At 62.1% G+C, this 56729-nt stretch carries 53 protein-coding genes and 1 tRNA gene (1 of these 54 running past the window's edge); 26 read left to right on the top strand and 28 right to left on the bottom strand.

Features of this window, described 5'->3' with window-relative positions:
- Nucleotides 1-863, bottom strand: partial view of a CaiB/BaiF CoA transferase family protein gene (locus tag P3T43_RS20665; RefSeq protein WP_429282903.1) — the 5' portion only. Its footprint begins 499 nt before the window's first position; the window shows 863 of its 1362 coding nt (coding positions 1-863); it begins with the start codon at nucleotides 861-863; its stop codon lies off the left edge, out of view.
- The gene (locus P3T43_RS20660) at nucleotides 860-2614 is read right to left on the bottom strand and encodes an acyl-CoA dehydrogenase family protein (protein ID WP_429282902.1); all 1755 of its coding nucleotides are present in this window, start codon (nucleotides 2612-2614) and stop codon (nucleotides 860-862) included. Before P3T43_RS20660 ends, P3T43_RS20665 begins: the two co-directional genes overlap by 4 nt.
- A 146-nt stretch (nucleotides 2615-2760) precedes the next feature.
- On the opposite strand from P3T43_RS20660, the gene P3T43_RS20655 reads away from it, so the two are divergent.
- The gene (locus tag P3T43_RS20655) at nucleotides 2761-3657 is read left to right on the top strand and encodes a LysR family transcriptional regulator (RefSeq protein ID WP_429282901.1); all 897 of its coding nucleotides are present in this window, start codon (nucleotides 2761-2763) and stop codon (nucleotides 3655-3657) included.
- 71 nt (nucleotides 3658-3728) lie between these two features.
- Here the strand turns inward: P3T43_RS20655 and P3T43_RS20650 are convergent, their stop codons facing one another.
- The 3 genes from P3T43_RS20650 to P3T43_RS20640 all read right to left on the bottom strand — a co-directional run bounded on the left by P3T43_RS20650 (nucleotide 3729) and on the right by P3T43_RS20640 (nucleotide 6003).
- Nucleotides 3729-4097: a single-stranded DNA-binding protein gene (locus P3T43_RS20650; RefSeq protein ID WP_429282900.1), complete on the bottom strand. Its 369-nt coding sequence runs from the start codon at nucleotides 4095-4097 to the stop codon at nucleotides 3729-3731.
- A gap of 85 nt (nucleotides 4098-4182) precedes the next feature.
- A complete protein-coding gene (locus tag P3T43_RS20645) occupies nucleotides 4183-4974 on the bottom strand; it encodes an SDR family NAD(P)-dependent oxidoreductase (protein WP_429282899.1) in 792 nt (263 codons plus the stop codon).
- A 123-nt stretch (nucleotides 4975-5097) separates the two neighbouring features.
- Nucleotides 5098-6003 (bottom strand): LysR family transcriptional regulator, encoded by a 906-nt coding sequence (locus tag P3T43_RS20640; RefSeq protein ID WP_429282898.1) that lies wholly within the window; start codon nucleotides 6001-6003, stop codon nucleotides 5098-5100.
- A 176-nt stretch (nucleotides 6004-6179) separates the two neighbouring features.
- Between P3T43_RS20640 and P3T43_RS20635 the strand changes: the two genes are divergently transcribed.
- Together P3T43_RS20635 and P3T43_RS20630 are read left to right on the top strand one after the other, a co-directional pair.
- The gene (locus tag P3T43_RS20635) at nucleotides 6180-6923 is read left to right on the top strand and encodes an SDR family oxidoreductase (protein ID WP_429282897.1); all 744 of its coding nucleotides are present in this window, start codon (nucleotides 6180-6182) and stop codon (nucleotides 6921-6923) included.
- 120 nt (nucleotides 6924-7043) lie between these two features.
- A complete protein-coding gene (locus P3T43_RS20630; RefSeq protein WP_429282896.1) occupies nucleotides 7044-7853 on the top strand; it encodes a hypothetical protein in 810 nt (269 codons plus the stop codon).
- A gap of 148 nt (nucleotides 7854-8001) precedes the next feature.
- On the opposite strand, the gene P3T43_RS20625 is transcribed toward P3T43_RS20630, so the two are convergent.
- Entirely contained in the window at nucleotides 8002-8409 is a 408-nt protein-coding gene (locus P3T43_RS20625; protein WP_429282895.1) for a PPC domain-containing DNA-binding protein, read from the bottom strand.
- Nucleotides 8410-8607: 198 nt separating this feature from the next.
- Here P3T43_RS20625 and P3T43_RS20620 point away from each other — a divergent pair, with 198 nt between their 5' ends.
- Together P3T43_RS20620 and P3T43_RS20615 are read left to right on the top strand one after the other, a co-directional pair.
- Nucleotides 8608-9312, top strand: coding sequence for a glutathione S-transferase C-terminal domain-containing protein (locus P3T43_RS20620; RefSeq protein WP_429282894.1), 705 nt, complete (start codon nucleotides 8608-8610; stop codon nucleotides 9310-9312).
- Nucleotides 9313-9569: 257 nt separating this feature from the next.
- The gene (locus P3T43_RS20615; RefSeq protein WP_429282893.1) at nucleotides 9570-11141 is read left to right on the top strand and encodes an amidase; all 1572 of its coding nucleotides are present in this window, start codon (nucleotides 9570-9572) and stop codon (nucleotides 11139-11141) included.
- A gap of 42 nt (nucleotides 11142-11183) precedes the next feature.
- Here P3T43_RS20615 and P3T43_RS20610 read toward each other — a convergent pair whose 3' ends face one another.
- Entirely contained in the window at nucleotides 11184-12446 is a 1263-nt protein-coding gene (locus P3T43_RS20610; protein WP_429282892.1) for a phospholipase D-like domain-containing protein, read from the bottom strand.
- A 268-nt stretch (nucleotides 12447-12714) separates the two neighbouring features.
- Between P3T43_RS20610 and P3T43_RS20605 the strand changes: the two genes are divergently transcribed.
- The 3 genes from P3T43_RS20605 to pstS all read left to right on the top strand — a co-directional run bounded on the left by P3T43_RS20605 (nucleotide 12715) and on the right by pstS (nucleotide 17045).
- Nucleotides 12715-14112, top strand: a complete 1398-nt coding sequence (locus P3T43_RS20605) for an MFS transporter (RefSeq protein ID WP_429282891.1) — start codon at nucleotides 12715-12717, stop codon at nucleotides 14110-14112.
- 284 nt (nucleotides 14113-14396) lie between these two features.
- Nucleotides 14397-15884, top strand: coding sequence for an MFS transporter (locus P3T43_RS20600; protein WP_429282890.1), 1488 nt, complete (start codon nucleotides 14397-14399; stop codon nucleotides 15882-15884).
- A gap of 69 nt (nucleotides 15885-15953) precedes the next feature.
- Entirely contained in the window at nucleotides 15954-17045 is a 1092-nt protein-coding gene (pstS, locus tag P3T43_RS20595) for a phosphate ABC transporter substrate-binding protein PstS (protein WP_429282889.1), read from the top strand.
- A gap of 114 nt (nucleotides 17046-17159) precedes the next feature.
- On the opposite strand, the gene P3T43_RS20590 is transcribed toward pstS, so the two are convergent.
- Nucleotides 17160-17900, bottom strand: coding sequence for a hypothetical protein (locus P3T43_RS20590; protein WP_429282888.1), 741 nt, complete (start codon nucleotides 17898-17900; stop codon nucleotides 17160-17162).
- Nucleotides 17901-18181: 281 nt separating this feature from the next.
- Nucleotides 18182-18721: a YbaK/EbsC family protein gene (locus tag P3T43_RS20585; RefSeq protein ID WP_429282887.1), complete on the bottom strand. Its 540-nt coding sequence runs from the start codon at nucleotides 18719-18721 to the stop codon at nucleotides 18182-18184.
- 216 nt (nucleotides 18722-18937) lie between these two features.
- Here P3T43_RS20585 and P3T43_RS20580 point away from each other — a divergent pair, with 216 nt between their 5' ends.
- The gene (locus tag P3T43_RS20580) at nucleotides 18938-19801 is read left to right on the top strand and encodes an alpha/beta hydrolase (protein ID WP_429282886.1); all 864 of its coding nucleotides are present in this window, start codon (nucleotides 18938-18940) and stop codon (nucleotides 19799-19801) included.
- 210 nt (nucleotides 19802-20011) lie between these two features.
- Here P3T43_RS20580 and P3T43_RS20575 read toward each other — a convergent pair.
- The 4 genes from P3T43_RS20575 to acs all read right to left on the bottom strand — a co-directional run bounded on the left by P3T43_RS20575 (nucleotide 20012) and on the right by acs (nucleotide 24722).
- Nucleotides 20012-20102, bottom strand: a tRNA-Ser gene (locus P3T43_RS20575).
- 104 nt (nucleotides 20103-20206) lie between these two features.
- Nucleotides 20207-22225 (bottom strand): sodium:solute symporter family protein, encoded by a 2019-nt coding sequence (locus P3T43_RS20570; protein WP_429282885.1) that lies wholly within the window; start codon nucleotides 22223-22225, stop codon nucleotides 20207-20209.
- Between the two features lie 4 nt (nucleotides 22226-22229).
- Nucleotides 22230-22613: a DUF4212 domain-containing protein gene (locus P3T43_RS20565; RefSeq protein ID WP_429282884.1), complete on the bottom strand. Its 384-nt coding sequence runs from the start codon at nucleotides 22611-22613 to the stop codon at nucleotides 22230-22232.
- A gap of 126 nt (nucleotides 22614-22739) precedes the next feature.
- Nucleotides 22740-24722, bottom strand: a complete 1983-nt coding sequence (acs, locus tag P3T43_RS20560; protein ID WP_429282883.1) for an acetate--CoA ligase — start codon at nucleotides 24720-24722, stop codon at nucleotides 22740-22742.
- A gap of 472 nt (nucleotides 24723-25194) precedes the next feature.
- On the opposite strand from acs, the gene P3T43_RS20555 reads away from it, so the two are divergent.
- The 8 genes from P3T43_RS20555 to P3T43_RS20520 all read left to right on the top strand — a co-directional run bounded on the left by P3T43_RS20555 (nucleotide 25195) and on the right by P3T43_RS20520 (nucleotide 31719).
- On the top strand, nucleotides 25195-25794 hold the full coding sequence (locus P3T43_RS20555) for a TIGR00645 family protein (protein WP_429282882.1): 600 nt from the start codon (nucleotides 25195-25197) through the stop codon (nucleotides 25792-25794).
- Nucleotides 25795-25849: 55 nt separating this feature from the next.
- Nucleotides 25850-27373, top strand: a complete 1524-nt coding sequence (locus tag P3T43_RS20550; RefSeq protein WP_429282881.1) for a fumarate hydratase — start codon at nucleotides 25850-25852, stop codon at nucleotides 27371-27373.
- 205 nt (nucleotides 27374-27578) lie between these two features.
- Entirely contained in the window at nucleotides 27579-28058 is a 480-nt protein-coding gene (bfr, locus tag P3T43_RS20545) for a bacterioferritin (protein WP_429282880.1), read from the top strand.
- 109 nt (nucleotides 28059-28167) lie between these two features.
- On the top strand, nucleotides 28168-29067 hold the full coding sequence (gene murI / locus P3T43_RS20540) for a glutamate racemase (protein ID WP_429282879.1): 900 nt from the start codon (nucleotides 28168-28170) through the stop codon (nucleotides 29065-29067).
- A 207-nt stretch (nucleotides 29068-29274) separates the two neighbouring features.
- On the top strand, nucleotides 29275-29511 hold the full coding sequence (locus P3T43_RS20535) for a (2Fe-2S)-binding protein (RefSeq protein WP_429282878.1): 237 nt from the start codon (nucleotides 29275-29277) through the stop codon (nucleotides 29509-29511).
- A 234-nt stretch (nucleotides 29512-29745) separates the two neighbouring features.
- Nucleotides 29746-30486, top strand: coding sequence for an energy transducer TonB (locus P3T43_RS20530; protein WP_429282877.1), 741 nt, complete (start codon nucleotides 29746-29748; stop codon nucleotides 30484-30486).
- 65 nt (nucleotides 30487-30551) lie between these two features.
- A complete protein-coding gene (locus tag P3T43_RS20525) occupies nucleotides 30552-31283 on the top strand; it encodes a MotA/TolQ/ExbB proton channel family protein (protein WP_429282876.1) in 732 nt (243 codons plus the stop codon).
- Nucleotides 31284-31299: 16 nt separating this feature from the next.
- Nucleotides 31300-31719, top strand: a complete 420-nt coding sequence (locus P3T43_RS20520) for an ExbD/TolR family protein (protein WP_429282875.1) — start codon at nucleotides 31300-31302, stop codon at nucleotides 31717-31719.
- A gap of 371 nt (nucleotides 31720-32090) precedes the next feature.
- Here P3T43_RS20520 and P3T43_RS20515 read toward each other — a convergent pair whose 3' ends face one another.
- A complete protein-coding gene (locus P3T43_RS20515) occupies nucleotides 32091-33095 on the bottom strand; it encodes a LysR family transcriptional regulator (RefSeq protein ID WP_429282874.1) in 1005 nt (334 codons plus the stop codon).
- 123 nt (nucleotides 33096-33218) lie between these two features.
- Between P3T43_RS20515 and P3T43_RS20510 the strand changes: the two genes are divergently transcribed.
- From P3T43_RS20510 to hemP, 4 genes are all read left to right on the top strand, one after another.
- Nucleotides 33219-34091, top strand: coding sequence for a pirin family protein (locus P3T43_RS20510; RefSeq protein WP_429282873.1), 873 nt, complete (start codon nucleotides 33219-33221; stop codon nucleotides 34089-34091).
- Between the two features lie 107 nt (nucleotides 34092-34198).
- A complete protein-coding gene (locus P3T43_RS20505) occupies nucleotides 34199-34597 on the top strand; it encodes an OsmC family protein (RefSeq protein WP_429282872.1) in 399 nt (132 codons plus the stop codon).
- Nucleotides 34598-34678: 81 nt separating this feature from the next.
- On the top strand, nucleotides 34679-35161 hold the full coding sequence (locus tag P3T43_RS20500) for an SRPBCC family protein (RefSeq protein WP_429273166.1): 483 nt from the start codon (nucleotides 34679-34681) through the stop codon (nucleotides 35159-35161).
- Between the two features lie 206 nt (nucleotides 35162-35367).
- Entirely contained in the window at nucleotides 35368-35637 is a 270-nt protein-coding gene (gene hemP / locus P3T43_RS20495; RefSeq protein ID WP_429282871.1) for a hemin uptake protein HemP, read from the top strand.
- A 393-nt stretch (nucleotides 35638-36030) separates the two neighbouring features.
- On the opposite strand, the gene P3T43_RS20490 is transcribed toward hemP, so the two are convergent.
- From P3T43_RS20490 to uvrB, 5 genes are all read right to left on the bottom strand, one after another.
- Nucleotides 36031-37464 carry a 4Fe-4S binding protein gene (locus tag P3T43_RS20490; RefSeq protein ID WP_429282870.1) on the bottom strand — a complete coding sequence of 478 codons (1434 nt, stop codon included), beginning with the start codon at nucleotides 37462-37464 and terminating at the stop codon, nucleotides 36031-36033.
- Complete coding sequence (locus tag P3T43_RS20485; protein ID WP_429282869.1) at nucleotides 37461-38306, bottom strand: FTR1 family iron permease; 846 nt, start codon at nucleotides 38304-38306, stop codon at nucleotides 37461-37463. The genes P3T43_RS20490 and P3T43_RS20485 overlap by 4 nt, the downstream gene beginning before the upstream one ends.
- 71 nt (nucleotides 38307-38377) lie before the next feature.
- Nucleotides 38378-38710, bottom strand: a complete 333-nt coding sequence (locus P3T43_RS20480) for a cupredoxin domain-containing protein (RefSeq protein ID WP_429282868.1) — start codon at nucleotides 38708-38710, stop codon at nucleotides 38378-38380.
- Between the two features lie 117 nt (nucleotides 38711-38827).
- A complete protein-coding gene (locus P3T43_RS20475; RefSeq protein WP_429282867.1) occupies nucleotides 38828-39376 on the bottom strand; it encodes an iron transporter in 549 nt (182 codons plus the stop codon).
- Between the two features lie 397 nt (nucleotides 39377-39773).
- Entirely contained in the window at nucleotides 39774-41867 is a 2094-nt protein-coding gene (gene uvrB, locus P3T43_RS20470) for an excinuclease ABC subunit UvrB (protein WP_429282866.1), read from the bottom strand.
- A 480-nt stretch (nucleotides 41868-42347) separates the two neighbouring features.
- Here uvrB and P3T43_RS20465 point away from each other — a divergent pair, with 480 nt between their 5' ends.
- The gene (locus P3T43_RS20465) at nucleotides 42348-43547 is read left to right on the top strand and encodes an amino acid aminotransferase (protein WP_429282865.1); all 1200 of its coding nucleotides are present in this window, start codon (nucleotides 42348-42350) and stop codon (nucleotides 43545-43547) included.
- A gap of 123 nt (nucleotides 43548-43670) precedes the next feature.
- On the opposite strand, the gene P3T43_RS20460 is transcribed toward P3T43_RS20465, so the two are convergent.
- Together P3T43_RS20460 and P3T43_RS20455 are read right to left on the bottom strand one after the other, a co-directional pair.
- Nucleotides 43671-44909 carry a patatin-like phospholipase family protein gene (locus P3T43_RS20460; protein ID WP_429282864.1) on the bottom strand — a complete coding sequence of 413 codons (1239 nt, stop codon included), beginning with the start codon at nucleotides 44907-44909 and terminating at the stop codon, nucleotides 43671-43673.
- Between the two features lie 10 nt (nucleotides 44910-44919).
- Nucleotides 44920-45717, bottom strand: a complete 798-nt coding sequence (locus tag P3T43_RS20455; RefSeq protein ID WP_429282863.1) for a 3-hydroxybutyrate dehydrogenase — start codon at nucleotides 45715-45717, stop codon at nucleotides 44920-44922.
- A 255-nt stretch (nucleotides 45718-45972) separates the two neighbouring features.
- On the opposite strand from P3T43_RS20455, the gene P3T43_RS20450 reads away from it, so the two are divergent.
- A complete protein-coding gene (locus tag P3T43_RS20450) occupies nucleotides 45973-46944 on the top strand; it encodes a potassium channel beta subunit family protein (RefSeq protein ID WP_429282862.1) in 972 nt (323 codons plus the stop codon).
- Between the two features lie 194 nt (nucleotides 46945-47138).
- Nucleotides 47139-47984, top strand: coding sequence for a 23S rRNA (adenine(2030)-N(6))-methyltransferase RlmJ (locus P3T43_RS20445; protein WP_429282861.1), 846 nt, complete (start codon nucleotides 47139-47141; stop codon nucleotides 47982-47984).
- 75 nt (nucleotides 47985-48059) lie between these two features.
- Here P3T43_RS20445 and P3T43_RS20440 read toward each other — a convergent pair whose 3' ends face one another.
- From P3T43_RS20440 to cueR, 3 genes are all read right to left on the bottom strand, one after another.
- Nucleotides 48060-48422 (bottom strand): hypothetical protein, encoded by a 363-nt coding sequence (locus tag P3T43_RS20440; protein ID WP_429282860.1) that lies wholly within the window; start codon nucleotides 48420-48422, stop codon nucleotides 48060-48062.
- A 233-nt stretch (nucleotides 48423-48655) separates the two neighbouring features.
- On the bottom strand, nucleotides 48656-48802 hold the full coding sequence (locus P3T43_RS20435; RefSeq protein ID WP_429282859.1) for a DUF3563 family protein: 147 nt from the start codon (nucleotides 48800-48802) through the stop codon (nucleotides 48656-48658).
- Between the two features lie 298 nt (nucleotides 48803-49100).
- Complete coding sequence (cueR, locus tag P3T43_RS20430; protein ID WP_429282858.1) at nucleotides 49101-49523, bottom strand: Cu(I)-responsive transcriptional regulator; 423 nt, start codon at nucleotides 49521-49523, stop codon at nucleotides 49101-49103.
- A gap of 124 nt (nucleotides 49524-49647) precedes the next feature.
- Here cueR and P3T43_RS20425 point away from each other — a divergent pair, with 124 nt between their 5' ends.
- Together P3T43_RS20425 and P3T43_RS20420 are read left to right on the top strand one after the other, a co-directional pair.
- Nucleotides 49648-49851 carry a heavy-metal-associated domain-containing protein gene (locus P3T43_RS20425; protein WP_429282994.1) on the top strand — a complete coding sequence of 68 codons (204 nt, stop codon included), beginning with the start codon at nucleotides 49648-49650 and terminating at the stop codon, nucleotides 49849-49851.
- A 13-nt stretch (nucleotides 49852-49864) separates the two neighbouring features.
- Nucleotides 49865-50791 carry a dTDP-4-dehydrorhamnose reductase family protein gene (locus P3T43_RS20420; RefSeq protein WP_429282857.1) on the top strand — a complete coding sequence of 309 codons (927 nt, stop codon included), beginning with the start codon at nucleotides 49865-49867 and terminating at the stop codon, nucleotides 50789-50791.
- Nucleotides 50792-50800: 9 nt separating this feature from the next.
- Here P3T43_RS20420 and P3T43_RS20415 read toward each other — a convergent pair whose 3' ends face one another.
- The 4 genes from P3T43_RS20415 to P3T43_RS20400 form a co-directional block, all read right to left on the bottom strand.
- Nucleotides 50801-53950 carry an error-prone DNA polymerase gene (locus P3T43_RS20415; protein WP_429282856.1) on the bottom strand — a complete coding sequence of 1050 codons (3150 nt, stop codon included), beginning with the start codon at nucleotides 53948-53950 and terminating at the stop codon, nucleotides 50801-50803.
- Between the two features lie 6 nt (nucleotides 53951-53956).
- Complete coding sequence (locus P3T43_RS20410; RefSeq protein WP_429282855.1) at nucleotides 53957-55438, bottom strand: Y-family DNA polymerase; 1482 nt, start codon at nucleotides 55436-55438, stop codon at nucleotides 53957-53959.
- On the bottom strand, nucleotides 55368-56075 hold the full coding sequence (imuA, locus tag P3T43_RS20405; protein WP_429282854.1) for a translesion DNA synthesis-associated protein ImuA: 708 nt from the start codon (nucleotides 56073-56075) through the stop codon (nucleotides 55368-55370). Before imuA ends, P3T43_RS20410 begins: the two co-directional genes overlap by 71 nt.
- Before the next feature lie 122 nt (nucleotides 56076-56197).
- The coding region (locus tag P3T43_RS20400) for an IS66 family transposase (RefSeq protein ID WP_429282853.1) at nucleotides 56198-56729 on the bottom strand (532 nt) is incomplete at its 5' end.

Genomic DNA, 56729 nt, shown 5'->3' with positions numbered 1-56729 from the left:
TTGCCGCTACGTTTTGGCGTCTGCCCCGAGCCGAAATAGTTCGGCAGATGCGGATGCAGCAGCGACACGCCGCAGTCGTAAAGCGCGATATCGATCGACTGGCCGCGGCCGCTCGTCGTGCGCTCCGCCAGCGCGAGCAGAATGCCGGCGAGCGCATTCAGACCCGTGACCATATCGACGATCGGCAGCCCAATGCGGGTCGCTTCGCCCTTGTGGTCGCCGTTCACGCTCATCAGACCCGCCATGGCCTGGATCACCGCGTCGTAGCCCGGCAGGCCGCCGAGCGGACCGTCCGCGCCAAAACCGGAAACCGCGCAGTGGATCAGCTTCGGGAAACGCCCGCGCAGATCGCGCTCGTAATCCATACCCCAGCGCGCCAGCGTGCCCGGCTTGAAGTTTTCGACCAGCACGTCCGCGTCTTCGAGCAGCTTCCAGAGAATGGCGCGGCCCTCCTCGCATGACAGATCGACCGCGATGCCCTGCTTGTTGCGGTTGACGCCGGCAAAGTACCAGGCGGTGTCGCCGAAAAACGGCGGCCCCCAGCCGCGGGTTTCGTCGCCGCCTGGCGGTTCGAGCTTGATGACGTGCGCGCCGTGATCCGCGAGTGCCTGGGTGCAGTAAGGACCGCCGAGCACGCGGCTCAGATCGATCACCTTGATGCCTTGCAGTGCGCCGGCGGTGGCGGTGGCTGCGGTGGCTGCGGTGGTGGCAGTGGTGGCGGCAGTGGCAGTGGCAGTGGCAGTGGCAGTGGCAGTGGCGGCGCCGCCGTCACTGGCGGTGGTGCCAGCGGTGGCGGGCTGCATGCACTCACCGTTACTGCGCGCCGTCAGTTTATGGGCAGGAATCGCGTGAAGGCTGCTCATTGCGCGCTCCCGTCCGGCAGCAATTGCGTGGCCTGCAGCAGGCTGATTTCACGCCCCTTGACCAGCGCGTCGAGGATGCCGGCTTCATCGCGCGACACTTCGAACGCGAGCGGATCAATCGGCAACAGCTTGTGCCGCAGCACCAGATGACTCAGCGCGAGACGCCGGTAGTCCGGTTCGAGACGCATGCCTTCGCACGCCATCAAGACCGCCGTCGTGGCGTGATAGAGCGCCGAGCCCGCTTGCCTGACCTGCTCGTCCTGTCCAGAGTCCGCCACGCTCATGAGCGCCTTGCAGGCGCGTGTCAAGGTGGCACGCAGAAGCGCCAGGCTTGCCTCGGGCAAACCGGCCGCGCCGAGCAGATCCTGCAGATACGTGCGCAGCGGTTCGAGCGCGGCGTCACGCTTGGCCGCCCGCGCGATATCCAGCGCCACGATATTGCTGGTGCCTTCCCAGATCGAGCCGAGATGGGCGTCGCGCACGAGCCGCGCGTCGCTCCATTCTTCGATATAGCCCGTGCCGCCGCGCACTTCCATCGCATCGCCGGTCACGCGACGGGCGTCGCGGCAGGCGCGGAACTTGATCAGCGGCGTAAGGATGCGCACGCACTTCGCGGCTTGCTGGTCGCCGCTATCGGCCTGGGCGAGCAGCAGCGCGATCTGCATGAACATCGAGCGCGCCTGTTCGGCCGGCAGCAGCATCTTCAGCAACTGACGCTGCATCAGCGGCATATCGATCAGCTTGCGGCCGAACGCTTCACGATGACGCGCAATGTGCAGCGCCTCCGTCACGGCGCGCCGCATCAGGCCCGCGGCCCGCACGCCATTCGACAGGCGCGACATGTTGATCATGTCGGCCATCTGATGAAAGCCGCGACCCACCTCGCCGATCAGGTACGCCTCGGCGCCTTCCAGCACGATTTCACCGCTCGCCATCGAGCGGCTGCCGAGCTTGTCCTTGAGCCGGACGATGCGATAGCGGTTGCGCGTGCCGTCCGGCAAGGTTTTCGGCAGCAGGAACAACGCGAGGCCATGAATGCCTGCCGGTGCGCCGTCCGCATGCGCCAGCACCATGGCAAGATCGGCATCGGGATTCGAGCAGAACCATTTGTCGCCGTGGAGACGCCAGCTCATTGCGCCATTCGCCGCGATTTCCGGGCACGCCCGCGTTTCGATCCGCGCCACGTCGGAGCCGGCCGCCTGCTCGGTCATGAACATCGCGCCCTGGAATAGCGTGTCGAAATCGCGTGACGCCAGTCGCGGCAGGAACCGGGCAACGAGTTCCGGCGCGCCGAATTTGCGCAGCGTGCGCGTGAGCGAATCGGTCATGCTGACGGGACAGCACAGGCCGAATTCCGCCTGCACGAAGAGGAACGTCAGCGCGTATTTCACCAGCGGCGGTGGCGTCCGCCCAATGTGGCTCATCGACGCCAGCCCGAGCTCTGCATAAGCGACGCGTTCCAGCGCAACGTAGTCCGGATGTTTGTCGATGCTCTGCAACGCTTCGCCGCGTCGCGTGCGGTGGCGCAATTGCGGCGGGTTCTTGTCGGCGCTGAGGGCCAACTCGTCCAGTTCGCCGGACGCGCGTTGACCGAGCCACGCGAACTCCGCTTCCATCTGGCGATACAGCGAATCGCCGAGATACAGCTTCAGCAAAGCGGCCAGATCCGGATCGCTGCTGAAAAAATTGATGCCGCGGCTATCGGGGATATTGGACGAGCCGAAGATCGGCTCATGGGCGAGTTGGTTCACGGGGTTGTCTCCTGCATGTCAGTGCTGCCTACGAGTTGTGTCAGTCACCGTTGAAGCAGGATAGGAGCGCGATCGATAATCGTCTAATACAGGATTTGTCCGGTACGATAGACGGCACTTATCGTCAAGCACAGCCGGAGACGCCCGTGGACCTCAAACAGCTGCGTTACTTCGTCGCCGTGGCGGAAGAGCTGCATTTCGGCCGGGCCGCCAAGCGTCTGTTCATTTCGCAGCCGGCCTTGAGCTTCGACATCCGCAAATTCGAAGACGAACTCGGCGTGCAATTGCTGGCGCGCACCAACAAGACGGTGGCGCTCACCAATGCCGGCCAGGTGCTGCTCGACGAAGCGCGCCGTCTGTTGCTGCAGGCGAACGAAGCGCAGCGCATTACGGTGCGCTCGGCTCACGGGCTGGCCGGGCGTCTGCGTATCGGCTTCGTCAATTCGATGCTGTATCGCGGCCTGCCCGATGCGGTGAGACGCTTCGAGACCGATCATCCGAGCGTGGAAATCGTGCTGAAGGAAATGAACACCAGCGAGCAGGTGCAGGCCATTCAACGCCTGCAGATCGACATGGGCTGTGCGCATTGGGGCAATTTCCCGGCCGACGTGCTGTCGACGCGGGTGTTTTCCGAGCCGTTTCTATGCTGTCTGCCCGTGCATCATCCGCTCGCGAAGCGCAAGAAAATCGATCTGCGCCTGCTGGCGCAGGAGCCGTTTATTCTGTTTCCGCGCACGGTGTCGCCGCACTATCACGATCTGATCATCGCGCAATGCGTGGGCGCGGGATTCAGTCCGCTCATCCGCCACGAGGCCCGGCTGTGGCAGACGGTGGTGACGATGGTCGAATTCGGCATGGGCGTGGCGCTGGTGCCGCATACGCTGCGGCAGATGCATGACAAGCGCGTGTGTTACCTGCCTCTGCTTGGCAAGACGCTCGAATCGGAAGTGTTGCTGTTGCGGCGGGCCGGTGAAGCGGAACCGGTGGCGGAGCGTTTCGGCGAGTATTTGCGGGAAGCGGCGCGCGTGGCGCGGTTCGCGTAGGGCGTCAAATGATTCGCAGATGACACACCCAGGCTTGGGCCAGCGTGCCGCCGTCTGCTAGCCGATTATGCCTAGAGCGGGTCGTCCAGATGCGCGCCATCCTCCTGCGCCGGCTGCCCCGTCACCACCGCCCGCTTGCGCCGCACGTCGTAAGCGGTCAGCAGACCATGCGCCACCATGTCGAGCGCGGGCTTCACAAGCCCGTTCTTGTCGGTCCAGACCTTCGGCGTGAGCGTGCCGCTCAGGGCGACGTTATCCGCGTCGCTCAATGCCAGCAAGCCAGTCTGCACATCGTCGTCGAAAGCGATCACATTGACGAACAACGTATCGCCGTCGCCGGTGGTGGCCCGCACCTTGCAGGTCACATAACGCTTGCCGTTCTGCCCCGTGCGGATCTGCGCCTCGCCGTAGAGCCGCCCGCCTACCAGTCCATCGATCATCTCGTCCGCTCCGTTTGATTCGGCACGCGCGGCATCGGCGCCGCGCGAAAGCCGTATGATCCCACGAGCGGACGCGCAAGCCGCGTTAAAACGCGCTCTTGACGACACCGCCATCGGCGCGCAACGCCGCGCCGGTTGTCGCCGAGGACAGCGGACTCGCCACAAAGGCGACGAGCGACGCAATCTCCTCGGTCGATTCGAAGCGCTTGATGAGCGACGTGGGCCGCACATGCTCGAAGAATTCCCGCTCGACCTGTTCGGCCGATTTGCCGTCGGCCTTCGCCAGACTGTCAACGAAGTCGACCACGCCGCGCGATTTCGTCGGACCCGGCAACACGCTATTGACGGTGATTCCCGTACCCGCGACCGACTCGGCAATCCCACGCGCCACCGCGATCTGCGCGCTCTTCGACACGCCGTAATGGACCATTTCCGCCGGAATCTGCAGACCGCTTTCGCTGGAGATGAAGATAATGCGCCCCCAGTTGGCACGCTTCATGGAAGGCAGAAAGAGGCGCGCAAGCCGCACGCCGCTCAGCACGTTGACATCGAAAAAGCGCAGCCAGTCTTCGTCCGGAATCGCTTCGAACGGCTTCGGCTCGAAAATACCCAGATTGTTGACAAGAATCGCCACATCCGGATGGCGTCGCGCGAGTTCGTTCGCCGCCGCGGCCTGGCTCAGATCGCCCGCGAAACCCAGCGCGTCTGCGCCGGTTGACGCCTTCAGCTGGGCGACGGCCGCGTCCACGGCCTGTTGCGTCCGGCCATTGACGATCACACGCGCACCTTCCTGCGCGAGCGTCGTGGCAATCGCGAGGCCGATGCCCGCCGTGCTGCCGCTCACCAGCGCCAGCTTGTCTTTCAGTTGCAGATCCATGCTCTTTCCTCTCTCGGTTAGCCGCGGCTTTCACCGCGGATGAACGACGCGCACGACAGGGGCACGATGCGCGCGCGGCGCGTGACGGAATCAGCGAACCTCGAATTTATAACAGGCTGACACTCAACGCGCGGCGCTCGTGTCCGCCGCTTCGAGAATGTCCCGCAGCCAGTTCGCAAACACACGCACTCGCGACGACAATTGGCGGCTCTGCGGATACAGCACGGAAACCGGCATCGGCGGCGGCGGGAAGTCCTGCAAGATCGTTTTCAGGCGCCCGGCCTTCAGCTCCTCCGCGACCCGGTAGCGTGGCACCTGCACCATCCCCAGTCCGGCTACCGCCGCGCCGGTGTAGAGATCCGTACCGGATACCGAGACCACCGCCGCGAGATTCATCGCGCTCAACCGGCCGTCGACGGCGAATTCGAGCGGCACGGCTTTGCCCGTCGCACTCGACAGGTAATTGACCGCGCGATGCGTCGACAACGCCGCCAGATCGGCCGGCTCGCCATAGCGCGCCAGATATTCCGGGCTCGCAACCGTCACCTGTTCGAGTTCCGCGACGCGCCGCCCGACCATCGAGGAATCCTGCAAGCTCCCCGCCCGCAGCACGCAATCGACGCCCTCCCGGACCAGGTCGACCAGCCGGTCGTCCTCGCCAAGCTGCAGTTCGATCTGCGGAAACTGCGCAAGAAACGCCGGCAACGCCGGCACCACGAAATGGCGCGCCAGCGTGCCTTGCAGATTGGCCCGCAGCAAACCCTTGGGCGCCGTGTTGCTGAACGACGCCTCAGCCTCCTCCAGATCGGCGATCAGGCGCACGCAGCGGCGATAGTAGGCCTCGCCGTCGTGTGTCAGCCGGACCGTGCGCGTGGTGCGCTCGAGCAGCCGCGTGCCGAGCCGCTGTTCCATGCGCTTCAACAGATTGGTCACGGTCGCGCGCGGGATCTGCAGATCGTCCGACGCCTGGGTAAAGCTCTGGCGCTCGGCGATGCGCACAAAGACCCGCATTTCCTCGAAGCGATCCATCGACGCAGCTCCCGGCCATTATTAAAGTGAATGGAACGATGATACCAAGCTGCGAGTAATTATCTTTAAAACGGAATGATCCATGATTCGTCTCACAGACCCGCCGCGCTGAATCACGAAGCAGGATCGCCGCGCCTGGGACCTCCGCACACCCTACCGTTTAAGGAAACAGGATCATGAACCATGCAAACCCCACCCGGGTCGCCATCGTCACTGGCGCTTCGCGCGGCATCGGCGCGGCTGTCGCGCGGCGGCTCGCCAGCGACGGCTTCGCGGTGGTCGTCAATTACGCCTCCAGTTCGAAAGAAGCCGACGCGCTGGTCGCCGAGTTGCAGGCAACCGGCACCCGTGCGATCGCGGTGAAAGCCGACGTTTCCAGAGCCCACGACGTGCGCCAGATGTTCGAGGCCTGCGAGCAGCAGCTCGGCAAGGTCGACGTGCTCGTGAACAATGCAGGCGTGCTGAAGACCGTGCCGCTCGCGGACACCACCGACGCCCTGTTCGACCAGACCGTCGACATCAACCTGCGCGGCACCTTCAACACGCTGCGCGAGGCGGCGGCGCGCCTGAACGACGGTGGCCGCATCGTCAATTTTTCGAGCACGACGCTGGCGCTGAACATGCCGGGCTACGCGGTCTACAACGCCACCAAAGCCGCCGTCGAAGCGTTCACCCATGTGTTCGCCAAGGAACTGCGCGGCCGCAACATCACCGTGAATGCGGTGGCGCCCGGTCCGATCGCGACTTCGTTGTTCCTCGACGGCAAGACCGAAGAGCAGATCCAGACCTTCGCGAAGATGCCGCCGCTGCAACGGCTCGGCCAGCCGGACGATATCGCCGCAGTCGTGTCGTTCCTCGCCGGTCCCGACGCGGCCTGGGTCAACGGTCAGATCCTGCGCGCTAACGGCGGGATCGCCTGATGTCGTAGAGGCATGCGTGCTAAAGCGCTCGCGAAGCCAGGGTGAGCGTGCCATCATGGGAGCCGAAGCAGCGCGGGCGTCCGCTCGCCGCTCAACCCACCCGAGGCACTGGAGTTGTCCATGACCGAACGCGAGACGCTGCATCCGTTGCGCCCCATGCTGAAGAACTTTGTGTGGGAGCATGGCCGGATCGGCACGCGCTATCTCGACTGCAGCAATGGCGAAGTCAAATTCGACGACGGCAAGAAGTCGCGCTTCGCCGCTGAAAAGTACCTTTACGTGCCGCTCGGAAAAGAAGCGGTCGACGACCCCAAGGTCGAAGGCCCTGCAATCCGCGAGGCCGCACTGGACCGGTTTCTGCACGCGGCGCAACTGGGCAAACCGGAGGAAGCGGGCTCGGCTGCGGATGTACAGCGCGCGGCGCAAGACTGCATGGAACTGGCTGTTTTCAGCGCCTATCAGCACGACGCGCACGAGGCGCAAGCCCGCTATGCGCAAGAGGCGATGTTCGACGACGAGATCCGCGCCGCGGTCGTCGAGGATATCCGGCGCATGTATGCAGGCATGCGCGAACATCTGGCGCTGTATGACTTCACGGTTCTTTATGGCCTGCCCGCTCCGCTGCTGTTCAGCGATATGCCCTTCGTCGACTGGCGCGTGCGCGTGAAGCCCGCGTTGCCGCTCGTCTCGCTGCCGCTTGGACCGTACGCTTTGCTGGTCGGCACGCCGTCAGGCAGAACCAGCCGCGTCGCGCCCGTGGCGTGGAAAACGGCCGTGTCGATGGGTTCGCTAAAGGACCATAACCGCTTACAGGTCGAACGCGCACGACTATGGCTGGTAGCCACCTCCGACGATCAGCTGGTGGCGCTACAGGCGCGTTTTCGGCCGCCCGAAGCTGACGCCGGTTCGTCACCCACTGCGAAGCAGTAGCGCAACGCCTGATACGGCGGGCGTACTGTGAAGCCGTTGCCCGCGTGCCTGACGATAAAACACAAGAATTCCTGATCGCCCTGCTCGCGTATGCCGACGTAAAAGCCGCGTAGCGCCGGCTGCGCCGCCAGCCGGTCAGCAAGCCAGTTCATCCCTTACGCGTCTGCGCGCGGATCACCAGTTCCGCGAAACCGGTGCGCGCATCGTGCTCGCGCGAGAAACGATGTTCGGGCAATAGCGCCAGCAAGATCTCCGCCGTGGTGCGGACGACGCAGCCGCGCGCCACGTGTCCACCGAACACCTGGCCGCGCGCATCGGCGACGGACATGTGCAGGTGCGCGCCATCCGGCGAGATCGATCCAGCGAGCGTGAGAATCTCCAGGTCGCCGTGTAATCCGGTCGGCTCATCGATACCTGCGAATCGCAATTGCGCGCCATGCAGACTGCCGATACCCTGCAACACGAAGGCCGCCGTCACGTCGAGTTCGCGTAGCGCGTCTTCGAGCGCACCGCGCAGGTCGTCGCCAGGCGACAGTCGCACAGGACAGGTTTGCATGGCTCGACTCCAGGTTGGCGGCCTGCACGGCGCAGGCTGCTTCGAGGAGCGTGCGAGTGTGCAGGCTTAGGGTTTCGTCTTCCGGATACGTGTTGCGGCCACTCAATTGCACTTGATTGCACTTGAGCAGGCGAGCGTCTATCTTACGGATTATCCGGCGCATCGCGCGGTGCGCCGCAGCATCGCAGGGAGTCCATCATGATCACGCTGTATTCGTATCCGGGTTTGTATGGGCTCGAAGACAACAACCCGTACGGCCAGAAGGTATTCGCTTTCCTGCGACTCTGCGGCCTGCCCTTCGAACATCGGCATATTCTCGATGCGAAAGCGGCGCCGCGCGCCCAGCTGCCGTATCTCGTTGACGATACAACGATGATCGGCGACAGCGATGCGATCATCGCGCATCTGAAGCGGAAATACGCCACGCCCATCGACGACGCGCTTACGCATCCGCAACGCGATCTCGATCTGCTCATCCGCCGCACGCTCGACGATCTGTACTGGGTGATGTCGTATTCGCGCTGGGCCGATCCGCGTTTCTGGCCCGCGTTCAAGAATGCCATTCTGACCACCCATCCGGACGTGACCGCAGAGGCGCTCGAGGGTGCGCAAAAATACAACTTCGAGCGCTATCACTATCAGGGCATTGGTCGTTATCAGGCAGACGAGGTCTATGCACGCGGCGTGGCGGATCTGCAGGTGTTGTCGAATCTGATCGACGACGACAGCTTCCTGTTCGGTACCCAACCGGCCAGCACCGACGCAGGCGTGTATGGCTTCATCGCCAATATTTATTTCTACGACATCGATACACCGCTCAAGCAGTTCGTCCTGTCACGGGAGAACCTGGTGCGGCATTGCAAGGCGATGCGAAGCGCGGTGAACGGGGCGGCGGTGGCTTGACTGAACGCAGTGGGAATCGCCACTCGCGCAAACAGCGTGGCGCGCTTCACTTAACCCACGGCTTTCACACAGCGTGCATGAAGCTCGCAGGTAGCCGCCCTTCGCCTTAACTGCAGTGCGGACTTTCACCGCCAGCCGATTTTGTTAAGGTAATCTCGCGCGATCAAGATTCGCTGCCACGGTGCTGCGGCAAAGACAGCCGGCCGGACGCCTATCGCGTGGCGCTTCCGCGTTTACATTTCAACAAAAACATCCCTATGCGACGACGCAGTTTTTTCGCTTCACTTGGTCTGCTAGCCTCCGCACTTTCCACACGCCATGCGTCCGCCGTGCCTTCGAGCACGACGCATATCGACGCCCCTTCCGCGGCCCCTGACCCCGCCAGCGCCGTGCGCACCAGCCGTCACTATCTGGAACGGATTACCGCGCTCGACCGGCACGGTCCGGAACTGCGCAGCATCATCGAACTCAATCCGGATGCCTTGCAGATTGCCGCCGCGCTCGACGCCGAGCGCGCGGCCGGCAGCTCGCGCGGTCCGCTGCATGGCGTGCCGGTGGTGGTCAAGGACAACATCGCCACCGGCGACCGGATGGCAACGACGGCGGGCTCACTCGCGCTCGACGGCGTGCGTGCCAGCCGCGACGCGCATGTGATCGAACGCCTGCGCGCGGCAGGCGGCGTGATTCTCGGCAAGACCAATCTCAGCGAGTGGGCCAACATCCGCTCCCCACGTTCGACGAGCGGCTGGAGCGGGCGCGGTGGCCTGTCACGCAATCCGTATGCCCTGGACCGGTCCACGAGCGGCTCCAGTTCGGGCTCGGCGGCCGCTGTCGCAGCGAACCTCACACGCCTCGCGATCGGCACCGAGACCGATGGATCGATCGTGTCGCCGTCCTCGATGATGGGTGTCGTCGGGCTGAAACCCACAGTCGGGCGCATCAGCCGCGACGGCATCATCCCGATCTCGCACACCCAGGATACGCCCGGGCCGATCGCCCGCACCGTCGGCGACGCCGCCCTGCTGCTGGCCGCGCTGGCCGGCCCGGACCCGCGCGATCCGGCGACCCTCGGCGCGCCTGCGCCTGATAACTATCTGGCCGCGCTGGACAAGAATGCCTTGCGCGGCGCGCGCATCGGCGTGGCCCGCGAATTCTTCACCGGCCACGATGAAATCGACCAACGTATCGAGTACGCCCTCGCCAAACTGGTGCTGCTGGGCGCCGAACTGGTCGATCCGATCAATCTGCCCAAGGTCGGCTACGAAAACGAAGAACAGGCCGTGCTGCTGCACGAGTTCAAGCACGATCTGCCGCTCTGGCTCGCGACGTTTGCGCCGCACGCGCCCATTCGCACGCTCGCCGATCTGATCGCATTCAACGACACGCATCGTGAACGCGAGATGCCGTACTTCGGCCAGGAGTTGCTGATCCAGGCGCAAGCGTTGGGCGGCCTGGACAGCGACGTCTATGTGCAGGCGCTGGCCGCCTGCCGGAAAGGTTCGCGCGACGAAGGCATCGACCGCGCGCTTCGCGAGCACCGGCTGGACGCGATTGTCGCGCCGACCGGCGGCACCACCTGGCTCACCGATTTCATCAATGGCGACAGCGGCGGCGATGGCTTCTCCACGCCCGCAGCGGTGGCCGGCTATCCGCACCTGACGGTGCCAGCCGGCCTGGTGCGCGGTCTGCCGATCGGCTTGTCGTTCGTTGGCCCGGCATGGAGCGAAGCGCGCTTGCTGGCGCTCGGCTACGCGTTCGAGCAGGCCACCCAATGGCGCGAGGAACCGCAGTTCATCAAGCAGTCGAGCATTCCGCCCATCCGGGTTTGATCCGCTGGCAGGCCCGCTCGCGCACCCGCAGCGGGCCTGACTTCAAAGCTGTCCATCGAGCAGCGCGGCCAGCTTCTCCATGAGCTTTTCTTTCGGCGAGCGGCGCAACCAGTCATCCAACGTGATCTGCTCGGACTTCGCGAGGTCCTCGGCGAAAATCGCCGTCTGCTGCCTTGCAAAGTCACGGTCGTAGATGTTCAGGTTCGCTTCGTCGTTCAGCTTGAACGAACGGCTGTCGAAGTTGGTGGAGCCCACCGAGACCAGATATTCATCCACCACCAGCAGCTTGCAGTGAAACATGGTCGGCTGATACTCGTGCATTTCAACGCCGGCTCTCAGCAGATCGCCCCAGCACGCTCGCGACGCCTCACGCACGGTATGTGTGTCGATCTTGTTGCCGGGCGTCAGCACCTGCACCTTGACGCCGCGGCGGGCCGCTTCGACGAGCGCGTTGATCGTCAGCTTGTCGGGCACGAAATACGCGCTCGCCAGATGGATCGAATGGCTGGCTGCCGTGATCGCCATCAGATACATCAACTGCATGTCGTCACTGCCGCCCGACGGCGAACTGCTGAACATATGCGCGAGGCCGTCGCCGCAGGGTTCGATCGCCGGGAAATAGTCGGCACTGTGCAGTACATTGCCGCTTGCCTTGACCCAGTTGTCCATGAAGACGGCCTGCATATGCCCGACCACCGGACCGGCGACGCGAAAATGCGTATCGCGCCAATGCTGCGGGTCTTGAGCGCGGCCGGTCCATTCCTGCGCAATCCCGACGCCACCGGTAAAACCGGTGCGCCCGTCGACCACCAGCAGCTTGCGGTGCGTGCGGTCGTTCATGCGGCCGAGGCCGGTCCAATGCGGCTTGTGATAACGGAATACCTCGGCGCCGCCGTCTTGCAGCATCTGCAGATAGCGCCGCTCCATCTTCGACGAGCCCATCCAGTCCAGCAATACATGCACGGCGACCCCGGCGCGCGCCTTGTCGGCAAGTGCCTGGGCCATCTGTTCGCCAATCTCGCCCGACCAGTAGATGAAGGTTTCGAACGTGATGGTTTTTTGCGCCGAGCGGACGGCGGCCAGCATCGACGGAAAGATCTCGTCGCCATTCACCAGTACCTCGAAGCGATTGCCGCCGATGACGGGCGGCCCGAGCAACAGGCCCATCGAACGCATGAACTGCGGGTCGTCGCTGGCGTAGAGCCGTTCGATGTTGTGCTCGATCTTCTTTTCGCCGCTCGACAGGTTGGCGATCACCAGCACGACGACGAGCGTGGCGACGGCGGTAAGCAGAATCGTCAGCATGCGTGAATCCGGTTTTGGCTCGCAGACGCGAGCGTGAATGTGAACATGAAAGTGACCATGAGCAGGCGTGGCCGTGGACACCACCCGCGTAGCAGCACGGTTCGTGCCGCGCCCTGCCCGATTGCGATTCGCGCCGTCCACGCCGCGCGCACGTTCGCGGATTCGCCTGGCATCATGGCGGTTCATGTAGGGAACACTTCAGCGCATGACCGCGCGTTCCAATGCCATAATCGGCACTTCGCAAGCCTTCCGCAGACCGTTTCAACCCATGACACTCGTCCAGAAAGCGCTTCTTGCTCCGCTCATCGTCGCCTGCGCGATGTTCATGGAAAGTGTCGACGCGAATGTGATCGTAACCGCTCTGCCCTCGATGGCGCGCGACTTCGGCCGCGATCCGGTCACCCTCAAGATCGCCGTCACGAGTTATGTGCTGGGACTCGGCGTGTTCATTCCCGTGTGCGGCTGGCTTGCCGACCGGTACGGTGCCCGCACCGTATTTCGCACTGCCATTGGTATCTTCGTGGCCGGTTCGCTGCTGTGCGCGGCGTCCAACTCGCTCGCCACCTTTACGGTCGCCCGCTTCATACAGGGCGTAGGCGGAGCGATGATGGTGCCGGTCGGACGCATCATTATTTTCCGCGTGGTGCCCAAATCCGAGTTCATTCGTGCGATGAACTACCTCAGTGTGCCCGCCATGCTCGGGCCGGCAGCCGGTCCGTTGCTGGGCGGTTTCATCACCACGTATCTGCATTGGCGGCTGATTTTCTTTATCAACGTGCCGGTTGGCGTGCTCGGCATTTATCTGACCAACCGTCATATCATCAATACGCGCGAGCCGCATCCGGGGCCGCTCGACTGGATCGGCTTTTTTCTCTCGGCCGGCGGCGCGACCCTGTTTTTGCTGGGGCTCTCGCTGATTGGCGGAGAGATGACGTCGAACAGCAATGCGATCGGCATGTGCCTGTGTGGCGCTTTCCTGCTGGCCTGCTACATCCCGTACGCGCTGCGCATCAAACTGCCGCTGCTCGATCTGCGCTTTTTTCGCATTCCCACCTTCCAGGCAAGCGTGGCCGGCGGCTCGTTGTTCCGCATCGGTCTGGGAGCGCTGCCGTTCCTGTTGCCGCTGCTGCTGCAGGAGGGGCTCGGCAGAAGCGCGTTCGAGTCCGGGCTGATTACCTGTGCCTCCGCTTTCGGCGGCATGTTCATGCGGACCATGGCTTCGACCGTGTTGCACCGCTACGGATTTCGCAACGTGCTGGTCGTCAATGCCGCGCTATCCGGTATCGCCATTGCAATTTGCGGCGCGTTCTTTCCAGGCACGCCTACGTGGTTGATCTGGTTCGTGGTGCTGCTCGGCGGGTTCTTTCCGGCGCTGCAGTTCACCTCGCTGAACTCGCTGACCTACGCGGAGATCGCAAGCCGCGATGTTGGCCGGGCGACGAGTCTCGGCAGCGTCGTGCAGCAGATGTCGCTCGGCCTCGGCGTGACGATCGGCGGGATCGTGCTGCAGATTTCGCAACTGCTCCATGGTCACGTGCATGTCGCCTGGACCGATTTCTGGCCGGCCTTCCTCGTCGTCGGGCTGTGCTCGTTCGCGTCCATTCCGGTCACGCTGCGTCTGCCGCTTCGCGCGGGTGAAGAGATTTCGCGCGGCAGCCGCGGCTGATGCTCGCCGGTTGAGCTGACGGTGCGTGCGCGTTGCGGCGCACCACCGTCGCTGCATTGATCCCCACCCGATTCTTTAGCACTCCCGCAGAGATCGGGTTTCCCCTGGCCGACGGTCTGCCGACTGCGCCTGTCATCTGCCCGACACCCATGCGCGTCAATATGGCCGCTAGCATCGCCATTCCCTGCGAGGGAGTCGCGCCGCTCATCAAAGCGGCCTCCTCGCGGCAGCCACATCCCACTCCATCACGAGCGCAATAGCAACACATCCACAAGGAGATTCGCATGCATGACGTGGCAGAGTCCGAGCGGTTGCAGCGCGCCCAGGTGAAATCCGTTCAGCAATACATCGACGAACGGCCGATGTGGCCCGACGGTACGCATCTTCCTTCGGTGCCGATGACCGGCATGCAATGGCGCATCTGGGCACTCGCGGCCGCCGGCAAGTTCTTCGAAGGCTTCGTCGTCTTCATGACCGGCGTGGCGTTGCCGCTCATCTCGCGCGAGTTCGGCATCGGTGCCGCGCAGAACGGCCTGATCAGCGCGGCCAGCCTGATGGGGATTCTGGTCGGCGCCGTGGGTCTCGGCGGCATGTCCGATTACTTCGGACGCAAGCGGATGTTCATTGTCGAGATGGTGATCTTTTGCGCATTCCTGGTCCTGCTGGTGATGTGCACCAACTTCGTCTCGCTCGTGATCTGCCTGTTCGGTCTCGGTGTCGCGCTTGGCTGCGACTATCCGACCGCGCACATGATCATTTCCGAAAGCATCCCCAGCACGAGCCGCGGCAAGCTGGTGCTCGCCGCGTTCGGCTTCCAGGCGCTCGGCGCACTGGGCGGGACGGCGGTGGGTTTTCTGGTGCTCTCGACGGTCCCGAACCTCGATGCATGGCGCTGGATGTACGGCACGGCGATCATCCCCGCGCTGGCGGTGACGATCGGCCGCTTCTACATCACCGAAAGCCCGAGCTGGCTGCATATTCGCGGCGCGGTCGACCGTGCGGAAGCCGCTGCCACGCGCCTGCTCGTGCGCACGCCGCAGTATCCGACCAGCATCGCGCTGTCGCGTGAGATCGACAACGCGGCTACCGGTCACGGCGGCCACGGGAGCTTTCTCGCGCTGTTCGCCAAACGCAATCTGCGCGCGACGATCCTCGCCTCGGTGCCGTGGTTCCTGCAGGATCTGGGCACGTATGGGATCGGCATCTTTACGCCGACCATCCTCGGCGCCGCATTCGGCGCCAAGCAGGATCACGTGCGCAGCATCACCGACCTGATCCTCAACGACATCCTCGCCGCCAAAGGCGCCGCGCTCATCACCATGCTGCTGATCGTGGGCATCATCTTCGCGGTCATCCTCGCCGACAAGGTGGGCCGTATCTGGCTGCAGGTGATCGGCTTCGTCGGTTGCGCGGCGGGTCTGCTGCTTGCTTCGTTCTCCGATGGATTTGAAGGCTCGACCAAGACCATCATCATCTTTGCCGGTTTCATGCTGTTCAACTTCATGACCAACCTGGGACCCAACGCGCAGACCTATCTGCTGGCCGGCGAAGTCTTTCCGACCGCGATTCGCGGCACAGGTGCCGGTTTTGCGGCGGCGGTCGGCAAGATCGGCGCGGTGGCGACGGCGTTTCTGTTCCCGATTCTGCTGACGGGCATCGGCACAGGTCCGTTGCTCTATATTCTCGTGGCTACGTCGATTCTCGGTGCCGTGGTGACGTGGATCTTCCGTATCGAAACGAATGGCGTGAGCCTCGACGAAATCGGACAGTAGACAAGTCCCCCCATCGTCCTGACTGCTTCACACAAAAGACGACTTCCTGGTAACGCGACGGAGAGAGGCATGACTCACCACGTTAAGCATCCGGCACTGCATTCGCGTTGGCGGCGTTGGGCCGCGGCGCCGCTATGCGTCGCCACGCTCACGCTGATGACGGGCGCGCTGGCGAATGCGCAAGACCTTACGCTGACGGAAACCGGTTCGACCCTGCTGTACCCGCTCTTCACGACCTGGGTGGACGCGTACACGAAGTCGCATCCCGGCATTCACGTGAGCGTGGGGGGAACCGGCTCGGAGGCCGGCATTCAACAGGTGCTGGCGGGCAAGGTGCTGATCGGTGCTTCGGATGCCTATATGTCCGATGCAGAAATGCGGCAACATCCGCAGATCATCAATGTGCCGCTGGCGATTGCCGCACAGACGGTCAACTACAACGTCCCCGGACTCAACACGACGCATCTCAAGCTGGATGGACCCGTGCTCGCCGGAATCTACTCAGGTGCGATCCGCAACTGGGATGCGCCGCAGATCGCGGCGCTCAATCCGGGCGTAGCATTGCCGAATCATGCGATCGTGCCGATTCACCGGGCCGAGGGCTCCGGCGATACCTTCGTGTTCACGCAGTTCCTGTCGTTCGCAACCCAGGATTGGGAAAACGATAAGGGCTACGGCACGACCATCGCGTGGCCGAACGTGCCGGGTAGCGCGACGGCCGTGGGCAATGCGGGGATGGTGCAGGCGTTGCAGTCGACGCCCTACTCGATTGGCTATGTAGGCGTCAGCTTCAGCGACAAGCTCGCGACCGCGCAACTGGGTACGGCCGCGCTCAAGAATGGCGCCGGTGAGTTCGTACTCCCGAGCAAAGAGAGCATTACGGCCGGCGCCGCCTCGCTGGGTCCGCGCACGCCGGCTGACGAGCGGCTGAGTCTGGTGTTTGCGCCGGCCTCGGGAGCCTATCCGCTCGTCAACTACGAGTACGCGGTCGTCTCGACGAAGCAGGCAGACCCGACAACCGCCGCAGCGCTGCGCCGCTTCCTGCTGTGGTCGATCGTGCCGTCCGAGACCAATGAAGCTTACCTCGATACCGTGCACTTCATTCCGCTGCCGCCGCACACGTGGGAACTGAGTCAGGCGCAGATCCAGTCGATCAGGTGAGCGGTTGGGGCTTGCTCATAGCGGCAACGCGATGCGTTGCCGCGTTCTTCCCTAGCGCATTGCGTCAGTGCCTGGCGTCGACCATGCGACGTTTTCGCCTGACGCGGCTCTCCGTTACGACTTCGACGGGCGGCCTGTCTTGACCGCTTCCACTGCGGAAATCGCTGCCAGTAGACGCTTCGCAGTTGCTCCTTCGAGCAGGAGCAGGCCCGCACGCAACACTTCGCTTTTCTTCACCGATACGCCCGCGTCGAGGCACTTCTGCTTCAAGGCAGCGATTTTTTCGTAGTCGGATTTGGGCATCGTGAAGCTGTCGCGGATGACCTTTTCTTTCTTTGCGACTTCTTTCTTTGCGACTTCCTTCTTTGCGACTTCCTTCTTCACCACCGCTTTCTTCGGGCTGGCCTTTTTCGGGGTCTCCTTTTTAGCAGTTTCCTTTTTAGCGGTTTCTTTCTTCACGGCCTGGACGGGTTCGGCGGCGACTGCGCCAGCCTTGACCGTCTGCTCTTTGGATACGGCCCTGGTCTTGGTTGCCGCCTTTTGCTTCGGTGCGGTTTTCACCTTTGCGGTCTTTTCTGTTGCGGTTTTTTCTGTTGCCGCTGCTTCTGTCTTCGGCACGGCTTTTCCTTTTGCTTCGGCTTTCACCTTCGGCGCGGCTGTCTTCGGTGCCGCTTCTACTTTCGTAGAGACCTTACGGCGCGATTCTTTCGACGCTGCGACTGCCTTCGGCTTTGCTTTCACGATTGCTTCGACCGCTGCCTCGACTTTCGTGTCACCCGTCGCCGCGGTTGTCGCCGCGCTCTTGGGAAAGTGAAAGGTCTTGCTGGTCGGCTTCTTGATGCTGGGTTCGTTCATTATCATCTCCACGTCATAAACAATATAAACAGTATATACGGTTTATATTGATTGATCGATGTATCGACATCCAGCGAGCCCGCGCGCATAGGCCCGCAAGTTGTCCACACATTCCGTTCATAAGGATGTGGATAACGTGCGGGCAAACCGGGTAACTGGTTGAACGACAGGGATATTTGCAGTGCGCGCTCGGGTTGCGCAAGGGTGGGCAGTTCGTGCCGCGCTAAAAGCGAAAAGATCGCCACCGTGATCGGCACCTCAGCACAACGCTGACTCGCGGCTTACTCCGCAGGCAGCGTCAGCGCCGCGACTTCACAATTGCGCAGGCTGCGCAGCACAGCGGGCGCCAGTAACAACTTGGCTTCGCGCACGCCTGCACCCATGACGACCTGCTCGCGCTCCATCACGGCTGCGTCGACGAGAATGCGCCAGTCATCCGGCACCCCGAACGCCGTAATCCCGCCGAATTCCATGCCGCTATGCTCGACCGCGACCTCCCGCTTCGCGAACGACAGTCGCTGCGCGCCGAGGTGCGTCTTCACCGCGCCGTTGATATCGAGCCGCAGCGAACCGAGCGTCACGATTGCGGCGTATTGCTCGGTGCCGTCTTTCTTGTATTTGATCACGATGGTGTTCGCGCAGTCTTCCAGGCCAAAGCCATAGCGTGCGCTGAATGCTGCGGTATCCGAGGCGTCGTCGCTGACGGCGAATACGATGACTTCGCCAGGCGGCAAATGGGCGATCACATGCGCCGGGAGACGACCCGCAAGCTGGTCGGCTGCGACGATATCCAGTTTCTGGAGGGATTCGTGTGAGTGCATGGTGGTTGGGCGGTTTGGCGTGGCTCGATGTGCCTCTATTCTAGCGGGTCGTTATTTCGGGTGCAGCGCGAGCCACGTGCCGTGTTGATGCACGCAATGGATAAGGCACGCGGCATTCCCACACATTTCCCATTTGACCGCGTGTCTCGTATGCTCGCGTTTGTCATCCTCCGGGTGACAAGGAAATTCCGAAGTTATCTGCTCAAGAGGCTTTACGTGCTCCTGCATAAAACTGCTTGCCTCCGCTCGTCTCTCGTTGCGCTCGCGCTGGGTTCGCTTGCGGTTGCTACGGCGTACGCGTCCGGCTTCGAACCGCATCGCCCGCCGCTCGCGAACGATCTGGCGATCCGCATCGCGTCGCAAGACGGCGTAGTCGTGCGCGATCTGCCGCTTGCAGATGGCACGTTTCAACGCGTGCTCTACGATGCGCCGTCGTCGGAAGCGCGCGGCATCATCGTGATGTTTCCAGGCGGCGCCGACGATCTCAGTATCGAGAAAGATGGCCAGATCCGGCACGCGGACAATTTCGTCGTCCGCTCACGCGATCTTTGGACTGCGAAAGGTTACGGCGTCGTGCTCGTCGATGCAATCGGTCATCAGTCGATGCGCGGCAAGCGCAGCACCGCGGCCTATGCCGACGTGACGCGGCAAGTGATCGCCTTTGCGCATCAGCAGGCTAGCGCGCCCGTTTGGGTGCTGGGCACGAGCCAGGGGTCGATTGCTGCGATGAACGCGGCCTCGCACGCCAAAGACGGCGATATTGCGGGCGTGATCCTGACCGAATCGGTGTCGATCCTCGGCGGCTCGCACGAAACGGTTTTCGATGCTTATCCGCAGGATGTCTACGTTCCGGCGTTAATCGTGGCGAACAAGGACGATCGATGCAGCGTGGCCCCGCCGTCAATGGCCGAATCCATTGCGCAATCGATGCGTAACACTCATGCGACGGTCCTCTTCGTGCAAGGCGGTAGTGTGCGTTCTTCCAATGAATGTGCGTCGCTTTCACCGCATGGGTATTACGGTATTGAAGGGTTGGTGGTGGATGAGATTGCTGCGTGGATGGCGCGGGTGGGGGCTTGAGGGTGGTGGTGGGTGGCGCGCTTAGTTTTGCTGCTGTGGGGTGCTCCTGCTCGTCGGCACGACTGCGATCACACCATCAGACTTGCGGCTGGAGCTCGATTGCATCAATCGGAAGGCTGTCGGTTTGTCGGCGAAGGCTTCACCGGCGCACCATAGACAAAAAGCCGTTGAATCTCTAACGATTCAACGGCTTATCATTCTGCAAAATTCTGGCGGAGAGACGGGGATTCGAACCCCGGATAGGTTATTAACCTATACACGCTTTCCAGGCGTGCGACTTAAACCGCTCATCCATCTCTCCGGCGGGAGTCGAATTATAGCAAACTATGGGCCCCGCGCCAGCCCTGTTCCAAATCGCCGCCCAAACACCGCTGAAACGCCCGCCCGGCAACAGATTCACCCCCTTCACGGATGCCGGATGTAGTCCACCAGCGCCTGGGTATAAGCATCCGGCTTCCGATCCATCAGGCTCACGACGATCGCCACCAGAAACCCGGCCGGCACGCCAAACACGCCCGAACTGATCGATTCGATCCCAAACCACGTCGACCCCACGAAGCCAGTCATCTGCGTGAAAAACGGATACGTCGAGAGCATGTAATAGATGCAGACGACGAGCCCCGCCACCATTCCGGCCACCGCGCCACGCCGCGTCGTGCGCTTCCAGAACACGCCCAGCACCAGCACCGGGAACAGACTGGAGGCCGCCAGCGAAAACGCCGCGCCCACCAGAAACAGAATATTTCCCGTATTCAGTGACGCCACATACGAAGCAAACAGCGCCACCCCGAGCAGCAGGATCTTGGAAATCGTCACGCGCCGCTGACTCGATGCCGCAGGGTCGACCATGTGATAGTAGACATCGTGCGACAGCGCGTTCGCAATGGTCAGCAACAGGCCATCCGCCGTCGAAAGCGCAGCCGCGAGCGCCCCCGCCGCAATCAGCCCCGACATCACATACGGCAGCCCCGCGATTTCCGGCGCGGCCAGCACGATCATGTCCGGCTGCATCTGGATCTCGCTCCATTGCACGATGCCATCACGATTCGTATCCACGATGCTGATCAGGTTCGGCTCGATCCTGAGCCACTGCGTCAACCATTGCGGCAAGTCGGCAAACGGATGCCCAACGAGGTTCGTCAAGATCTCATACTTCATCAGCACGGACAGCACCGGCACCGTCAGATAAAACAGCGCGACGAAGAACAGCGTCCAGCCGACCGAGCGGCGCGCGGACGCCACCGAAGTCGTCGTGTTATAGCGCGTCAGAATATGCGGCAAGCTCGCCGTCCCCAGCGACAAACACAGCAGCAGCGACAGGAAATTGCGCTCGTGAGTCTGCCGGTCTGCACCGCTCGTCGCAGGAAACGGCTCGGACATCGGCACCGGCGCCGAGGCGCGCATCAGCAAAGCCTCGCGCTGTTGCGTCCACACGATCTTCGCCGCAGCCGCGTCGTGCGGAAACAGCTCGAGCGCGCGCTCGCTGGTGTTGATGTCCCGCAGCGGACCGTTATGCCGGCGCAATTCGGCCACCTTGTCGGTCAACCCCTGCTTCTCGTCAATGAACGATTGCGGCAGCCTGTCGATCTGCGTCTGCAGCTTCGCCGCCTGCACCTGGTAGTCGGCGCGCACGTTCTGATCCAGCGGTGTGTCGCGCACCTGCCGCTCCAGTGTTTCCACACGCGCCATCAGGCGTCCATAGTTGAATTGCGGTACCCAGCCAAGGCCGTCCTTATGCGCGATCATCGACACCGGAATCAGGATCGCAAAAATGAGGATGACGTACTGCGCCACCTGGGTCCAGGTCACCGCGCGCATGCCGCCCAGAAACGAGCACACCAGGATGCCCGCCAGTCCGCAGAAAATACCCACGGCAAAATCGACGCCGATAAAGCGCGTCGCGATCAAGCCCACGCCCTGAATCTGCGCGACCAGATAAACAAACGAACACAGGATCGCGGACAGCGCGGCGAGTCCGCGTACCGCGTTGCTCGAAAAACGCGTGCCGAGAAAATCGGGAATCGTATAGCGCGCCAGCTTGCGCACGTACGGCGCGAGCAGGAATGCGGTGAGGCAATAGCCGCCGGTCCAGCCCATCAGATACGCGAGACCATCGTAGCCGGTCACGTAGATCGAGCCCGCCAGACCAATGAAGGACGCCGCCGACAACCAGTCGGCCGCGGTCGCCATGCCGTTGAACGCCGACGGCACGCGCCGGCCCGCGACGTAGTACTCCACCAGGTCGGACGTCCGTGACAGCAGACCGATGACCGCATACACGGCGATCGGCACGAACAGGAACACGTAGCCAATCCATACGCCCGGCCCGGTTACCTCTTCGATGCGCCACATCACATAGATGAAGGCCAGAAAACCGAGCGTGTAGAACGCGTATGAGCGGATGAGCCGATGCGTGAGCGTCATCGGCTCAGAGTCCGCGCGCGGCAGTCGAGGCCGCCGCGGCTGACTCTGCCGCCGCGTCTGTGTCTGCGTTGAAGGCGCGTTGCAGCGTGCGGTCGGCGCGTTGCATCAGCACGATATAGATGACGATCAAGCCCACATAGATGAGGATCGCCCCTTGCGCGCCGAGATAGAACGGCAGGCTGAAACCGGCGTAACGCACCTGCGTCAGCGCGGGCGCGGCCAGCGGCACGACAAACGACACCAGGAAGCCCAGCACCATCAGCACGGCAATCGACACGAGGTTGAAACGCCAGTAACGCCGATGCGCACGCGCCATCGCATCCGAGACCGGCGGCGGTTCGGGCGGCGGATTCAGCGCGGGTTGAGAGGAGGGATGCGGCGCGGCCATGCGCCTATGTATCAAAAAGCCACCGGGCAGGCAATCGGGATTGTCCGCGCGGTGGCTTTCGGCCTGTTACTTCAAGTCGACCCGGGGAGTGAACTGGAGGTCACCCCACGAGCCTTGGGTGCTGGCTTAGAGCGACTCGCCAAGCTGATCGAGAATCGCCGGGTTCTCCAGCGTCGACACGTCCTGCGTGATCTCCTCGCCTTTCGCCAGCGAGCGCAGCAGACGGCGCATGATCTTGCCCGAGCGCGTCTTCGGCAGGTTGTCGCCGAAGCGGATGTCCTTCGGCTTGGCGATCGGTCCGATTTCCTTGCCGACCCATGCACGCAGTTCGTTGGCGATCTTCACCGCCTCTTCGCCTTCCGGACGCGAACGCTTCAGCACGACAAACGCGCACACGGCTTCGCCCGTCGTATCGTCAGGACGCCCAACCACCGCCGCTTCGGCGACGATCGGATTGGACACCAGCGCCGACTCGATCTCCATCGTGCCCAACCGGTGCCCCGACACGTTCAGCACGTCGTCGATCCGGCCCATGATCGTGAAGTAGCCGGTTTCCTTGTCGCGCACCGCGCCGTCGCCGGCGAGATATAGCTTGCCGCCGAGTTCCTCGGGGAAGTAGCTCTTTTTGTAGCGCTCCGGATCGCCCCATACATTGCGCAGCATGGCGGGCCACGGGCGCTTGACGACCAGAATGCCGCCCTGCCCGTTCGGTACGTCCTGCCCCGTCTCGTCCACCACCGCGGCCATGATGCCCGGCAGCGGCAGCGTGCATGAACCCGGCACCAGCGGCGTCGCGCCCGGCAGCGGCGTGATCATGTGGCCGCCCGTTTCCGTCTGCCACCACGTATCGACGATGGGGCAACGGCTACCGCCGACGTTCTCGTGGTACCACATCCACGCTTCCGGATTGATCGGCTCGCCCACCGTGCCGATCACGCGCAGCGACGACAGGTCATAGCTCTTCGGATGAATCTTCGCATCGGCTTCCGCCGCCTTGATGAGCGAACGGATCGCCGTGGGCGCGGTATAGAACAGCGAGACCTTGTGCTTCGCGATCATGTCCCAGAAGCGGCCCGCGTTCGGATAAGTCGGCACGCCTTCGAACACCACCTGCGTGCCACCGAGCGCCAGCGGACCATACGTGATGTAGCTATGCCCGGTGATCCAGCCGATGTCGGCGGTACACCAGAACACATCCGTGGGCTTCCAGTCGAAGGTCCACTTCAGGGTCTGCGCGGCCCACAGCAGATAGCCGCCGGTGCTGTGCTGCACGCCCTTCGGTTTGCCAGTCGAACCCGACGTGTAAAGGATGAACAACGGATGCTCGGCGCCCACCCATTCCGGCGCGCACTGATCGGACTCGTTCTGGGTGATTTCATGCATCCACAGATCGCGGCCTTCGTTCCATGCCACCTTGCCGCCTGTACGCTGATAGACGATCACGCTCTTGACGGCTTCGCAGCCGCCCATCGCGAGCGCCTCATCGGCGATGTTCTTCAGCGGCAGTGCCTTGCCGCCACGCATCTGTTCGTCGGAGGTGACGAGCGCCACGGCGCCCACGTCGACGAGCCGCTCATTGAGCGACTTCGACGAGAAGCCGCCGAACACCACCGAATGCGTCGCGCCAATGCGGGCGCACGCCTGCATGGCGACGATGCCTTCGATCGACATCGGCATATAGATCACCACGCGGTCGCCCTTCTTCACACCGCGTTTTTTCAGCGCATTGGCGAAGCGGCTCACCCGCTGCAGCAGATCCTGATAGGTGACATTGGTGACGGTGCCGTCGTCGGCTTCGAAGACGATCGCGGTGCGTTGGCCGTGGCCGGCTTTGACATGGCGGTCGAGGCTGTTATACGACGCATTCAGTTCGCCGTCCTCGAACCACGTATAGAACGGCGCCTTCGACTCGTCGAGCACCTTGGTGAAGGGCTTGTGCCAGTTCAGCGTTTCCTTCGCCAGCCGCCCCCAGAAGCCCTCGTAATCACGTTCCGCTTCGGCGACGAGCGCCCGGTACGCGTCCATGCCGGAGACCGTCGCGCCTGCCACTGCTTCGGCAGAAGGAGGGAAAACGCGGCGTTCCTGAAGAACCGATTCAATCGCAGACATCGACTACCCCTTGGTGAAGATGAAACGTAAATCCTGTGCTGGCGCGCCGATGACGCGCCATGTCATGGTGACGCCGCATGGCGCGGCGCCTGTCTCCAACCCTCGCGCAGGGCCTTCACACCCTGCGCAGCCCATCGGTAAACGGCATGTGGCACTGCACCATGCCAGCGGTTCCCGATCAGCCCGTTCATCCTGGACGATAAACGTTGCAACTTACCAGCCACTTACGCAAGCACCCTTTCGCGGATTGCTGCATGCCTGGCCCTTTTACAATGTTAACTGAACTCGCCGTCCGTGGCGTCCCGCGCGTCGCCGCCGGCTCGACCTGCCGGGTTTGCCGGTCTCGACGAGGTCGACCCGGGTGTCGCTGTACAATAGCGCGCCTGCCGCAAGCTTTTCCGGAAGGTTTGCCGATATGCCTGGCCAATTTGCGCCGCCCGCTATCCTCGCCCTGACGCCCTGACTCTTGCCCATGTCCGCTCCGCGCCACGACACTGCTGGTAACCCGCGCCGCCCGATGCGCCCCCTGCCCGCCATCATCTTCATGAGCCGCTGGCTGCAGGTGCCGCTCTACCTTGGCCTGATCGTCGCGCAAGGCGTCTACGTCGTCCTGTTCATCAAGGAAGTCTGGCATCTGGTCACGGCCTCGATGACGCTAGACGAAACCAACGTCATGCTGGTCGTGCTCGGCCTGATCGACGTGGTGATGATCTCGAACCTGCTGATCATGGTCATCATCGGCGGGTATGAAACCTTCGTGTCGCGCCTCGGCGTCGAAGGTCATCCGGACGAGCCCGAATGGCTCGACCACGTCAACGCCGGCGTGCTGAAGGTGAAGCTCTCCATGGCGCTGATCAGCATTTCGTCGATCCACCTGCTGAAGACCTTCATCAGCCCCGACCAGAATTCCACGCACACCATCATGTGGCAGGTGATCATTCACCTGGCGTTCCTGCTGTCCGCCGTCGTGATGGCCCTCGTGGACCGTCTGACCACACATACGCACCCGGCCCATTTTCACGAGCCGGCCCGCGAGCAACCCGTTTCCACTCCCCTGAAGGCGCAAGACTGAACCCGCAGCCCTTGCGATCAGTACAACAAGCGCCATTGTTCCCACTGAGCTACTCATGACCGTCATCAAACAGGAAGACCTGATTCAGAGCATTGCTGATTCGCTTCAGTACATCAGCTATTACCACCCGCTCGACTACATCCAGGCGCTCGGCCGCGCCTATGAGCTCGAAGAAAGCCCGGCCGCAAAAGATGCGATCGCGCAGATCCTCACCAATAGCCGCATGTGCGCCGAAGGCAAGCGCCCGATCTGCCAGGACACCGGCATCGTCACGGTGTTCGTGAAGGTGGGCATGGACGTGCGCTGGGACGGCGCGACGATGGGCGTCACCGACATGATCAACGAAGGCGTGCGCCGTGGTTTTCTGAACCCGGACAACGTACTGCGCGCGTCGATCGTGAGCCCGCCCGAAGGCGCGCGCAAGAACACGAAGGACAACACGCCGGCAGTCATCCACTACGAGATCGTGCCGGGCGACAAGGTCGACGTGCAGGTCGCGGCCAAGGGCGGCGGCTCGGAAAACAAGTCGAAGTTCGCGATGCTGAACCCGTCCGATTCGATCGTCGACTGGATCATCAAGACCGTGCCGACCATGGGCGCCGGCTGGTGCCCGCCTGGCATGCTCGGTATCGGCATCGGCGGCACCGCTGAAAAGGCGATGCTGATGGCGAAGGAATCGCTGATGGATCCGATCGACATTCAGGACGTCATCGCCCGCGGCCCGCAAGACTGGATCGAAGAACTGCGTGTCGAACTGCACGAGAAGGTCAACGCACTCGGCATCGGCGCGCAAGGTCTCGGCGGTCTCGCCACCGTGCTCGACGTCAAGATCATGGCTGCACCGACGCACGCGGCTTCGAAGCCGATCGCCATCATCCCGAACTGCGCAGCGACACGTCATGCGCACTTCACACTGGATGGTTCGGGTGTCGCCAGGCTCGAAGCACCCTCGCTCGACGCATGGCCGAAAGTGCAGTGGGAACCGGACACGGAAAAGAGCCAGCGCGTCGATCTGAACACGCTGACACCGGCAGACGTCGCTGCGTGGAAGCCGGGCCAGACGCTGCTGCTGTCGGGCAAGATGTTGACCGGCCGCGACGCGGCCCACAAGCGCATCGCCGACATGCTCGCCAAGGGCGAAAAGCTGCCGGTGGACTTCACCAATCGCGTGATCTATTACGTCGGCCCGGTCGATCCGGTGCGTGACGAAGCCGTGGGTCCGGCAGGCCCGACCACCGCCACGCGCATGGACAAGTTCACCGAGACGATGTTGTCGCAAACCGGTCTCATTTCCATGATCGGTAAAGCCGAGCGCGGCCCGGTTGCAATCGAAGCCATCAAGAAACACAAGGCGGCTTACCTGATGGCCGTGGGCGGTGCGGCGTACCTCGTGTCGAAGGCGATCCGCAGCGCGAAGGTGCTGGCATTCGAAGACCTCGGCATGGAAGCCATCTACGAGTTCGATGTGCAGGATATGCCGGTGACGGTAGCGGTCGATTCGAACGGCACCTCGGTCCACCAGACCGGGCCGAAGGAATGGCAAGCCAAGATCGGCAAGATTCCGGTCGCAACGGTTTAAAGCCCGGCCCAGCGCCGGGTCTTAAGCCCGCTGTCTGCCGACACGAAGCCGGGACTCGGGGTCCCGGCTTTTTCATTGATGCAACGGCGAGCGGTCGTGTTTATCGTTTGCACATGTCAAAAACTGCTCCGATCCTTGGCTTTTTCGGGTCGGGCGTTTATTGTTGTTGAAAACTCGTATTTCAGTGCCCCACAAGGAAAAAATCATGCAAGGCGACAAGAAGGTTATCGAATATCTGAACTCGCAGTTGAAGAATGAACTGACTGCGATTAACCAGTACTTTCTGCACGCCCGGATGTACAAACATTGGGGCCTCGATAAACTCGGCAAGCATGAGTACGACGAATCGATCGGCGAAATGAAGCACGCCGACTGGCTGATCGAACGCATTTTCATGCTCGACGGCCTGCCGAATCTGCAAGACCTGCACAAGCTGCTGATCGGCGAGGAAACCAAAGAAATCCTCGAATGCGATCTGAAGCTCGAACAGATTTCGCAGAGTACCTGCAAGGAAGCCATCGTGTATTGCGAATCAGTTCGCGATTTCATTTCGCGCGAGATTTTCGTCAAGATTCTCGACGACACCGAAGAACATATCGACTGGCTGGAAACGCAACTGGATCTGATCGACAAGGTCGGCATCCAGAACTACCAGCAAACCGGCATGGGTTCGATCGAATCCTGATCGGCGCAGCCCGCGTGCGCCGCTGCGCGCGCCACGCGGGCGGTATCATTCTGTTTTGCCCTTGTTTGCACCCCTGCCTGTGTCCTTGCCCGCTTCCGTGACTGCATCCATGCCTAACACTTTGTCAGACGCAGGACTTCCCGCGCCCGTCTCGCGCGCTGCCATCGAGCTTCAGTCGGGTCATGCGCCGGTGGGCGTGTTCGATTCGGGCCTCGGCGGCTTGTCGGTGCTGCGCGCCTTGCGCGCACAGGTGCCTGACGAATCGATCATCTATGTTGCCGACTCGCTGTACGCGCCATACGGCGAGCGCGACGACGACTTTATCGCCGACCGCACGCTGGCAATCGGCCAATGGCTCGTCAAGCAGGGCGCCAAGGTGCTGGTGGTGGCGTGCAATACGGCGACGGCCCAATCCATCGCGCTGGTACGCGAGCGGTTGAGCATTCCGCTCATCGGTGTCGAACCAGGTATCAAACCCGCTGCCTTGCAATCCAGGAGCCGCGTGGCCGGCGTACTCGCCACCCAGGTCACGCTGCGCAGTGCCCGCTTTCAGACCCTGCTCGAGCGCTACGCCGCTGACTGCCGGTTCCTCTGTCAACCCGGTCATGGCCTCGCGCAGGCAATCGAACGCTGCGACGTCGGCTCAGCCGAGTTGCGCGCGCTGCTCGATAGCTACCTGCAGCCCATGCTCGATGCCGGCGCCGACACCCTCGTGCTCGGCTGCACGCACTACCCGTTTCTCGACGCGGCGATCCGCGAGATCGTCGGCGAGCGCATGACGCTGATCGACACCAGCGTCGCCATTGCCCGCCAGGTGGAACGCGTGCTCGACCAGCACGGTCTGCGCGGCGAGCCCGGCCGCCCCGTCGATCCGCCCCGATTTTGCTCGACCAGCGACGGCACACACCTGCAGCAGCTCGCTGCCACCCTGTTGCAGATCGAGGCACCCGTGGAGCGCGTCGTGATTCCGTCGCCACGCACCCTGGCAGCGGATTCACAGGCTGCCTGAAGCCCGCCGCAGGCGTTTGGCGCCAGCCAAACGCCATTCCCTCCGAGCCCCCGCCCGAAGCCGGCACCCACGATCCGGCCCCATCCCCAACGTGGGGTATCCCTCCTAACAGTCTGGTTTTGTTACAAAAATTCCATCAGGACGCTTGCCAAACGCCCCAAACAAAATGATAATAATTCGCATTAACGTTAGCTATTGCGCCCTACCATGATTGTCTGCGTGTGCAAATCTGTATCCGACCGTAAGATCCGTGCCTCGATTGCGGAAGGCATCGATTCTTTCGATGAACTCCAGTTCGAGCTGGGCGTCGCCACGTGCTGCGGCAAGTGCGAAGAGTCGGTGCGCGACGTCATGGCGCAAAGCGGCGTCTGTGCGAGCCGTTGCGGGGTCGAGCATCACGCCCATCCGGTACCGCTCACGTTTTACGAGCGCAAGGCCGCCTGATCCTGCCGGCACGGCGCTCGCCGTGTCCTGAGTCCGTTCCGGCCTCACGCTTTAGTCCACTGCCGTCAGCAAGCCAGTACACGTTACCAGCCAGCTACCGCTCACCCCGTAAAGGAGTTCGAGATGGAATTGCTGATTGGTTTCGTGACCACACTGTGCATTTCGCTGCTGATATTCCGAACATGACGTTGCTTTGTCGTAGTCCCGGTATCGACGGCGCTCGGTCGCGCTGACATGCGTGCCGCGCCCTCCGTTCCGGCCGGCTTCGCGCCGGCGCCCTCCATCCGTACCCATTCCCGCACCGTCAAGGCAACCGCCGCAGTCGCCGCTATCCATATCGCGCTACTCGCGTTGATCCTGACCGTGCGCAACGAGCCCGCGGTGCATCCGCTCGAATCGCGCACGATGACCGCCGAACTGTTGAGCCCGGCGCCCGTCGCAGCACCTGCCGCCCTGCAGTCGATCGCTCCACCGCCGCCCACGCCTACGCCACCGGTCCCGCATAGCAAGCCCAAGGTGCAGGCACGGCCTACGCCGGTGGCGAGGCCGACTCCCGTGCCCTTGCCGCAGGCGGCGAGCCCATCGCCCACGGCGCCCGCCGCTGAGGAATCCGCGCAGCCGGCGCCCGCCGCCCCGGCTGCACCGGCTACTGCCGCCGCGCCCGCAATCGGTCGTCCCACGCTGGAAATCAGCGCGCCCAAGAACGTCTCGCACCTCGACTGCAATATCGCGAAGCCGGACTATCCGGTTCTCTCGCGACGTCGTGGCGAAACCGGCACCGCTTACGTCAGATTCGTGGTGGGCCTGAGCGGCAACCTCGAGAACGTCGAACTGAAGAAAAGCAGCGGCTACGACCGCCTCGACGACGCCGCGCTGGCCGCCGTCAAGGCAAGCGCATGCAAGCCCTATCTCGAGAACGGCGAGCCCATCCGGGCGGCCTATACACAGCCCTATCAGTTCGGTCTGAACGACTGAGCCACGCATGGTCGGGCCGCTCGCGCAACTGAACGGCCCAGGCAGACTTTAAAAAAGGAATCGCAATGCAGAACTACGGTTTGGCCCATGTCTGGGCACAAGGGGATTTCGTGACGCGCGGCATCGCGCTCACGCTGTTGATCATGTCGGTGCTGTCGTGGAGCGTGATCGTCATCAAAGGCTGGAACGTGATGCGTCTCAAGCGTCTGACGAAAAACGCCGAACAGTCGTTCTGGCATTCCGACGATCTCTCGGACGGCGTGCAGAAACTTGGCGGCGGCACCTCGTCGCCGCAGGACAATCCGTTCCTCGCGCTCGCGCTGTCGGGTCAGGAAGCCGCCGATCACCATCATCAGACGCAACCGCATCTGCATGACCGCATGGACGTGTCCGACTGGGTCACGCGTTGCCTGAAGGACACCATGGACGACGGCATTGCGCGCATGCAGAGCGGCCTCGCGATCCTCGCCTCGATCGGCAGCACGGCGCCATTCGTCGGTCTGTTCGGCACGGTGTGGGGCATCTATCACGCGCTGCTGGCGATCGGTGCCAGCGGTCAGAGCTCGATCGATCAGGTGGCCGGCCCGGTCGGCGAAGCGCTGATCATGACCGCGTTCGGCCTGTTCGTCGCGATTCCGTCCGTGCTCGGCTATAACGCGCTGACCCGTGCCAACAAGGCGATCGTGACGAAGCTGAACCGCTTCGCCCACGGCCTGCATGCGTTCTTCGTGACGGGCGCCCGCCTGTCGTCGTCCAAACGCGGCGACGGCCTGCGCCTTGCCACGCGCACTCACTGATCAGCGAGGTCCTCCGATGGGAATGAGCCCTTTCGCCAACGAAGAAGACGACGGCCTGATGAACGAAATCAACATGACGCCGCTCGTCGACGTCATGTTGGTTCTCCTGATCGTCTTCATGGTGACGATTCCGGTGATCCGTCACGCGGTGAAAATCGACCTGCCGCACGCGAGCAGCCAGAAAGAAGAGACGAAGCCCGTGCAGGTCAACGTTTCGATTGAAGCCGACGGCACGGTGCTGTGGGACGAGAAGCCGGTGAGCAACGACGACTTGCGTATGAAGATCGCCCAGGCAGCGCAAGCCGATCCGCAACCGGAACTGCATCTGAACGCGGACCGCAAGGTTGCGTATGAAAAGGTGGCTGAAGTGATGTCGGCGGCGCAGGCCGGCGGTCTCACGAAAATCGGCTTCGTGACACAGCCCGCGAGCCACTAGCACGTCACTCGCTAAAACGCGAAAAAGCCTTGTTTCAAGGATCTGAAGCAACAAAGTAAAAGGCCTTCATCGTCGGATGAAGGCCTTTTTTTGTGCGCACTCGGCGCCTTCGGGCGGCGAGATCGCTTGCCATCGGATGAGTAGCAAACGACTCCACATGCGACAGCCGTGGTCGACACGGACGGCGCGATCAGCCCTATCAGGCTCGCTATGATAGCGGCCATGAGTTTCCGCGCAGGAGACTCCTTGGCGGAGGAATTCAATATAAGCCCGCAAGCTCGCGCATTCAAGCAAAGCCCCATTGAAAGTACTCATCGCAGACGGCGCTTAAATGCCAAAACGATATGACGTGGCGTGGATCGCGCAGCGAATTACACCGTTGCCTGAGCCGCAGACTGAACCAACGGCGACTGTCCGGACTTGCCCTTTTCTGCGGCGCTCGGGCATTCGCCCATGATGTGCTTGCCGGTGTCCGGGTCGAGCATCTCAACCAGATAGTCCACGAACGCGCGCACCGCGGGCACCATACCTTGCCGCGATACGAACGCCGCGTAGAGTTGCGGCGTCGGCAAGGTCCAACCCGGCATCACCGGCGAGAGCTGACCGGCGCGCAGCGCGGCCCCGTACATCATCTCCGGCAGCGCGGCAATGCCGACACCCGCCAGCACTGCCTCGCGGATCGTCATCAGATCGGCACTCACCAGACGCGGCTCGTGCTCGAGCGTGTGACGCGTGCCGTCCGGCGCGATCAGCTGAAAGACGTGGCGGCCGTCGGTAGTGGGCGTATCCAGTGTCTCGAAACGGCTCAGATCCGCCGGCAACAGCGGCGGCGCGTTTTGCTGCAACAGGCTCGGCGCCCCGACCAGCATCTGCTGCGTGCGCCACAACGGCCGTACGACGATATTGGCGTTTTCCGGCGGCTCCGAGCGGATTCGCAGCGCCACGTCGACCGAATCCTCGAACAGATCGATCACCCGGTTGGTCACGCGCATGACCACCCGCACCTCTGGATAGCGATGCATGAACTCGGGCAGGATCTGCGACAGCAAGGTCTGCGACATGGTGACCGGCACGCTGACGCGCACCGTCCCGCGCGGCGAGGAGCGCAATTGCTGCACCACGTTGACCGCCGCCTGCGCCTCCGACAGCATCGCCTGACAATGCTGGTAGAACAATTGACCCGCTTCGGTCAGCGCGAGCTTACGGGTGGAGCGCTGCAGCAAGCGCACGCCGAGCGACGCCTCCAGTTCGGTCAAACGGCGCGACAGGCGCGACTTCGAGATGCCCAGCACGCGTTCGGCGGCCGAAAATCCGCCGTGCTCGACGACCTGCGAGAAGTACATCAGGTCGTTCAGATTGTGTGAATCGATCTTCATCTCATCGTTCCATGAATAGAACAATCCATTGCGTGACGGTGGCTGGCACCTCGAAAAACGGTCCCTATAATAGCCCTATGTTTCAGAAATAACGCTATTCCCCATTTTCCAAGGTGACTTTTGATGAGCGCGACACGCACGATCGACCGCACGTATCCGGCGATTCGCACGACCGAAGGCGGCGGCTTCATCGTCCACCGCCCGTTTCCAACCCGCATGCTGATGGATTTCGACCCATTCCTGCTGCTCGACGAAATGGGCCCGATCGACTACGCGCCCGGCGAAGCCAAGGGCGCGCCGGACCATCCGCACCGCGGCTTCGAGACCGTCACCTATGCACTCGAGGGGCAGTTCGGCCATAAGGATTCGGCGGGCCACTCCGGTACGCTGAAGGCCGGCGACGTGCAGTGGATGACCGCGGGCGCGGGGATCGTCCATAGCGAAATGCCGGACCCCGAGTTCGTGCGCACCGGCGGCCGCGTCCATGGGCTGCAATTGTGGGTGAATCTGCCGCGCAGCGACAAGATGATCGCGCCGCGCTACCAGGAAGTGCCGTCAGCCAAGATTCCTGTCGCGACTTCCGCGGATGGCCAGGTCAGGGTGAAGGTGATCGCAGGCGAAGCGCTGGGTGTGGCCGCGGCGATCGAAACCCGCACGCCCATCCTGTATCAGCATTTCACGCTGCAGCCCAACGCGAAGATCGTGCATGCCGTGCCGCCCGACTACCGGGTGTTCGCTTACGGACTGTCGGGCAAGGGCGTGTACGGCGAGGCTCGCCGCGAAATCGACGCGCGCCAGATGGTCGTGTTCGGCAACGACGGCGACACGGTCACACTGGCAGCCGGCGCGGAACCGCTCGAGGTCCTGCTGCTGGGCGGTGTGCCGCTGAAGGAGCCGGTGGTGCGCTACGGGCCGTTCGTCATGAACACCGAAGACGAAATCCGCCAGGCCGTGACCGACTACCAGGCGGGCCGCATGGGGCAGATCGCGCACTGACCTCCACGGCACGAAGCCGGACAATTTCGTTCACAATAGCGACTCATGCCGCGCGCCGCAGATCCCTTGCGCCGCGCGGCGCATTCCGTCCCTGTTCAGGAGCGCGCATGGCAGAGTCCACGGTCACAGCCCACATCGGCTCGACGGATTTTCAGGTTCTTCTCGACGACGGCAAGCATACGTGGCTCGCCGACGAACCCGAATCGCTCGGTGGCGGCGACCGCGGCCCCGGTCCGGTGACGCTGCTGCTGTCGAGCCTGGGTGCCTGTACCTCGATCACACTGAAGATGTATGCGCAGCGCAAGGGCTGGCCGCTCGCGGACGTCCGCGTGACGTTGTCCATCCAGACGGGCGACGAAGGCTCGACGATCGACCGGCGCATCGTGCTGGAGGGCGATCTGTCGGACGAGCAACGGGAGCGTCTGTTGCAGATCGCCAATGCGTGCCCGGTCCACAAGATCCTGACGCGCCCGATCTCGATTCGCACCGGTCTCACCGCCGCGTGAGTCACAACAGCGCCACGCTTGCGCCGCGCCTGAGGGCGCTGGTCTGGCCGGGACCCATCGCTTAAAGAGGAAACCACCGTTTTGAATTTCGAACACCTTGTCCAGATCAACGATCCGTTGAATCCGTTCGTCGACACCATGACCCGCGATCAGTTGTGGGAAGGGCTGGTGTTGCGCGCCGAACAGCCGCAACTGTTCGTGCTGGGACTCGACACGTGCACGATCCTGTCGCGCACCGACAGCACGCTCGAGCGCGAACTGCACTACGGGCAGGTGACCGTGCGTGATCGCGTCACGTTCTCTCCCAATGACAGCGTGCGCTACGACATCCTCGCGACCGAAACCCACGTAGGCGGCTCGCTGACGATGACCATCGAGCAGCCCGATGAATTGCAGTTGTTCCTGCGCTTCGAGTACAGCACCACCCTGCCCGTGTCCGATGATCAGGATGCGCGCCAGACGCAGGAAATCGTCAAATCGGCATACCGCGAGTCGGACATCGATACGGTGCGGCTGATCCGCCAGTACGTGCAAGGCCGCAAGGCGCCTGACGCGTTGCATTGAACATGCGGCATGGGGCGGCAACTGTCCGCCCGTGTCGTAGCGTGCGGCGCCAGTTCGACTCCACGCGCGCGCCCTGTTTCTCGACCACCCCTTTCCTGACAATCCCCTGACTATCGAAGTCCAATTCCGATAAATTTATCGTCTTGTAAATGGGAACGATTATCATTTAGAATCATTCCATCGAATACAACAAACCGACGGACCGAATGACCGACCTCACGCGCTCTTCTACGCTCAGCCTGCGCGGCTCCGCTGCCGCTGCGCTGACCAGCCGTCCGAAAGCCAGTACGACGGTCGCCGCTCCGAGGCAGTCCAGCGAGCGTAGTCAAGGCGCCGCGCCGAAGGGTGGAACTGCTGCGCCGTCGGTCGTCAGTGACACGCTCCTGCAAGGGCACAGCCATGTGAGCATCGTGCATAACGGCGAAACCTACCAGCTTCGCGCCACACGGCTCGGCAAGCTGATTTTGACCAAGTAACGACGGACGTACCGGGTATTGTGGGGACCACCTCTTCGAGAGGTGTTGGGGCATTAGCCAGCAACGACGGCTTGCACGCGAGATCTAGACCCCTTCGTGCAGACAACCAAGCCAGCCGTCGCAGCAAGCCAGGCCACTTTTTTTGGGTTCCCACCCAATGCGGACACCGCGCCAGAGCGCGAGTCGCAACTGCTGAATGAACAGAACGACAAAGCCGTGTGGATGGCAACATCCACACGGCTTTGTCTGTTTGCAAGCACCGTTTGTGTTCCACTCAACCGCGCTCGGGGCAATCGCGAACGCCGCGATCTCTGCGCGTGCAACCGCCACATCACCGCCGCATCCTGCGCCGACCGCATGCAAGCATGCCGATCGAACCACCATGCCACTTCGTTAGCGCGTCCAGCCCCAAAACATGAGCCACCAGGCACTGTCGACGACCGCGAGTGCAGCGATGAACCACAGCATTGCGAAACCGCGCTGGAAAAGCCACGCACTGTAGCGTCCAGTGACGAGCCATGCGAGCCAGGCACTCCACAGGTTGGCCACGATCAGAATCGCGATGCGCAGATCCGTCGCCCACGCGAGCGAAACATGCTCCGCGCGCAGCAGCGACAGGGTGGTCGCCGACAAGCCCAGAAACACGCCCGCGCCGGCAATCGGAATCAGCCCTTGCGCGAGATGATGCAACCGCTCAGCGCTAAAGCGACCAAGCGTACGCGTGGCGCCCGTCAGCAGCACCAGCAGTGCTGTGCCATAGACGAGCCCCGTGGCGAGGATATAGCCGATCACCAGCGTGCCGTCGAGCCACGAAAATACATCGTTCTGCTCGGGGTAATGCGTGAAGAGAAACCACGGAGCATTGGTGGCCAGCGGCCACGTGATGTCCCGGTCGACCAGCCATGTGGCGAGGAACATCTTCAGATCGACGAACCATGTCGACGCGGTCCAATGGAACGCGCCGATCGCGATGCCGAGCAGGCCATAGAGGATCAGTGCGGTATCCCAGGCACTGGCCTGCTGATCACCGAGTTGCACCACTTCCGAAGACGGTTCGCGCCACGTCAAGGCGATCGCATCGCGATGCCCGCTGCAGCGGCCGCACATGTGACACGCCGCAGCGCCCTTCATGTTGCGCAACGGCACAAGCGGCGCACAGTTGATCGGAATCACGCGATGACCGTGTTCGCCCTCTTTGTATGAGCGGCGCCACGCGTCTTCGTCGACCTTGAAATGAAACGGCGCGAGCCGCGCGAGAAGCGAAAAAACCCCGTTGACGGGGCAGAGATATTTGCACCAGACACGCTTCTCACGTCCGTACAGCAAGCCAATGATCATCGCCGCGAAAGTTGAACCGCCCAGCACGAGCAATACCGCTTTCGGATACTGGTAGACGCTCACCATCTGCCCGTAGATGGTGGTGAGGCCGAAGGCGACGAACGGCCACCCGCCCCAGCGCATCCAGCGTGGGATAGCCCTGCCGCGCCCGAATTTGCTGGCGAATTCGGCGAGCGTGCCTTCCGGGCACAGCACGCCGCACCACACCCGTCCGAGCATCACCATGGAAAGCAGCACGAACGGCCACCAGATGCCCCAGAACACGAATTGCGCGGCCAGCGTGAGGTTATTCCACAGATGCGCGGTCTCGTCGGGCAACGGCATGAACGCCGGCACGAGAACCAGAAATGCGTAGAGCGCCACTACGACCCACTGGATACCGCGAATCAGCGTTCCATGCCGTTGCATCCATTGACCGGCCACCGCGAGCCGGCCGAGACGGCTGGCGCGATCGCCCCGGCCGTTATAGACGCGTGCACCATCCCTCATGCCGCGCGTCCTGCCGCCTGCTGCGCCGGCCGCCGGTTGGCCCTGCGCACCAGCAGATAGACGACGCCCCAGTACACCGCATAGGCAAGCAGATTCATGAGCGCCGGATGCGCGCGGTAGCCGGTGAGCGTAGCGACGAGCGAACCGAACGTGCTCGAGTCGTCGAGCAGCGCCGAGGTGTTCCACATCTGATCGACCAGCGTGGGCAGAACCTCCTTGTCGATCAGCTTGTCGACGCCGGTCTGAAACAGTCCCGCGCCGAGAAACAGCAGCATGATTTCGGTGACGCGAAAAAAGAGCCGCCAAGAGAAGAACTTGCCGCCCAGTTGCAGGACGTAGAACGTCAGGAACGCCAGACCCAGACCGATCAGCACAGCCAGCAACTGACTTCCATCCACGTGGCCCGATTGTCCAAAGCCGAGTCCATACAGGAAGATCACCGTCTCGCTGCCTTCCCGGGCAATCGCCAGCGCGACCAGCAAGGCAATCCCCCACCAGTTCGAATCCCGCGTGCTCTGTTGCAGCGAATGCTCCATGTCACGCTTGAGCGTGCGGCCATGTTGCTTCATCCACAACACCATTTGCACGATCAGCACGCAGGCGACCAGCACCATCGCCGTCTGAAAATAGTCCTGTGCGTCGCCGGACAATACTTCCGTGAAACCGATCAGCGCCGCACCGAGCGCGATCGCCGCGACAATGCCCGCGCCGACGCCCGCCCACAGATACGGCAAACCGCGTCGCGCATTGTCGTCGCCGTTTTTCAGCCACGCATAGAGGATGCCGACGACCAGCAGCGCCTCGACGCTTTCCCGCCACACGATGAACAACACCTGACCCATCGAACCTCTCCTGCTTTGAGCGGACGCCGCGCGTCCGCGTCCAGACCCGATACCGCTTCAACGCACTTCGACTATTTAGCGACGATCACGCCCTGCGCCTGCTGGTGGAAGTCGTCGAAAAACTTGTACTCGCCAGGTGACAACGGTGCGATCACCACGAACGATTCCGCGCCCGGCGCCAGCACTTTTTCCTTGCGCAACTGGACACTTTCGAATTCAGCCGCGCCATTGCCCGTGTTGCGCACTTCGATCTTGATACGCTGCCCCGCCGGCACTTCGATCCGCACCGGATTGAGCTTGCCGTCGGTCATTTCGAGCTTGAAGGTCGGCAGGTCCGCAGCATGTGCCGCGCCGACCAGCGATGTCGTCATGGCAAGGATCGCAATTTCTCGGTTGATTCTCATTGGCCCCTCCAGAAAACCCGGCGCGCTTTCACACGCCAGTTGGCTCGCTGCACGAGCGTTGCGTTCACGCCGCAGCGGTTTGCGCGACGCCACGCACGCGCGTGCGCGGAGCGTGAATCAATACCCGCCCTTCTTGCCAATGCCTGCGTACGTGAAGTCGTACTCGAGCGTGAACGGCTTGAACCACGGACCCACGCCGGTTTCCTTGTCGACGTGACGGCCGAACGCCATGTGACCGGATTGCATCGGCGGGGCAATGAAGAGCTTCAGGTGGTATTTGCCGGGGCCTTCCAGCTTGACGTTGTCGCCGTAGTGCGGACCGTCGTCGGCGACCATTGCCATCATGTCGCCCTTCTGCGTCTGGGACGAACCCGCTTTCGAGAGCTCGTAGCTCACCTGCAGATAGGGCATCCAGTCGCCTTCGGCGAAGCCAGTCGGGTTCTTCTTGACCGCGTGAATGTCGGCTTCGAGGTGGACGTCCGACTCCGAGGCCTTGCGCATCATCCCTTCCGGCTCCATCGTGATGGGCTGCAGGTAGACCGCGCCGATTTCCATGCCGCCCTGGATCTGCTGCTTGCCGATCGGATATTCAGCGGCTGTTGCCGACACGGCGGCTACCGCCGCGACGGTCACCACGCCGCGGCGCAGAAATGAAGAGACTCGCATTGAAACTCCTTGTTTTTAGACTGAGACCATGAAGACCTGACGGAGAACGGCGCACCTCGTTTCATTCAAAATCATTTCTCTAAATTACTAACGCTAATGCGAACCATTCTCAATATTGAAGGAAGTTTATCATTCTTCGTCATGGAGAACAATTGATGGCGCGTCGAAACCGTCTCTGTGCAAGAGTTTGGGCGCCGCGGGCGATAGCTGCGTTGGTTCCGACAGGACTACCGCAACTGCCTTACAGAAGGGTTCGACTCGGGGTCAGATCGGTGCGTTGAGCCGCTAGAATCACGCGCAAGAATGGGATTGAAGGTGGGAAAAGATGCACTCGCAAACCGTGCAGAGAGACGCTGCACGGCAAACAGGCCGGCTCGGGAGAGACCCGGCCGTGTTCTCAGTTAGTACCGGTCAGATGATCGCCGACGTTGGCGCCGAACACGCGTTGGCGCAGCAGCGCAAGCTGGTCGCGCGTCTGGGCCGCTTTTTCGAATTCGAGATTCTTGGCGTGCTCCATCATCTGCTTCTCAAGCCGCTTGAGTTCCTTGGACAACTGCTTCTCCGACATGTCCTCGAACTTGGCGCGCTGTTGCTGCTCCTTCAATTCCGCACGCGCTTCGTCGACGTTGTAGACGCCGTCGATAATGTCCTTGATGCGCTTGACCACGCCGCGCGGCGTGATGCCTCGCTCCAGGTTGAAGGCGATCTGTTTGGTGCGGCGTCGCTCGGTTTCGTCGATTGCGCGGCGCATCGAATCCGTGATGCGGTCCGCGTACAGAATCGCCCGGCCATTGACGTTGCGGGCGGCCCGGCCGATCGTCTGGATCAGCGAGCGTTCGGCACGCAGGAAGCCTTCCTTGTCCGCATCGAGAATCGCCACCAGCGACACTTCCGGAATATCAAGCCCTTCGCGCAGCAGGTTGATCCCCACCAGCACGTCGAACGTACCGAGACGCAGGTCGCGGATGATTTCGACCCGTTCGACCGTATCGATGTCGCTGTGCAGATAACGCACCTTGACACCGTGGTCGGCGAGGAACTCGGTCAACTGCTCGGCCATGCGCTTGGTCAGCACGGTGACCAGCACGCGGTCGCCCGCCTTGACGCGTTCGTTGATCTCGGAGAGCACGTCGTCGACCTGAGTGCGCGCCGGACGTACCTCGATTTCGGGGTCGACGAGGCCGGTCGGCCGTACCAGTTGCTCGGCCACCTGCCCCGCCGTCTTCTGCTCGTAGTCGGCGGGCGTGGCCGACACGAACACCACCTGGCGCATCTTGCGCTCGAATTCGTTGAACTTGAGCGGCCGGTTGTCCAGCGCCGACGGCAGCCGGAAACCGTAATTGACGAGATTTTCCTTACGTGCCCGGTCACCGTTGTACATGCCGTTCAACTGGCCGATCAGCACATGCGACTCGTCGAGCAGCATCAGCGCATCGCTCGGCAAATAGTCCACCAGCGTCGGCGGCGGTTCGCCCGGCGCCGCGCCCGAGAAATGCCGCGAATAGTTTTCGATGCCTTTGCAAAAACCCAGTTCCTGCAGCATCTCCAGATCGAAGCGCGTGCGCTGCTCCAGACGCTGCGCCTCGACCAGCTTGCCGTCGCCGTAGAAAAACTCGAGCCGCTCGCGCAGTTCCGCCTTGATCGTTTCCACCGCGCGCATCACGGTTTCGCGCGGCGTCACGTAGTGCGATGACGGATAGACGGTGAAGCGAGGAATCTTCTGACGCACACGCCCCGTCAGCGGGTCGAACAGTTGCAATGTCTCGATTTCGTCGTCGAACAACTCGACGCGCACCGCCATCTCCGCGTGTTCCGCCGGGAAGATGTCGATCGTGTCGCCGCGCACGCGAAACGCGCCGCGCTGGAACTCGGTTTCGTTGCGGTTGTACTGCATGGCGATCAGACGCGCGATGATGTCGCGCTGGCCGATCTTGTCGCCGCTGCGCAGCGTCAGGATCATCTGATGATACTCAGACGGATTACCGATACCGTAGATCGCCGACACCGTCGCGACGATCACCACGTCGCGCCGCTCCATCAGGCTTTTGGTCGCAGAGAGACGCATCTGCTCGATATGCTCGTTGATCGACGAGTCTTTCTCGATGAACAGATCGCGCTGCGGCACATACGCTTCCGGCTGGTAGTAGTCGTAGTACGAGACGAAGTACTCGACGGCGTTGCGCGGAAAGAACTCGCGGAACTCCGAATAAAGCTGGGCGGCCAGCGTCTTGTTCGGCGCGAACACAATGGCCGGACGGCCGAGCCGCGCGATGGTATTCGCCATCGTGAAGGTCTTGCCGGAGCCGGTCACGCCGAGCAGCGTCTGGAACGACAGGCCGTCCTCGACCCCTTCAACGAGCGTATCGATGGCGGTAGGCTGGTCGCCGGCGGGCGGGTACGGCTGGTAAAGCTGGAACGGCGAGCCTTCGAACGTCACGAATTTCGACTCGTCGAGAGCGGCGTTGACTTCAGTCAGATGATGTTCGGACATGTGTGCGGCACCAGGGCCTGGGCAAAGGACTATTCTAGCGGTTTGCGGGAGCGCGGGCTGAGCGGACGGCTGGAGCCGGACGCGGCCTTTGACGGCTGCGCGGTGGGAAATGCTCGAGGAGATCTGCGGCGGATTCTCGTAGCTCCCTGGGGTGTTGCGAGAATCCGCGCAGAGCCACGGCGCAGCGGCTGTGGTGGGTTTCCTGGTTTTCCGCGGCGGCCGGTTCAAAGCCGTCTCGCCTCTCCAATCTGATGCCAAAGCGCTGTTTTTCAAGCAAATAATCCATTTGGCGAGCCGCCGCAGCCTAAAAAACGCGCCAGGATTCGCTACAATGGCATGCTGCGCTCGCTGCTGCTTTGTTTAAGCACCGACCTGCCTGATCCGGTCCGACTAATCTCAGACCCTCGTTGGGCAGGCTTGTACCGCCGGTGCCGCAGCCATGCTTGAAGCCGTCCCTCTTTTCACTACCGCCGAACCATCATGTCTCTGTTCTCCGCCGTCGAACTTGCTCCCCGCGACCCGATCCTGGGCCTGAACGAAGCCTTCAACGCAGATACGCGCACCACCAAGGTCAACCTGGGCGTGGGCGTGTACTTCAATGAAGAAGGCAAGATTCCGCTGCTGCGCGCCGTGCGCGACGCGGAAAAGGCTCGGGTAGAAGCAGCGCTGCCGCGCGGCTACCTGCCGATCGAAGGGATTGCTGCGTATGACGCGGCCGTGCAAAAGCTGCTGCTCGGCAACGACTCGCCGCTGATCGCCGCCGGCCGCGTGGTGACCGCGCAGGCACTGGGCGGCACGGGTGCGCTGAAAATCGGCGCCGACTTCCTGAAGCGCGTCAATCCGGCCGCCAAGGTGGCGATTAGCGACCCGAGCTGGGAAAACCACCGGGCGCTGTTCGAAAGCGCAGGTTTTGAGGTCGTCGCGTATCCGTATTACGACGCGAAGACCCATGGCGTGAACTTCGAAGGCCTGCTGAGCGCGTTTAACAGCTACGCAGCCGGCACCGTCGTCGTGCTGCACGCGTGCTGCCACAACCCGACTGGCGTCGATCTGACCGCCGACCAATGGCAGCAGATCGTGGAAGTCGTCAAGGCCCGCGAACTCGTGCCGTTCCTCGACATCGCCTATCAGGGCTTCGGCGACAACATCGAATCGGATGCGGCCGCTGTGCGTCTGTTCGCCCGCGCTGAACTGAACGTGTTCGTTTCGTCCTCGTTCTCGAAGTCGTTCTCGCTGTACGGCGAGCGTATCGGCGCGCTGTCGATCATCACGGAAAGCAAGGAAGAGGCGTCCCGCGTGCTGTCGCAGCTCAAGCGCGTGATCCGCACGAACTATTCGAACCCGCCTACCCATGGCGGCTCGGTTGTTGCAGCAGTACTCGGCTCGCCGGAACTGCGCGCTACGTGGGAATCGGAACTTGGCGAAATGCGCGACCGCATTCGCGCCATGCGCAACGGTCTGGTGGAACGCCTGAAGGCAAGCGGCGTGGACCGTGACTTCAGCTTCGTGAACGCGCAACGCGGGATGTTCTCGTATTCGGGTCTGACGGCAGCACAAGTAGACCGTCTGCGTGAAGAATTCGGCATTTATGCCGTGAGTACGGGCCGCATTTGCGTGGCCGCGCTGAACACGCGCAACCTCGATGCCGTGACCACCGCGATTGCCCAAGTGCTGAAGTAAGGCATCAGCTCTGCGTGGAGGTGGCGCAGTTGAGCGCCGCCCATTCTCCGCAAAAGTTTTAGCGCCATAAAAAACGGCGCCCTGCTAATCGCAGGGTGCCATTTTCATTGCGCGCTCAAGACCTCAGCGCTTGTCGCGATGGATGTCGTGCGTGACGAAACCAGCATCGTTGTCGGGCATGGTCAGCCAGTCGGGTTGCGCCAACGAGTTGCGGATATCCTGCAAGCCGCTTTCCCAGTGTTCGCGCATGGTGGACAAACCGAACTGGAAGTCCTTGAAATGCCCTTCGTACTCCTTCTGCCGATAGATCAGATGGATGACGTTGTAGCGTTTTGAACAGGACAGGTCCTCGGCAAGCTTGCACCATGGGTCATCGCGATGTTCGGGCGCGACGCGATCGAGCACCTCGCGCAACACGTGCCTGAAACGCTGTGAACGCTGCAGCATGTCGGTCACGAGACGCGTGCGGCTCGAATACTGGATGTCCTTCATGCGGCCCTGCACGTCGGTGATATTGTCCGGCACAGGCCCAATGGCGCTCCATAGATCCACCTGGAAAGCGAGCGTGTCATGACGCGGCGTGGTCTGGACGACTTCGTAGAGCGGCGTATTGGACATCAAGCCGCCGTCCCAGTAGTACTCCCCATCAATTTCCATCGCGCCGAAGCCAGGCGGCAGTGCGCCTGAAGCGATGAAATGCTCCGGCCGCAATTTCATGTGCGTATTGTCGAAGTACGCGAAGTTGCCCGTACCGACGTTCACCGCTCCCACCGAGACGCGCGTCTCACCTGAGTTGATCCGGTCAAAATCGCACAGTTTCTCGAGCGTCGACTTCATGGGCGACGTGTCGTAATAACTGGCATTTTGCGGCGGCCCGGATACGGTCGGCAAAGGCGGCGGGAAGCGCGGGACAAAGAAGCCCTTCTGCCCCTGAACGATCGCTCCCGTGGCCTGCATGGCGGTAAAAACCTTGCGGACCGCGTCGTTGGAATTGAACAGCGTCTGCTCGAGAAATGCCGGCAGCGGCGGCGCGAAAGCCGGTTGACAGATCGTCTCCCAGAATTCGAGCAGCCGTGTAACCCGATGCTCCGGCGCATTGCCGGCAAGGATGGCCGTGTTGAGCGCGCCGATCGAAATGCCGGCAATCCAGTTCGGCTCGATGCCTGCCTCGTGGAGCCCCTGATAGACGCCTGCCTGATAGGCCCCCAGTGCGCCGCCGCCTTGCAGCATCAGCGCGATGGTTTCGTATTGCGGCAACTGGATATGCGGGCTGACGCGAACGCCAGCCGCTGCTCCCGCGTGCTCGCCGTTCCCTTCACCGAGGGAGCCGGCACGCGCCCGCTTGACATTGCGCTGCGCCATAGCAGGCTCCTTATTGCATGAACCAGCCGTGGCTCACGATGAAGGACTGACCGGTCAAGGCCGCGCTCGGGAAAGTGGAAAGGAACAGCACGGTTTGCGCGACGTCTTCCACCGTGGTGAAGATACCGTCCACCGTGCCGCCGAGCATCACGTTGCGAATTACGTCTTCTTCGCTGATGCCCAGTTCTTTGGCCTGTTCAGGAATCTGCTTGTCGACGAGCGGCGTGCGCACAAAACCCGGGCAAACCACGTGCGAACGCACGTTGTGCTTCGCGCCTTCCTTGGCCAGAACGCGCGCGAGACCCAGCAAGGCATGCTTGGCTGCGACATACGCCGACTTCAGCGGCGAGGCTTCATGCGAGTGGACCGACCCCATGTAGATCACGATGCCGCCGCGATCGTCCTTGTACATGTGCTTCAGCGCCGCCTTGGTGGTGAGGAACGCTCCGTCGACGTGGATCGCCTGCATCTTCTTCCAGTCGGAAAAAGCGTAGTTTTCGATCGGATTGACGATCTGGATGCCGGCATTCGAAATCAGGATGTCGATCGAGCCGAATTCAGCGGCTACCTTGTCGATACCCTGGTTGACGGCTTCTTCGTTCGTGACGTCCATCGCCACGCCAATGGCCTTGCCGCCGGCCTGTTTGATCTCTTCAGCGACGGCATTCGCGCCATCCTGATTCAGGTCGGCAATCGCAACGGCGGCGCCCGCTGCCGACAATGTCAGCGCGATCTGCTTGCCGATTCCGCTCGCCGCGCCCGTAACCACCGCGACCTTGCCATTCAGATTCGAGTTCAGTGACGACATCCAGAGCCTCCATACAGTTGATGAGCAATGAGACCACGGCACGCAGGCGGCGTGAAGCTGACCGAACGGCATAGGCCGTTCAGACGAATGCTGCACTGCGGCCAACTTTGCTATTGTGCATGAACCCCGTGACAGGCATCCGGAATTCGCGCACAAATCCGTATCTCTTTAAACTATATGGGTCGCGCCTGCTTCGGCGCCCGATTTTGCTGGCAGCATCGAATGCCGGTTGCATCAACTCGCAAGGAGACATGCATGAATTATCGACGACTCGGCCGCTCTGGCCTGCAAGTCAGTGAACTGTCCATCGGTTCCTGGGTGACCTACGGCAACCAGGTGGACACGCGCGCGGCGCGCGAATCACTGGCGGCAGCACGGGACGCCGGGGTCAACTTCTTTGACAACGCCGAGGTTTATGCCGGCGGCAAGTCCGAAGAAATCATGGGCCAGGCCTTGAAGGAACTGGCGTGGCCGCGGATCAGCTACATCGTGTCGACGAAGTTTTTCTGGGGCCTGCAGGAAGCGCCGAACCAGTATCACACGCTGAACCGCAAGTATCTGCTGAATGCGATCGACGCGTCGCTGACGCGCCTGCAACTGGACTACGTGGATCTCGTGTTTTGCCACCGCCCCGATCCGAATACGCCGGTCGAGGAAACCGTCTGGGCGATGAGCGACATGATCACACGCGGCAAGGCGCTCTATTGGGGCACCTCGGAATGGAGCGCGGACGAGATCCGCGCGGCCTATGACATCGCCGAGCGGCACCATCTTCACAAACCTGTCATGGAACAGCCGCAGTACAACCTGTTTCACCGCAAGCGCGTCGAGCAGGAATACCAGCGGCTTTACGAGGACATCGGTCTCGGCCTGACCACCTGGAGCCCGCTCGCCTCGGGCCTCCTGACCGGCAAGTACCGCGACGGCATACCGGCAGACAGCCGCGCCCAGTTGCAAGGTTACGACTGGTTGAAAACGCAGGTGACGGACGCGGGCAAGAACGGCGTTGTCGGCAAACTCGGCGCTGTGGCGGACGAACTCGGTTGCACGGTCGGCCAGCTCGCGATTGCCTGGATTCTGAAGAATCCCCATGTCAGCACCGTGATTACCGGCGCGTCGCGCGTCGAGCAGATTGCCGAGAACATGAAGGCTCAGGACGTGGCCGCGAAAATCACGCCCGAGCTCAAACTGAAGATCGAAGAAATCGTCGGCGAGGCGCACGACTAAACCGTGCTGCGGCGCGGTCGGCAACGCGGCGAGGCCGGTCCGCCACCGCCGTAGTTCGGACGACAACGCGGGCTCGCGTACAATACGCGACCCGCATTGCATGTGCACCTCCGGTCGCAATGCGGTGAGCCCGCCTCGGGTCTAGCGCGCAACCCCAAGCGACCGGCACGCCCTCTTTCGAGTTTCACCTCATCATGCTCAGTTACCGCCACGCCTTTCACGCAGGCAATCATGCCGACGTCCTGAAGCACGCCGTCGTCGTGCAGTTGTTGCGCTACCTCGCCCAGAAGGACAAGTCGTACTGGTATATCGACACGCATGCGGGCGCCGGCGTCTACTCGCTGAAGGAAGGCTACGCCACCAAGACGGGCGAGTTCGAGACCGGGATCGCCAGGCTGTGGGGACGTAAGGATCTGCCGCCCATGCTGGCCGATTACGTGAATGAGGTCGCGGCGCTCAATGCCGACGGCAATCTGCGCTTCTACCCCGGCTCGCCCTATCTCGCATGGCGGCTGATGCGCGAACAGGACCGCATGCGTCTGTTCGAACTGCACAGCACCGAGATCGACGTTCTGCAGCACAATTTCCGCGATGCCGGCCGGCGTGCCATGCTTTACGCGGGCGACGGCTTCGACGGCGTCAAGGCATTGCTGCCGCCGCCGCCGCGACGCGCGCTGGTGCTGATCGATCCTTCGTTCGAAGACAAGCGCGACTACACGCGCACGCTGAATTGCGTCGAGGAGAGCCTTAAACGCTTCGCCACCGGCACGTATGCGATCTGGTATCCACAGGTGACGCGCCCCGAATCGCAGCGCTTTCCGGATCAGCTAAAGCGCCTGCAGGAGCGCAACTGGCTGCATGTGACGCTGACCGTCGGCAATCCGCCCTCGGACGGTTTCGGGCTTTTCGGTAGCGGGATGTTTATCCTGAATCCGCCTTATACGCTAGCTAAAACGCTCAAAGACACCATGCCGTGGCTGGTGCAGACGCTCGGTCAGGACAAGGCAGCGCAATTCAAGGTGGAATATCGCGGCGATTGAAGGGCGCGCTGTTTCATAGCGCCTTTCCCTTACGGCACCTGTTCGAACCGCCGCGTCCTCAGACGCGCACGGCATCTACTGCGACGACTGCGCCGGACGCGGCTGCGGCTTCGAATGCGCAGTCGACGTGCCGCCCCCGGTGGGCAACTGGATATACGGGGCAACTACGATCGGTACAGACGAGTTCGGCGCGAGTTCAGTCGGCGTCGCGATGGGCTGCGCCTGAACGATTCGTTCATGCGAAAGCGGCGCAGTCTGCAGCACAGTTCCGCTGTGTCCGTCGCTGATGCCCTGCTGCGTATCGAGTATCAACGGCTGCCCGCCACTGGACGAGGCGGCGAATGCCGGCGGCGCGGCCAGCGTCAATAGCGACATTGCGGCGAACAGCGCGGGAACAGCTGCGCCCTGCAAGGAGCGAATCAATTGGACTGGAGCCATGAGCGGACCGGGTGAGTGGTGAGAATGCCGGATGACGCAGAAATCGCTTTACCTTACCGCGGTGGGAACGTTCAAGCTAGTCGATATTGAACGGCACGACGAAGTCGGCGAGTGTGCGATGGGTGAAACGTGGACGCCAGATGTGACAAAGCCCCGTCTATACGGGGCCTTACGCTCTACTACCACGACCTTGCCAACGGCGCTGCCGCTGCTCAGACGTGCTTCAGACCTGATTACAGCGAGTAGCCATTCGTTTCGAGTGAACGGATGCGCTGTTCGAGCTGGACGATGTCCGTCGACGACGCAAGGTAAGCCTCACGGCGGCTACGTTCAGCGGTTTCAAACCAGGTGCTCAGCGTTTCAACGATAAATGCAAACATGATGTTCTCCAAGGATCAGAAATGAATCCCCGGTGGATTGGGCATCAGGGATTTCCCTTATGAAGGGTTAACCCGGATTATAGGCCTTTGGTGCAACCTGGCTAGTGAAATGCTCGAATGATGTGCATTCCGTTTTGGAATGGTGCATCGTTATTTTGACGACAAGCTACTGATTTTTATCGAATAACCGATGCCTCAAGCCGATATCTGCGAAATTAGGCCGCATTTTGGCACCACAATGGTGCAGTTGCGCCGTCCAGTTGCAACGATTGACGACCAAAGGTTGCTTCTTGAATCGTCAATCAGCATGGCAATTGTGGCCTGCGGCCATTTCCGGATCGGCGAGACCTTCGATTATTGGGCAATCGGGCCGCGCGTCACCGTGACAATGTGCGGCGAGATGGGCGAGCGTGTCGCGCATTTCCGTCAGTTCGGCGATGCGGCGGTCGAGATCCGTGACGTGTTCAAGTGCGATCGCTTTCACCTCGGCACTCGCACGCGAGCGGTCCTGCCACAACGCCAGCAGACGGCGAATGTCCTCGACGAGGAAGCCGAGACGGCGCGCCTGGCGAATAAAGCGCAGCGAGTGCACTTCCTGCGGACCGTAGACCCGGTAGCCGGCCGTCGTACGGGCTTTCGCCGCCAACAGACCGACACTTTCGTAGTAGCGAATCATCTTCGCCGTGACGCCCGACGCGCGGGCTGCTTCGCCAATGTTCATCGCTGTTTCTCCGCTGTGCCTGCCGATCGTACACCTTCCCATGATGGGAAGGTCAGCCATTCAGATGCGTGCCAGCAGGCATAATTCAACCATCGCAACATTCATGTTTCTCGAGGCAAACCAGATGACGATCGAATTTCAGGTAGAAGGCATGAGCTGCCAGCATTGCGTGGCGGCCGTAACCAACGCAATTCGCGAACAGGACGCCGCAGCGCAGGTCAAGGTCGATCTGCCAACCGGCCGCGTGGCGGTCGACTCCGCGCAATCGGTTGAGACGCTCAAGGCAGCCATCGACGAGGCCGGTTACACCGTCGTCAACGCTCACTAAGGCGAGCTCGCACATGTTCAAGGTTGCAGTCATCGGCGCGTCCGGCCTGCTCGGGCGCGTCATCGTCGACGAGCTGGCGCAGCAGCCAGACTGGCAGGTCGTCTCCACGGCGTTCCGGCGTGCCGGCCCGCACAGGATCGCACTCGACATCCGCGATGAGCCGGCGGTCAGGCGGTTTATCGAGCATGAAGCGCCCGATGCAATCGTGATTGCGGCGGCTGAACGTCGTCCGGATATCTGCGAGCATGATCCGGCGCTGGCCCGTGCGTTGAATGTCGATGCGGTGCGCACCCTGGCCACCGCAGCCAATCAAGGCGGCGCGTGGGTGTTGTCGATCTCCACCGACTACGTGTTCGACGGCACGCATCCGCCCTACCGCTACGACGCCCCGCCGTCGCCGCTCAACGCTTATGGTCGCAGTAAGCTCGATGGTGAGCGAGCGCTCACTGAGACGACTGGACTCGGCTGTGTGCTGCGGTTGCCGCTGCTGTACGGGCCGATTGTCGATTGGGCGGAATCGGCTGTGACGAGTCTGGTGCCGGCCATTGCGGCGTCGGCGAGCGACTCGCCGGATGTCAAGCCGGCCGCGATGGACGCCTGGGCGATCCGTTATCCGACATTCACGCCCGATGTGGCGTTCGTCATCCGTCAGATGCTCGAGCGGCATGCGTGCGGCGAAGCGATTCGCGGCATCGTGCAATGGTCGGGCGATGAGCCGATGACGAAGTACGAGATGGCGATCCACCTTGCCGGGGCGCTACAGCTGGAGGCGCGGCTTGCGCCGCAGCACACGCCGACGGATGCGACGCCGCGCCCGTACAACTGTCATCTGGATTCCGACCGTCTGGAAGCGCTCGGGATCGGTCGCCGCACGCCGTTCGATACGGCGATCCGGCAAGTGCTGGCGAAGTTTCCATGGCGAGGCGACGCGCTCGCATAGCTGCCTGCGTCAGCAAAAATCCCGGCTGGTGGACTGCAATCCACCTAACAGGTGCGACATATCGACGAGTCGTTGCGCAACGAGATGTCGCACTTCCCCTTCACACTGCCAGACGCCGTACACCGCGAGCAGCGACGCGCCTAATACCTCCTTGCGCTGCCGTTCCAGCAGACTCGGCCACACGATCACATTGACGTTGCCGGTCTCGTCCTCGATTGTCACGAAGATCACGCCTTTCGCCGTGCCTGGCCGCTGCCGGACCGTAACGATCCCGCAGGCGCGCGCCAGTCGTCCGTCAGGATAGGTGCGCAGCGTCGATGCCGGCATCAACCGGCTGGCTAACAACGTAGGCCGCAGCAATTCGAGCGGATGACGTCCGAGCGTCAGGCCCACCGAGCGATAGTCCGCGACGATCTCATTCCCCTCCGATGGCGCGCCCAGTTCCGGCGTGTCGTCCTGCACGGCGGCGACGGCCAGCATGTCCTTGTCGGGCACTGCGGCCACCGAATGCCATAACGCCTCACGACGATTGCCGGCGAGCGCTGCCAGCGCATTCGCATCGGCCAGCACGCGCAGATCGTGCCGGTTGAGTTGCGCGCGGCGAGCCAGGTCATGCACGCTCCTGAACGAGCGCACCGCGCGCGAATTCTCAATACGCTCTGTGGCGTCTTCCTTCATGCCGCGCAACAGCGATAGCCCCAGACGAACCGCCGGGCGCCCGGCTCCTTCCAGCGACTCAAGCGCCGAATCCCACCCGCTGATAGTCACATCGGCCGGCAATACCTTGACGCCATGCCGCTGTGCATCCTGCACGAGTTGCGACGGCGAGTAGAAGCCCATGGGCTGACTGTTGAGCAGAGCGGCGAGAAATGCCTCCGGCTCGTGACACTTCAACCAGCTGCTCGTATAAACCAGCAACGCGAAACTTGCCGCGTGGCTCTCCGGAAAACCATATTCGCCGAAGCCCTTGATCTGTTCGAAGATCGCTTCAGCGAAGCTGCGTTCGTAACCATTTTTTTGCATCCCACCGATGATGCGGTCGTAATACTTCTCCAGTCCGCCCTTGCGCTTCCATGCGGCCATCGCACGGCGCAGCTGATCCGCCTCGCCTGCCGTGAAGTCCGCCGCGATCATCGCCACCTGCATGACCTGCTCCTGGAAAATCGGCACGCCCTTCGTGCGTTCCAAGGCTTCCCGCAGTTTCTCGTCTGGGTATATTTCCGGCTCCAGCTTCTGCCGCCGGCGCAAATAAGGATGCACGGCGCCACCCTGAATCGGACCAGGGCGCACAATCGCCACCTCGATGACGAGGTCGTAGTATTCACGCGGCTGCAAGCGAGGCAGCATGCTCATCTGTGCACGCGACTCGATCTGGAACACGCCGATCGTATCGGCGCGGCAAATCATGTCATACGTCTTCTCGTCACCTTCTGGTATGTCCTGCATATCGAGACGTTCACCGCGCCGCGTCGAGGCGAGGTCGAGCATGCGCCGGATCGCCGACAGCATGCCCAGTGCGAGCACATCGATCTTGAGAAGTCCGAGCGATTCGAGATCGTCCTTATCCCATTCGATGACCGAGCGATCCGCCATTGCCGCGTTCTCCACCGGCACCAGACGCGTGAGCTTGCCGCGGCTGATGACAAAGCCGCCGGAATGCTGCGATAGATGCCGCGGAAAGTTGAGCAGTTGCGACGCCAGTCTGGCCCACGACTGAATCAACCGGTTTTGCGGGTCGAGCCCCGACTCCTCAAAACGTTTCAGCAGATCTCGACTATCGTCGAACCAATGGTGCGACTTGGCGACCATATCGACGATCTGCTGGTCGATCCCGAGCGCCTTGCCCGTCTCACGCAACGCGCCACGCGGCCGGTAAGTGGACACGGCCGCCGCAATCGCCGAACGGTCACGCCCATACTTTTTATAGATGTACTGGATGACCTCTTCGCGCCGCTGATGCTCGAAATCGACGTCGATATCCGGCGGCTCGCCGCGCTCTCTGGAAATGAAACGCCCGAACAGCATGCTGCTGCGCGCCGGATCCACCTCCGTGATGCCGAGGCAATAACATACGACCGAATTGGCGGCCGACCCTCGCCCCTGACACAGAATGTGCTGGCTACGCGCATAACGCACGATGTCGTAGACCGTCAGGAAGTACGGTTCGTATTCCAGCTCGGCGATGAGTGCCAGCTCGTTTTCGATCTGTTGCTGGATATGCGCGGGAACGCCGGAACGAAAGCGCCACTGTGCGCCGATATACGTCTCCTGACGAAGATACCCGGCAGGCGTAAAACCTTTGGGCACGAGTTCATCGGGATATTCGTACTTGAGTTCCTTGAGTGAAAATGTGCAGCGCTCCAGCACGTTGATCGTTTCGTACAGTGTCTGCTCGGGATAAAGATTCGCAATGCGTAGCCGTGATCGCAGATGCTGCTCGGCGTTAGGCGCAAGCTCGTAACCGCACTCATGAACCGGCCTGCCGACGCGAATCGCTGTCATCGTATCCTGCAACGGCTTGCGCGAGCGCACATGCATCACCACGTTACCGAGTGCGACGACGGGCACGTTCTGACGGTCCGCCACATACTCCACCGAGCCGCGATGGATATCGTCCATTGCACGCTGATGCAATACGAGCCCGACCCATGCGCGCCCGGGAAAGGTTTCGCCCAACCATTCGATTTGCGCTTCCAGCGCGTCTTCTTTGGCCGGAAATGCCGGCACCAGAATCGCAAGACAGTCCGGCATGCCACCCAGGTGAGCGTTTTCCCGATCGGGCCGTGACAGATCATGCGGCGTCAACCGGTATTCCCCCTTCGGCGCGCGCATTCGCGCAAGCGTAATCAGCTCTGAGAGATTGCCGTAGCCCTCGCGGTTCTGCGCGAGCAGAATCAGTCCGAAGGCGGGTGAACCGTCGGCATTGCGCAACTGAAAATAAGAGCCGATCACCAGCGGCAACTTTGCCTCTTGCGCCGCGACATGCGCACGCACGATGCCCGCGAGCGAACACTCATCCGTGATGGCCAGTCCTGCGTAACCGAGCTGCGTCGCACGTGCGACAAGCTCCTCCGCATGAGACGCGCCGTGCAGGAACGTGAAGTTGGAAAAGCAGAACAGTTCGGCGTACGCCGGCAGCGCAGTGAAGGTCGAGTCCATTGCGCGTCATCCAAACAGGCCATGAAGAAACCAGCGTGGCTCTTCTTCGGCATCGCGGCTGCTGATACGCTCGCGGTAAATCCAGTAGCAACTGCGGTCGTCAGCTTGGGCAACGAAATAATCTCGCGTGACAAGTTCGCCGTCGAACCAGCCGGCTTCGATGCGCTCAGCCGGCGACATTATCCGCAGCGACGAGTTATAGAACGGCCGATGCTGACGCATCAAAAGACGCATGGGTACGACCAGCATCCACGTAGGCCGCGGCAGGCTTTCGGGTAGCGCGGTCTTCTGCGCCGCCTGGCTGACGGGGACCCAGCGGTTCGCGACTTCCGGCCGGTGATCCGCGCTCGGCGCAGGACGCAGCACGTTTTCGTTGCCAACGCGTGCGATCAGTAATTCGATCAACCGTGCGTGATCCTCAGGCGTTCCACCTGGCTCAGGAAACAGGCTGTCCGTATCCGGTTCAACCGGCTCGACCTTCGATGCATCAAGCCGCAGCGCAATCGCCGGCGCCGCGAGTTCCACGCGATGCAGCCGCTCCTTCAGGAGACGCAGCAGATGCTCTTCGCGCCATGCTGGCTCACCGAGTGAGATTTCGATCAGCGTGGGCGGTAGCGCCTGTCTGCCTCGTTCATGTTCGATAGACAGCGTGAGCGTGGATACCGCCAGTTGCTTCGCGCACAGCCAGCCGCAGAGCTGCACGATCAGACGATGCGCGGCAAACAGTGCGCCGTCCGCGTGTTCGAGCCGGTCGGGCAATTCGATATGCGCGGAAAAAGTACGCGGTGGCTCGAGCCAGTCGAACAACTCTGGCGCGGTACCGAAAGCACGATCCAGCGAATCCAGCAGATGTTCGCCGCAGCGGCGCTGCAAACCGGCGCGAGGCAGACGGCGTACGTCAGCGATTGACTCGCAACCAAGCCCGGCAAACCAGTCGGCAAACGGGCGGATTTCCGGCACCGCGAGCATGGGCAACGGTAGCAACACGCGCTCGAGCGAGGTGAGTTGCAATACGCGCTGGGTATTTGCCCTTCTCGCATGTTTCGCCAATAGCCATGCCCCCTGTCCGGTCGGCGCTGCGCTGATGCTCGCGGTCAACCCGAGCGTGGCGAGCATCGCTTTCGCCTGCCTGCACAGCGACAGCAGACCGCCGAAAAGTCGCAGACTCGCCCCGATTTCGACGATTATCGTGGCCTCGTCGAGCAGCGCGACGTCAGGGGAAAACTTCATCAATGACATACCGACTTCCCGTTGCGCAGCGGTTTCGCGTACGAAGTCACGCTCGTACATCATGGTTCCGGGTGACAGCGTCGTTACGCCACCGCGCTTCATACCGGGGTGTACGCCGGCCCTACGCGCCGCGCTGTCCACGACGACAACCTTGTCCTTCTCAAGTACCGCGCTGCCACTCGCCGGTTCAGGCAGCCACCTCGGCAGGAAGACTTCGAGGGACAACTTCGGCAAGTGGACGGCGAGAAAGACGCGCATGACGGGAAAACAAAACCGGAGTGGGTTGGAGAGAAATCGACAGAGGCTCCGCGCGTGTTGGACCTCGTCGTTTCACGATATCGACCATCAGGCCTTCCGTGGCCGGTCGTAAAGCCAGCCGCAACACCGCTGGCGATGAATCCTGAGCCGCCGTGACAGGGCGGACCATGATGAAGAGCGTCTCAGATGTCTGCGCGGCCAGATGCAAACGCCGTAGCGATGATGACTGCACGTGTTGCGCCCATAGAATCAGCGCGCCACAGCTTCCGGCATGCAGGATCTGCTCAGCAGACCAAAAAGCGTCCGACGACTTAGGCGTTTTGATGTGCAACAGGCGATCGAGCGAGAGCCCGATGTACCTCAGTCCCAGCCCATCAGGCAGGTGCGGCGGCTGAACCAGCGCGACCGGCCGATCGGCTAGTGCGCTGAGCGCGGGCCGCAAAAGCCGCATTTCACCGACACCAGCCTGCTGAACCAGCAGATCGATCAACACGCCGACAGGCCAACCACCGCCCGGCAGCTCCGTCGACAGCACGGGATACCCTGTATCGACGGTGCGCCCACGTCCGCGCGCGAGCTGAGAGGCCCGCCAGAGCGATGGGTGGATATCTTCGGCGCCGATCTCAGAAGGTGACATTAAGCGTGTAGGATACTGTATGCATATACAGTATCCTACACGTAAATTTCTGAACGTGAACTGACACCTTTTAGCTTGATAAGTAACCGTCCGACCGCGACCGTTCTTGACAGCGTGTTGAGTCAGGCGGCAGCGTGGTGAAGCTGATCGGCGACGACCCATGGCAACAGTTCGTCGACGCGATTGACGGGGTGCTCGGCGATGCGAGCGATGACGTGGCGCAGGTAGGCCTCGGGATCAAGGCCATTCAGTTTGGCGGTACCAACCAGAGTGTAGATTGCGGCCCCGCGTTCGCCGCCGCTGTCGGAGCCGAAGTGCAGATAGTTCTTTCGGCCGAGAGCAACGGCACGTAAAGCGCGTTCGGCTGCGTTGTTGTCGATTTCCACGGCACCGTCATCGACGTACAGCGTGAGCGCTGCCCACTGATTCAGCGCGTAGTTGATGGCTTTGGCGGTATCGCCTTTCTGCGACACCGTACCCAATGTCGAGCGCAGCCAGATCTCGAAGGCATCGAGTAAGGGACGCGCCTGCTCCTGCCTGATACGTCTTCGTTCGTCTCGTGGTTTGCCACGAATCGCGGCCTCAATCGCGTACAGTTCGCCGATCCGGCGCAACGCTTCAGTGTTAACCTCGTTCCTGCGTGCGACGAACAGG

The organism is Paraburkholderia sp. GAS41 (genome assembly GCF_050436545.1).
Lineage (GTDB): Bacteria > Pseudomonadota > Gammaproteobacteria > Burkholderiales > Burkholderiaceae > Paraburkholderia.
Note: the sequence above shows the minus strand (reverse complement) of the source record. Positions and strands in the feature narration are given on the sequence as shown.

Excerpts from the sequence above, each read along its gene's own strand:
- P3T43_RS20650 (WP_429282900.1), bottom strand. The coding sequence starts at position 4,097 with ATGATCGATGGACTGGTAGGCGGGCGGCTCTACGGCGAGGCGCAGATC.
- P3T43_RS20645 (WP_429282899.1), bottom strand. The coding sequence starts at position 4,974 with ATGGATCTGCAACTGAAAGACAAGCTGGCGCTGGTGAGCGGCAGCACG.
- P3T43_RS20640 (WP_429282898.1), bottom strand. The coding sequence starts at position 6,003 with ATGGATCGCTTCGAGGAAATGCGGGTCTTTGTGCGCATCGCCGAGCGC.
- P3T43_RS20635 (WP_429282897.1), top strand. The coding sequence starts at position 6,180 with ATGAACCATGCAAACCCCACCCGGGTCGCCATCGTCACTGGCGCTTCG.
- P3T43_RS20630 (WP_429282896.1), top strand. The coding sequence starts at position 7,044 with ATGACCGAACGCGAGACGCTGCATCCGTTGCGCCCCATGCTGAAGAAC.
- P3T43_RS20625 (WP_429282895.1), bottom strand. The coding sequence starts at position 8,409 with ATGCAAACCTGTCCTGTGCGACTGTCGCCTGGCGACGACCTGCGCGGT.
- P3T43_RS20620 (WP_429282894.1), top strand. The coding sequence starts at position 8,608 with ATGATCACGCTGTATTCGTATCCGGGTTTGTATGGGCTCGAAGACAAC.
- P3T43_RS20615 (WP_429282893.1), top strand. The coding sequence starts at position 9,570 with ATGCGACGACGCAGTTTTTTCGCTTCACTTGGTCTGCTAGCCTCCGCA.
- P3T43_RS20610 (WP_429282892.1), bottom strand. The coding sequence starts at position 12,446 with ATGCTGACGATTCTGCTTACCGCCGTCGCCACGCTCGTCGTCGTGCTG.
- P3T43_RS20605 (WP_429282891.1), top strand. The coding sequence starts at position 12,715 with ATGACACTCGTCCAGAAAGCGCTTCTTGCTCCGCTCATCGTCGCCTGC.
- P3T43_RS20600 (WP_429282890.1), top strand. The coding sequence starts at position 14,397 with ATGCATGACGTGGCAGAGTCCGAGCGGTTGCAGCGCGCCCAGGTGAAA.
- pstS (WP_429282889.1), top strand. The coding sequence starts at position 15,954 with ATGACTCACCACGTTAAGCATCCGGCACTGCATTCGCGTTGGCGGCGT.
- P3T43_RS20590 (WP_429282888.1), bottom strand. The coding sequence starts at position 17,900 with ATGAACGAACCCAGCATCAAGAAGCCGACCAGCAAGACCTTTCACTTT.
- P3T43_RS20585 (WP_429282887.1), bottom strand. The coding sequence starts at position 18,721 with ATGCACTCACACGAATCCCTCCAGAAACTGGATATCGTCGCAGCCGAC.
- P3T43_RS20570 (WP_429282885.1), bottom strand. The coding sequence starts at position 22,225 with ATGACGCTCACGCATCGGCTCATCCGCTCATACGCGTTCTACACGCTC.
- P3T43_RS20565 (WP_429282884.1), bottom strand. The coding sequence starts at position 22,613 with ATGGCCGCGCCGCATCCCTCCTCTCAACCCGCGCTGAATCCGCCGCCC.
- acs (WP_429282883.1), bottom strand. The coding sequence starts at position 24,722 with ATGTCTGCGATTGAATCGGTTCTTCAGGAACGCCGCGTTTTCCCTCCT.
- P3T43_RS20555 (WP_429282882.1), top strand. The coding sequence starts at position 25,195 with ATGTCCGCTCCGCGCCACGACACTGCTGGTAACCCGCGCCGCCCGATG.
- P3T43_RS20550 (WP_429282881.1), top strand. The coding sequence starts at position 25,850 with ATGACCGTCATCAAACAGGAAGACCTGATTCAGAGCATTGCTGATTCG.
- bfr (WP_429282880.1), top strand. The coding sequence starts at position 27,579 with ATGCAAGGCGACAAGAAGGTTATCGAATATCTGAACTCGCAGTTGAAG.
- murI (WP_429282879.1), top strand. The coding sequence starts at position 28,168 with ATGCCTAACACTTTGTCAGACGCAGGACTTCCCGCGCCCGTCTCGCGC.
- P3T43_RS20535 (WP_429282878.1), top strand. The coding sequence starts at position 29,275 with ATGATTGTCTGCGTGTGCAAATCTGTATCCGACCGTAAGATCCGTGCC.
- P3T43_RS20530 (WP_429282877.1), top strand. The coding sequence starts at position 29,746 with ATGCGTGCCGCGCCCTCCGTTCCGGCCGGCTTCGCGCCGGCGCCCTCC.
- P3T43_RS20525 (WP_429282876.1), top strand. The coding sequence starts at position 30,552 with ATGCAGAACTACGGTTTGGCCCATGTCTGGGCACAAGGGGATTTCGTG.
- P3T43_RS20520 (WP_429282875.1), top strand. The coding sequence starts at position 31,300 with ATGGGAATGAGCCCTTTCGCCAACGAAGAAGACGACGGCCTGATGAAC.
- P3T43_RS20515 (WP_429282874.1), bottom strand. The coding sequence starts at position 33,095 with ATGAAGATCGATTCACACAATCTGAACGACCTGATGTACTTCTCGCAG.
- P3T43_RS20510 (WP_429282873.1), top strand. The coding sequence starts at position 33,219 with ATGAGCGCGACACGCACGATCGACCGCACGTATCCGGCGATTCGCACG.
- P3T43_RS20505 (WP_429282872.1), top strand. The coding sequence starts at position 34,199 with ATGGCAGAGTCCACGGTCACAGCCCACATCGGCTCGACGGATTTTCAG.
- hemP (WP_429282871.1), top strand. The coding sequence starts at position 35,368 with ATGACCGACCTCACGCGCTCTTCTACGCTCAGCCTGCGCGGCTCCGCT.
- P3T43_RS20490 (WP_429282870.1), bottom strand. The coding sequence starts at position 37,464 with ATGAGGGATGGTGCACGCGTCTATAACGGCCGGGGCGATCGCGCCAGC.
- P3T43_RS20485 (WP_429282869.1), bottom strand. The coding sequence starts at position 38,306 with ATGGGTCAGGTGTTGTTCATCGTGTGGCGGGAAAGCGTCGAGGCGCTG.
- P3T43_RS20480 (WP_429282868.1), bottom strand. The coding sequence starts at position 38,710 with ATGAGAATCAACCGAGAAATTGCGATCCTTGCCATGACGACATCGCTG.
- P3T43_RS20475 (WP_429282867.1), bottom strand. The coding sequence starts at position 39,376 with ATGCGAGTCTCTTCATTTCTGCGCCGCGGCGTGGTGACCGTCGCGGCG.
- uvrB (WP_429282866.1), bottom strand. The coding sequence starts at position 41,867 with ATGTCCGAACATCATCTGACTGAAGTCAACGCCGCTCTCGACGAGTCG.
- P3T43_RS20465 (WP_429282865.1), top strand. The coding sequence starts at position 42,348 with ATGTCTCTGTTCTCCGCCGTCGAACTTGCTCCCCGCGACCCGATCCTG.
- P3T43_RS20460 (WP_429282864.1), bottom strand. The coding sequence starts at position 44,909 with ATGGCGCAGCGCAATGTCAAGCGGGCGCGTGCCGGCTCCCTCGGTGAA.
- P3T43_RS20455 (WP_429282863.1), bottom strand. The coding sequence starts at position 45,717 with ATGTCGTCACTGAACTCGAATCTGAATGGCAAGGTCGCGGTGGTTACG.
- P3T43_RS20450 (WP_429282862.1), top strand. The coding sequence starts at position 45,973 with ATGAATTATCGACGACTCGGCCGCTCTGGCCTGCAAGTCAGTGAACTG.
- P3T43_RS20445 (WP_429282861.1), top strand. The coding sequence starts at position 47,139 with ATGCTCAGTTACCGCCACGCCTTTCACGCAGGCAATCATGCCGACGTC.
- P3T43_RS20440 (WP_429282860.1), bottom strand. The coding sequence starts at position 48,422 with ATGGCTCCAGTCCAATTGATTCGCTCCTTGCAGGGCGCAGCTGTTCCC.
- P3T43_RS20435 (WP_429282859.1), bottom strand. The coding sequence starts at position 48,802 with ATGTTTGCATTTATCGTTGAAACGCTGAGCACCTGGTTTGAAACCGCT.
- cueR (WP_429282858.1), bottom strand. The coding sequence starts at position 49,523 with ATGAACATTGGCGAAGCAGCCCGCGCGTCGGGCGTCACGGCGAAGATG.
- P3T43_RS20425 (WP_429282994.1), top strand. The coding sequence starts at position 49,648 with ATGACGATCGAATTTCAGGTAGAAGGCATGAGCTGCCAGCATTGCGTG.
- P3T43_RS20420 (WP_429282857.1), top strand. The coding sequence starts at position 49,865 with ATGTTCAAGGTTGCAGTCATCGGCGCGTCCGGCCTGCTCGGGCGCGTC.
- P3T43_RS20415 (WP_429282856.1), bottom strand. The coding sequence starts at position 53,950 with ATGGACTCGACCTTCACTGCGCTGCCGGCGTACGCCGAACTGTTCTGC.
- P3T43_RS20410 (WP_429282855.1), bottom strand. The coding sequence starts at position 55,438 with ATGCGCGTCTTTCTCGCCGTCCACTTGCCGAAGTTGTCCCTCGAAGTC.
- imuA (WP_429282854.1), bottom strand. The coding sequence starts at position 56,075 with ATGTCACCTTCTGAGATCGGCGCCGAAGATATCCACCCATCGCTCTGG.